The organism is Stenotrophomonas maltophilia group sp. LNF247 (genome assembly GCF_054083135.1).
Genome location: NZ_JBSRQL010000002.1, coordinates 114,738 through 170,153, shown reverse-complemented (window position 1 = coordinate 170,153; position 55,416 = coordinate 114,738). Strand labels below are relative to the sequence as shown.

Genomic DNA, 55,416 nt, shown 5'->3' with positions numbered 1-55,416 from the left:
GCCGCCTCGCGCACCGAGACGGCGGTGTACTTGGCCGCCGAGCCGAAGCCGGGGCAGGTGTCGGTCACCGCCAGATCGTTGTCGATGGTCTTGGGCACGCCGATGCAGGTCAGGTCGTAGCCGGAGGCCTTGGCCAGCTGCGAAACCTTCAGCGCGGTGTCGGCCGAGTCGTTGCCACCGTTGTAGAGGAACCAGCGCACGTCATGCGCGCGCAGCACCTCAAGCAGCCGGTCGTAGCGGGCGCGGTCGGCGTCCAGCGATTTCAGCTTCACCCGGCACGAGCCGAAGGCGCCACCCGGGGTATGGGCCAGGGCGCGGATCGCGGCGGCGCTCTCCTTGCTGGTGTCGATCAGCTCCTCGCGCAGCGCGCCGAGGATGCCGTTGCGGGCGGCCAGGACCTTGATGCCCTTGGCCCGGGCCTGCTCGATCACCGCCGCCGCCGTGGCGTTGATGACCGCGGTGACACCGCCGGACTGGGCGTAGAGGAGAGTACCGTTGCGCATGCTTCTACCTGCTCGGGGGAGGGGACATTGCAGGGACATTACCCGGATGCGGTAAAGTGGCGCTATTGCGGTGCAGCGATACCGGCCCGTCCGGGACGCGAACCTTCTTTGTTTTCAACACGTTGGAGTCAGGTCAATGCGATTGGTTCTGTTGGGACCGCCCGGTTCGGGCAAGGGGACACAGGCGACGCGCCTGAAGGAAAAGCTGGGGATCGCCCACATTTCGACCGGTGACATGCTGCGCGCGGAAATCGCCGCGGGCACGGAACTGGGCAAGCAGGCCAAGACGGTGATGGATGCCGGCAACCTGGTGTCGGACGACATCCTGCTGGGCATGCTGGAGTCGCGCCTGACCCAGGCCGATGTCGCCAAGGGCTTCATCCTCGATGGCTACCCGCGCAACGTGGCCCAGGCCAATGCGATGGACGGCCTGCTGGCCAAGATCGGCCAGCCGCTGGACGCGGTGGTGCAGCTGGACGTGCCCACCGAACTGCTGGTGGACCGCATCGCCGGCCGCGCCAAGGAGCAGGGCCGCGCCGATGACAACCCGGAAGCGGTGCGCCAGCGCCTGCAGGTCTACAACGAGCAGACCGCCCCGGTGGTGGACTTCTACGCTGGCCGCGGCACCCTGGCCCGGGTTGACGGCGTCGGTGAGCTGGACGAGATCGAAGCCCGCATCCTGGCGGCGATCAACGCCTGACCCGGCGGGGCCGGCGTGCTGCCGGCCGCACGGGCGCAGAAAAAAACACAGGCCTGGTCCGTGAGGATCAGGCCTGTGTCGTTTGATAGGCGCCAGCAGAGGGCTTGCTCAGGGCCCCGCAGCATGAGCTCCCTTGGGGATGGCCTCTTGGGGAGTAGGACCGGTTCGGGTACTGCGGCTGGCAGTTCGAATTGTGTCCGGGTTCACAGAACATCGCTATCGGGATTTCCCTGACAGATGATTGGAGTTTCCTCACATCCTGTGTAGGACTTGTCTTACCCAAGAGCGGACATTGGCCCTATACAGCCGTCATCGGTCACAATCCTCGGTCATGAGCAGCGTACATATCCTTGCAATTGCCGGCACCTTCATGGGCGGCGTGGCCGCCCTGGCGCGGGAACTGGGCCATACGGTCAGCGGCAGTGACCAGGCCATCTATCCGCCGATGTCCACCCAGCTCGAGCAGCTGGGTATCACCCTGGACCAGGGCTACCGCGCCGACAGCGTGCCACCGGGCACCGACGAGGTGGTGATCGGCAACGCACTCTCGCGCGGCAATGCCGCCGTTGAGGCCGTGCTCGACGCCGGCCAGCGCTATATCTCCGGTGCGCAGTGGCTGTCCGAGCAGGTGCTGCCGGGCCGCGACACGCTGGCCGTGGCCGGTACCCATGGCAAGACCACCACCACCACCATCCTCACCTGGCTGCTGGAAAGCGCCGGTCGTTCTCCCGGTTTCCTGATCGGCGGCGTCGCCGAGGATTTCGGCGTCTCCGCCCGCCTGGGCCAGGGCCGCGAGTTCGTGGTCGAGGCCGACGAGTACGACACCGCCTTCTTCGACAAGCGCAGCAAGTTCGTGCACTACCGGCCGCTGGTGGCCATCCTCAACAACCTCGAATACGACCACGCCGACATCTTCCCGGACGTGGCCGCGATCCAGCGCCAGTTCCATCACCTGGTGCGCACGGTGCCGGCGCGTGGCCGACTGATCGTCAATGGCGAGGATCAGCATCTGGCCGAAGTGCTGGCGATGGGCTGCTGGACCCCGGTTGAGCGCTTCGGCTTCGATCCATCGCTGGAGTGGCATGCGGAACTGCTGGCTGCCGATGGCAGCGCGTTCCGCGTGCACCACCGCGGGCAGGCACTGGGTGATGTGCAGTGGTCGTTGCTGGGCCGCCACAACGTGCTCAACGGCCTGGCGGCGCTGGCAGCCGCACATGCGGTGGGTGTTGCGCCGGCCGAGGTGATCCCGGCGCTGGCGCGCTTCCGCAGCGTCAAGCGCCGCATGGAAGTGATCGGCAGCCACGAGGGCATCACCGTCTATGACGATTTCGCCCACCACCCGACCGCAATCGCCACCACGCTGGAAGGGCTGCGCGCCAAGGTGGGCGATGCGCGCATCGTGGTCGCGATGGAGCCGCGCAGCAATTCGATGCGGCTGGGCGCACACGCGCAGGCGCTGGCCCCCTCGCTGGCGCTGGCCGATGAAGTGGTGTTCCTGCATCGCCCGGAACTGGCCTGGGATGCTGCTGCGGTGATCGCCGCAGTGCGTGGCGAAGCGCACGCGGTGCCCGATACCGACGCGCTGCTGGCGCAATTGCAGGCCAGCGCGCGCAGGGGTGACCACGTGGTGTTCATGTCCAACGGTGGCTTCGACGGCGCACCGCGCCGCTTCCTTGCCGCGCTGCAGGCCCGATGAGCGTCGACGGTTCGCTGCCGCTGTTTCCGCTGCACACCACGCTGGTGCCAGGTGCGGCGGTGGGCCTGCGCGTGTTCGAACGGCGCTACCTGGATCTGGTGCGCGACAGCGGCCGCAGTGGTGAGGGCTTTGGTGTCTGCCTGATCCTCGACGGCCAGGAAGTGGGAGCCCCGGCAACGCCGGCCGCGTATGGCGTGCAGGTACGCATCGAAGACTTCGATGTCGGCGCCGACGGCGTGCTGCAGTTGCGTCTGCGCGGCACCCGCCGTTTCCATGTCGAGCGCACGCGCGTGCGTGACAACGGGCTGGTGGTAGCCGACGTGCGCTGGTGCGATGAAGACCCAGACGACGAACTGCGGCCGCAGCATGCGCTGCTGGCCACGGTGCTGGGGCACATCATCGAACAGGCCGGCGAGGCCTATGCGCCGGCCAACCCAGCGCTGCTGGACCAGGCCAGCTGGGTCGGCTGGCGGCTGGCCGAGCTGCTGCCGCTGAGCGAGCAGCAGCGGTTGCAGCTGCTGCAGTTGGACGACCCGCACCAGCGTTTGCAGCAGTTGCTGGGCTGGATGCCGTAACAGCCTGCCCCGGGTGGTGTGCGCCCTGGTGCACACGCTGGGGTATGCGGGGAATGCCATCCACGCATGGCGTGGATCTACTGTAGAGCCGAGCCTATGCTCGGCTTGATGGTTCCCGCGAAGGCAGCCGAGCATGGGCTCGGCTCTACAGTGGGTGGCTGCGTGCCGGTGCCGGTCGGGGCGTGGTGGTCTTCAACCGCAGCACCGGCAACCCGGTTTCGCTGTGCACATCCTCGCGCTGCGGCAGGTCCTGCACGGCGTCCTTCACCGCGTTCAATGCCGGGTCGACGCCGCGCAGTGGATGCCACATGCCGATCCATTCGAAATGGCGCTGGTAGCGCAGGGTCTGCGCACTGCCCAGCCACAGTGGCGTATTGCCCGGCTGCAACTGTGCAGGGGCTGGCCACAGGCGCAGTACGTAGCGCTCATCGCGATGTGCACCCTGGCGCACCATCAACAGCGCTTCCACGCGGGTGTCCAGCGTCGCCGGCAGCACCGGCAGGTCATCGGCGCCGGTGTTCTTGTCCAGCATCAGCAGCGCCTGCTGCCAGCCGGCCTGCTCCTGTCGCTTCCAGCCGCGCGCTTCCAGTTGCGCCTGCAGCGGTGCCAACGGACCGGCCACCTGCACGTCCAGCGGCCAGCGCTGGTCGTCGTCGAACTCGTTGCGGCGCGCCGGCAGCGTGGCCCAGTCGTGCTGCCACCAGGCCTGCGTGTCCATTGCCTGCGGGGCCGGCAGGGTCGGCTCGAAGCGTTCCAGCTTCACCGGGATGTTGCGCGGTGCGTACCACATCGCGGCGACGGCGAACACGCCGTAGAACAGCCACGCCACCGGCTTCACCCAGAACGAGCGGTTGAAGCGGCGGCGGTAGGCGATGCCCAGCACCAGCAGCCAGAACGTGCCGAACAACATGCCGCCGATCACGTCGCTCAGCCAATGCGCACCCAGGTACAGGCGCGAGAAGCCGATCAGGCTGACCACGATGCCCGACACCAGGTACGGCCAGACGCGGGTACGGCCGGGCATCTCGCGGGCGATCAGCACCGCGAAGAAGCCGAAGGTGATGGTGGCCATCGTCACCGACACCGACGGGAAGCCGAAGCCGCTGCTGGCGTCGACCGGGCGCACCACATCGACGGTAGCGCCGAGCAGCATGGTCAGCGCCAGGCCGAACGCCAGCGCGGCCAGCCAGTGGGCGGCCGCCATCCAGCGCCGGCGCCAGATCAGGTAGCCCATCGCTGCAGCGGTGGCCGGCAGTAGTACCTGCCAGGCGCCCAGCGACGCCAGCGCGGCCATCGGGTAATCGGCCAGCGGGTTACGCAGCGCCAGCATGGCCTGGTGCACCAGCAGGTCGATCGCCAGCGGCTCGCCGTGCGCGACCACCACGGTCAACAATGCGAACCAGCCCCAGCCCAGTACCAGCAGCATCAACGCCAGCATCGCCAGCGGCACCGATTCACGGCGCTTGGGATCAAGCACGCCGACGGTATAGCGGCCCAGCGTGGGGTGGCGGTTGGACCAGTCCAGCAGGCGTGCCAACCAGTTGTCCATGCGCGCGGCCGACCAGCGGTAGCCGTACAGCACGATGGCCCAGACCAGGCCGAGGATCACCGCCAGCAGGCCGACCACCACCACCAGCCGACCGGCCACCGCCGCCACCGCGTCATAGGCCTCGCCAAGAATCCAGCCGGGGGCCAGGAACAGGACCGCCCATGAAATGCTGGCGATACCACTGGCCTGTACATAGCGGCTGGCTGGCATCTTCATCATGCCCGCGATGGCGGGCACGAATGGCCGGATCGCGCCGACGTAGCGTGCCACCAGGATGCTCTTGAAGGCATTGCGGCGGAACAGGTTTTCGCCGCGGTCGAGCAGCTGCGGGTAACGGCTGAACGGCCACACGCCGCGCAGGCGGTCGCCCCAGCGGCGGCCGATCCAGTAACTGATGCCATCGCCGGCAAACGCACCCAATGCCGCAGCCGCCACCGCGTACGGCCCGGAGATCTGGCCCAGGCCGATGAACACGCCCACCGCGAACAGCAGTGGCAGCGCCGGCACGATGGCGCCAAGAATGATCACCGCATCGCAGAAGGCGATGAGGAAGATAACGGCGCCCGCCAGCACGGGGTGAGCGGCAATCCACGCGAGCGTGGCGTCGATCCATGAAGAGTCCATTGCCCGATTATAGGGGCGTGAAGGTGACTGGTTCCCAGCCGCTTGGTGACCGTTTGCAACCAGTGCCATCGCCTAGAATGGGCCCATGCCGCATACGCCCGACGCTCAACCGCATGCTTTGAAGGCCGACAGCTTCGGCCGGATCCTCCTTGTGAAAGGGCCCGATGGTCCCTTTGTGCGCCGTGATCTTGGTGCCACGCCGCTGTGGTTGCGGCTGCCTGCATGGTGGCTGGCCCGCCGCGAGGCCCGCGCGCTGCAGCACATTCACGGCATGGCCGATGTGCCGCAGCTGCTGGCCTGGAATGGCCATCACCTGGATCGCAGCTTCATGGCCGGCGACGCCATGTACCAGCGCCCACCGCGCGGCGACCTGGCCTGGTTCCGTTCCGCGCGCCGGCTGCTGCAGCAGCTGCATCGCAACGGCGTGGCCCACAACGATCTGGCCAAGGAGGCCAACTGGCTGGTCACTGAAGATGGACGGCCGGCGCTGATCGACTTCCAGCTGGCGGTGATCGGCAACCCGCGCTCGCGCTGGATGCGGCTGCTGGCGCGCGAGGACCTGCGCCACCTGCTCAAGCACAAGCGCATGTACTGCCGTGAATCGCTTACGCCGGTGGAGAAGCGGTTGCTCAAGCGCACCTCGTGGGTGCGCGAACTGTGGTTTGCTACCGGCAAGCCGGTCTATCGCTTCGTCACCCGCCGCATCCTGCATTGGGAAGACAACGAAGGGCAGGGGCCCAAGCCGTGAAGGCTTCGCGGATAGTGACCGGCCCGCCGAGCGCGGGCAATGTGTTGCGTGCGCAGTTGCCTGGTGCCGACTTCGTGCACGCCTGTCAGGCCACCACCCGGCGCGACGGGCGTACCGCACTGCAGGCCTACCGCGACATGGCGGCGACCATTCCCGGCTGGTTCGATGGGCTGATGGCGCTGCGCAACCACGGCATGCGCCTGCTGGGCATGAAGCATCTGGGTTCGTTGCGTGCAGTGCAGGTTGTTGAAGATCCTCAACCCGGCCAGCGGCTCGGCATCTTCACCCTGCAGTCGATGGATGACGATGCCATCGTGCTGGAAGACGACGACCGCCATCTTCGCGTGCAGCTGGCGCTGCAGTGGCAGGGCGACGTGCTGGAAGTGGCGACCGTGGTGCATACGCATAACGCCTTCGGGCGCGCGTACATGCTGCCGGTTGCCCCGGTGCATCGATTGATCGTGCCGCATCTGTTGAAAAAGCAGGTGCAGTTGTACCGGTAGATCCACGCCATGCGTGGATGCGGTTTGTGATCCGCGGGCTGCTTAACGGCTAAACGGCTCATTGCCAAGTGCCGCATAAATGTGGATTCCGCTGGCAGCAGAAGACTCGCGACATCCAAGCCAGGGACAACCCGCAAGGGAATCATTGAGGTGATGCATGTGGTACTGCGCACACGCCATTTTCTATTACGAGAGCAAAGGGCAGGAATCGTTCCTGGTGCATGAGAACGTGTACCTGATCAGTGCCGACAACGATGAACACGCTCTTGAGAATGCAGAAGCACTTGCTTCCGGGTATGAGGATCTGACCGGCCGCCTGGTGGGTGAAGACGGTAGGGCGTATCTTTATCGTTTCGCCGGAATCCGCAAGCTGATATCAGTGGCGATTGATCAGGACTCTGCCGAGGGGCGCCTGCACTCTGGCGTGGAGGTCACGTACTCCGTCATGGCGGTGGACACGTTGGATCAGGTGAAGCGGCTTGCCCGTGGTGATGGCGTGGCAGTGCTGTACCAGGAATGGAAATGTAGAGCCGAGCCATGCTCGGCTGCATTCAATGAGCCGAGCAGGGCTCGGCTCTACAGAGGCCGGTGGCCTTACGGCGTTGCCGGCACGACCTGCTGGCCGATGAAGTTGCGCTTGGCGTCGAAGTCGTAGGCGATCTGCAACTGCCCGACATCCGGGCAGGCGTGGCAGTCGCGCAGCGGCGTGCGGTACAGCAGGCGGATGCCACCATTCTCCAACGGCGAGGCGCCGGCCGACTGCGCCGGTGCGAACGGCGTGGCTTGCGGGTTGGCCTTCAGCAGTTCCTGCACAGTGGGGTCGGCACGCAAGGTGTCGTCCAACTGCACGGCATCCACATCGATGCGCTTGCCGCTGGCATCGACCAGGCGGGTACCTTCATTGGTGTTGGCGCGGAACGGATACTCGACCGTGGCAATGCCCAGTCCTTCGTTCTCGTGCCACGCGGTCACATAGGCCAACTCACCGCCGGTGGACAACTGCTCGGCGGCGGTGATGGCCTCGGCACTGGCGCCACCGGCGCGCATCGCGTCGCGAAGGCAATCCCGGGTGGCCGCGTTCTCGCCCTGGCGGCAGGCGTTGAGGTCGCCATCCCAGACCACCGCCTCGCTCCAGCGCATCTTGCCGTCGGCGGCGGCCTTCTCCGCGCTGGGCGTGTCACCGGCGGGTGGCTCCTTGCCGGGTTCCGGCGAACGGCCCTGGCAGGCAGTCAGCAGGGCAAGCCCCAAGGCAGGCAGCAACAGGCGGGAACGGCGCATGGCGTGTACCTCGTGCGTTGTCTGGAGGCCCGAGTATCGTCAAGGGCGGGTGAACTCCGCGTCGGCGCGGCATACTAGCGGCTCATTGCATACGCTGGAGTGCGGAACGTGGGCAGTCTGCAGGGCAAAACGCTTTTCATCACCGGTGCCTCGCGTGGCATCGGCCTGGCCATCGCACTGCGCGCCGCGCGCGACGGGGCCAACGTGGCGATCGCGGCCAAGTCGTCGGTGCCGAATCCGAAGCTGCCGGGCACCATCCACACCGCCGCCGAAGCGGTGACGGCTGCAGGCGGGCAGGGCCTGGCGCTGAAGTGCGACATCCGGGAGGAAGAGCAGGTGCAGGCGGCGGTGGCGGCCACGGTCGACACCTTCGGTGGCATCGACATCCTGATCAACAACGCCAGCGCGATCTGGTTGCGCGGCACGCTGGATACGCCGATGAAGCGTTTCGACCTGATGCAGCAGGTCAATTCGCGCGGCAGCTTCCTGTGCGCGCAGGCCTGCCTGCCGTACCTGCTGCAGGCGCCGAACCCGCACATCCTGACCCTGGCGCCGCCGCCGAGCCTGGAGCCGAAGTGGTGGGGCGCACATACCGGCTACACGCTGGCGAAGATGGGCATGAGCTTCGTCACCCTGGGCCTGGCTGCGGAATTCGGCCCGCAGGGCGTGGCGGTGAATGCGCTGTGGCCGCGCACCGTCATCGCCACCGATGCGATCAACATGATTCCGGGCGTGGATGCGGCTGGCTGCCGCACGCCGCAGATCATGGCCGATGCTGCGCACGCGGTGCTGGTGCGCGAGGCGGCGGGTTTCCACGGCCAGTTCCTGATCGACGATGACGTGCTGGCGCAGGCGGGTATCACCGATCTGTCCAGCTATGCGGTGGATCCATCGCGTCCGTTGTTGCCGGATCTGTTCCTGGACTGATCGCGCGTCGCCGGCAGAGGCCGAGGGCTGCGACCTTCGGCCCGCTGCGCTAGAATGCGCGGCTGTAATCGTTTTCAACAAGGACGTGAACACATGTCACGCACTCTTTCCGTCGCGGCGCTGGCCGCTTCGCTGTCGATTGTCCTGGCTGCCTGCGGCAGCAAGGCGCCTGCAACCGCTGGCGACGCCGGCCCTTCCAGCACGCCCGACGCCAGCGCGGCGCCGTCGGACACACAGCAGCAGTTGACCGCCAAGCTCAACGCCTACATCGGCTGCTTCAACACGCTTGATTCGAAGACCCACGGCAGCATCGAGTCCTATACGCGCTGGATCAAGGACGTCGAGGCCGGCCCGACCGGGCGCGAGACCCAGGTGTACGGTCCGTTCGAGATCAGCGACTACGACATGAAGCAGTGCGATGGCCCCGTGACCGAGGCGATGGCTGCCAAGCCGGCGCTGGCCGAGCTCGATGCCGCTGCTGGCCATTACCAGCAGGCGCTGAAGGCACTGGTGCCGATCAGCAAGGAGGCGCACGACTACTACGATCGCCAGGACTACGAAGATGACCGGTTCGCCAAGGGCAAGCAGCTGCATGCGCCCTTGATGGCCGCCTTCAAGGAGTTCGTGGCTGCCAGCGCAACGTTCAACGCCGAGCTGGAGCGCCAGAACGACGCCGCCCAGCGCGAGCAGCTCAAGGCGCTGGAACAGGCCGAGGGGCGCACGCGCGAGTACTACCGTCTGGCGATGATGCTGGAAGCCAAGGCCATCATGGATCTGATGAGCGAGGACGATTTCGACCAGGCCAAGGCGCGCGAGCGTCTGGATGCGTTCAACCGCATTTCCGACGAAGCGCATGCGAAGGTGGCTGATCAGGAGCCGGGCAAGCTGGACTGGAACAGCTTCGAGCGTGAGGCCGAGAACTTCCGGCGCGAAGGCAAGGAGCGGCTGAAGCGCGTCAGCGAGAACACGCCCTATACCGATTTCGAACGGCGCATGCTGGATTCGCCCTCAATGGCGCCGAGCGGCTCTGCCAGCAAGCTGATGCAGGAATACAACTCGCTGGTTTTCCAGAGCAACCGCCAGTAGGCGGGAAGCTCAACGCGCTATTTTTGTCGCGATCGAGCAGGTTGATCGCGACATGACACGCCCCGCAGCCCCGAATGCCAGCACCTTCCCGAGGTGCTGGAGCGCGCGCTCGCGCAATGCAGGACGATGGCTGCAGTTTTCACTGGTGCAAGGAACTGATTTGAACGCATCCACACGCCTGATTCCCGTTCTCCTGCTCGGCGCGCTGGCCGGCTGCAACAGCCCGGCGGGGCTGGCGGTCGCCGACCCCGGGCTGGAGAAGGTGAACGCCTACATCGAGTGCTACAACGGCGTCGAACAGCCCATCCACGAAGGCTTCCAGACTTACACGGGCTGGATGAAGGACCCCAAGGCGGGGCCGACCGGCAAGGAAGCGCAGCCGCGCTCACCGGGCAAGCTGTTGTCGCACCGCGTCGAGTACTGCGGCCAGCCGCTGACCGATGCGCTGGCAAAGACCCCTGCCACGCCGCTGGATGCACCCGCGCGACAGTACCAGCAGGCATTCCAGGCACTGAACACCCTGATCGAGCGTGCCGATGGGTACTTCACCCGCGAGGACTATCGTCGCGATGGTGGCGAAGGGATGCGCAGCCAGCATGCCCCGCTGATGCAGGCCTATGCTGATTTCTTCAAGGCCAGCGAAGCAATGGATGCGGCGCTGGAAAAGAACGAGAACGATCGCCGCGCCGCCCAGCTGAAGCAGATCGAGGAAAGCGAAGGCCGCTCGCTGGCCTATTACCACCTGCGCCTTGTCGGCGATGGCAAGCAGCTGGCGATGGCGTTCCAGAGCGACGCGCCGGATGTTGCGGCGTTGCGCGGCCAGCTGGCCGACTATCAGGCGCTGGTGACGGAAATCCAGAACAGTGGTGTCGGCAAGGACGACCCGATGTGGGGCCATGTGCAGCGTTCGGCCGACAAGCTGGTGCGTACCGCTGGTCGCGGTGTCGAGCGTCTGGAGCAGGGCAAGCCGATCACCGCCGATGCGTTGGCCGCCGAGCGCAAGGCGTCGGGCAGCTGGCTCACCACCGATCCTGAAGGGGCACAGTCGACGATCCTGGACGCCTACAACGACCTAGTGACCACCAGCAACCGCATGCGCTGAGGGCGATCCACACAGGGCGTGGACCCGTCCACGGCGGCACCGGGCCATGCCCGGCGCGCACCCTGCGGGGTTGGCAGTGCCGGCCGCTGGCCGGCATGTGCCTCAATGGCTGAATGCGTCCGGCAGTTCACCGCCGCACTTGCGGCAGTGCCGCGCATCCGGTTCATGCCCCTCCAGCCCGCAATGCGGGCAGCCGCGGGCATCACGGCGCGCGGCCAGTTCGGCCTCGCGCATGGTGCTGGCCAGTTCGGCGGTGTAGATGCCGGTGGGCACGGCGATGATGCTGTAGCCGATCAGGATCAGCACCGAGGTGACGAAGCGGCCGAGCACGGTCTGCGGCACGATGTCACCGAAGCCGACCGTGGCCATGGTCACCACCGCCCAGTACATGCTGGCCGGGATGTTGGTGAAGCCGTGTTCGGGGCCCTCGATCACGTACATCAGCGCACCGGCGATGATGGTGATGGTGATCACCGTGAACAGGAACACCAGCACCTTGCGCCGGCTGCGCCACAGTGACGTCATCAGGACGCCGCTTTCCTCGATGTAGCGGGTCAGCTTGAGGATGCGGAACACCCGCAGGATGCGCAGCGCGCGCACCACCAGCAGGCTCTGCGCACCCGGGATGAACATCGACAGGTAGGCGGGCAGGATCGACAGCAGGTCGATGATGCCCCAGATGCTCACCGCGTAACGCAGCGGGCGCCTGACCACCGCCAGCCGCAGCATGTACTCGGCGGTGAAGATGATCGTGAAGCCCCATTCCAGGATGTACAGGCCGGTGGACCATTCGGCATGCAGGTGCTGCACGCTGTCGATCATCACCACCAGGATGCTGGCGACGATCGCCACCACCAGGATCAGGTCGAAATTGCGCGAAGGGCGGGTGTCATGGCGGTAGATGATGTCGAACCACCGACGGCGCCAGCCGGTCTCGGTGGCGGGGTTGAGCTGGGGGGCGGAAAACGGTCGCATGGGCGCATTGTGCCGCAGGGGTTCCGGCGCGAGAATGGGCATTCCTGAACCCTGCCGACTGCCATGACCGCCGCGACCGATCCGCTGATTTCCCTTTCACACTACTACCTGCCGGTCTACAAGCCCCGCCAGGTGGTACTGGAGCGCGGTCAGGGCGCCCGTGTGTGGGACAGCCAGGGCCGTGAGTTCATCGATCTGGCCGCCGGCATCGCCGTGTGTGGCCTCGGCCACAACGATCCGGACCTGGTGGCCGCGCTGGTCGAGCAGGCCGGCAAGCTCTGGCACACCAGCAACGTGTTCTACAGCGCGCCGCCGCTGCACCTGGCCGAGGAGCTGGTCAAGGCCAGCCGCTTCGCCGAGCGCGTGTTCCTGTGCAATTCCGGCGCCGAAGCCAACGAGGTGGCGATCAAGATGGTCCGCAAGTGGGCCTCCAGCCAGGGGCGCCCGGCCGACAAGCGGGTGATCATCACCTTCCGCGGCAGCTTCCACGGTCGCACCCTTGGCGCGGTGACCGCTACTGCCCAGCCGAAGTACCAGGAAGGCTACGAGCCGCTGCCCGGTGGTTTCCGCTACATCGATTTCAACGACGAAGTGCAGCTGGAAACCGCGATGGCCGCCGGTGACGTGGCGGCGGTGATGCTGGAGCCGATCCAGGGCGAGGGCGGTGTGATGCCGGCCAAGTCCGGCTTCCTCAAGCGCGTGCGCGAACTGTGCGACCAGCACAACGCACTGCTGGTGCTGGACGAGATCCAGGCCGGCATGGGCCGCACCGGCACGCTGTTCGCGCACTGGCAGGACGAGGTGGTGCCGGACATGGTCACCCTGGCCAAGGCGCTGGGTGGCGGCTTCCCGATCGGCGCGATGCTGGCCGGCCCGAAGGTGGCCGAAACCATGCAGTTCGGTGCGCACGGCACCACCTTCGGTGGCAACCCTCTGGCCGCTGCGGTCGCACGCGTTGCGCTGCGAAAGCTGGCCTCGGCGGAGATCGCCGCCAATGTCAGCCGCCAGTCGAAGGCGCTGCGCGATGGCTTTGCGCGCATCAACGAAGAATTCGGCGTGTTCAGCGACGTGCGTGGCCGCGGCCTGATGCTGGGCGCGGTGCTGGGCAAGGACTTCGCCGGCCAGGCCGGGGCGATCCTCGACCATGCCGCCGAGCAGGGCCTGCTGACCCTGCAGGCCGGCCCGGACGTGCTGCGCTTCGTGCCGTCGTTGAACATCACCGACGAAGAAGTGGCCGAAGGCCTGAAGCGCCTGCGCGCGGCGATTGCTGCGTTCATTGCCGCGCGCTAAAGCCTGCAGAGGCATCTGTAGAGCCGAGCCTACGCTCGGCTCATCGCGATGTCAGGCAACAGGAGCCGAGCATGGGCTCGGCTCTACAGCGCGTCACGCGATCCGATAGCGCTTCAACACCTTGCCCAATCCCCGGCCATCGCGCACGGTTTCCGCGTGCAGGCCGGCAGCGCGCGCGCCACGCACATTGGCGAACAGGTCATCGACGAACAGCGCGCGCGAAGGCGCCACGCCCAGCGCTTCCAGCGTGCGTAGAAACACCGCCGGTGCAGGTTTGCGCAGGCCGAAATCCGCACTGCAGAACACGCGCGCCTGCAGGGCAGGAAACAGTTCCGGCAGCAGGGTGGGCAATGCCTGCTGCATCAGGGCGCCGTTGTTGGTCAGCACCGCGATTGGCAGTTGCAGGGCCTGCAATCGTTGCAACACGGCCGCCTGAGGATGGCTGGCGGCCCGTCGCGCCGCGGTCCATGCAGCCACATCGACAGTCGTGCCCAGAAGCTCTCCCAGCTGCGCCAGATAGGCCGGGCCATCAAGCGTGCCATTGTCATGCGCTGCTTCCAGTCCGCTGTCATACAGCGCGGCCTGTACGGCGTGCGTCGGAACATCCAGCGCCTGCGCCAGATACAGCACGCGCTGCGCGCGCTGGTACTGCACCAGCACGCCATCCACATCCAGCAGCAACAGATCGATCCGCATCGGCCGAGCATGCCATTGCGATGAGTGCGCGGGAAACCCTGGAGCTGCCATGCGACAGACGGTCGCAGCCGGGCGGGCATAGGCCTGCCTAGAATGGCGCTCGAATCCGCAGGAGATGCAACGATGAAGGCTTGGGTGGTGGCAGTGGGACTGGGCGCGCTGATGCTGGCGCCGTCGGCGATGGCGCGGGTGTGTGCGGTGAGCATCGACAGCACCGACCAGATGAGCTTCAGCAGCCGCGAGATCAAGGTCGCCGCCGACTGCACCGCCGTAGACCTGACCCTGCGCCACACCGGCAAGCTGGCCGCTACCGCGATGGGCCACAACTGGGTGCTGACCCGCACTGCCGATTACCAGCCGGTGGCGATGGCGGGCATGCGCATGACGCTGGCTGACAGCTACCTGCCGAAGGCCGACAAGCGCGTGCTGGCGCACACCAAGGTGATCGGCGGTGGTGAGACCACGCGTGTGCGTTTCTCTACCCAGGGCCTGCAGAAGGGCGGTGACTACACCTTCTTCTGCTCGTTCCCCGGCCACTTCGCGATGATGAAGGGCAAATTCGTCTTCGGTTGAAAAAAGGGGACGGAGGGGATCAAGTCGTTTGTGCACAAACGACTTGATCCCCTCCGTCCCCTTTTTTGCGATCAGCCCTTGGCGGCCTTGAACGCCACGCGTGCTGCGGCCAGCGTCGCCTCGATCACGGCATCGTCGTGGGCGCTGGACAGGAAGCCGGCCTCGTACGCCGACGGGGCCAGGAACACGCCCTGCTCCAGCATCGCGTGGAAGAAGCGGTTGAACGCCGGGATGTCACAGGCGGTGGCCTGCGCATAGGTCTCCACCTTCTCGCTGGTGAAGAACAGCCCGAACATCGCACCCACGCAGGTGGTGGTCACGGCCACACCTGCGTCGGCGGCGGCCGCTTCCAGACCCGCACACAGGCGTGCGGTGCGCTCGGCCAGGTCGGCGTGGAAACCCGGCTGCTGGATCAGCTCCAGCATCGCCAGGCCAGCGGCCATTGCCACCGGATTGCCGCTCAGCGTACCGGCCTGGTAGATCGGGCCGGCCGGGGCGATCTGCTGCATCAGCTCGCGACGACCGCCGTAGGCGCCCACCGGCATGCCGCCGCCGATGATCTTGCCGAAGGTGGTCAGGTCCGGGGTGATGCCGTAGTGCGCCTGCGCACCGCCGAGGGCGACGCGGAAGCCCGTCATCACTTCGTCGAAGATCAGCAGCGCGCCATGCTTCGTGCACAGCGCACGCAGGTGTTGCAGGTAGCCCTCGCGCGGCGGGATGCAGTTGGCGTTGCCGACCACCGGTTCGATGATCAGGCCGGCGATGTCGCCACCCTGCTGTTCGAACAGCGCGGTGGCGGCTTCGAAGTCGTTGTAGGGCAGGGTCAGGGTCAGTTCGCTCAGCCCGGCCGGGACGCCCGGCGAGGTCGGCACGCCCAAGGTCAGCATGCCGCTGCCGGCCTTGACCAGGAACGAGTCGCCGTGGCCGTGGTAGCAGCCTTCGAACTTGACGATGCGGTTGCGGCCGGTGGCACCACGCGCCAGGCGGATCGCCGACAGCGTGGCCTCGGTGCCGGAGTTGACCATGCGCACCATCTCGCACGATGGCACCAGGCGGGTGATGGTTTCGGCCATGGTCACTTCGGCCGCGCACGGCGCACCGAAGGACAGGCCGTTGTCGATCGCCTTCTTCACCGCCTGGCGCACGGCCGGGTGGTTGTGGCCGACGATCATCGGGCCCCAGGAACCGACGTAGTCGATGTAGCGGTTGCCGTCGACGTCGTACAGGTAGGCGCCATCGGCGCGTTCGACGAAGAACGGCTCGCCGCCGACCGACTTGAACGCGCGCACCGGCGAATTGACGCCGCCCGGCAGCAGCTGCTGGGCGCGGGAGAACAGGGCGTGGGACTGGTCGTGGTTCATGGGGCTTTCCTGGGCGTTACGCGAACTGGGCGAGGTAGGCGCGCTGGGTCGCGACCGGGTCCTGCGCGGCGTAAATGCCGCTGACCACGGCCACCAGGTCGGCGCCGGCGTCGATGATGGGACCGACATTGTCCGGCGTCAGCCCGCCGATCGCCACCCGCGGCACGCCCAGTGCGGCGCTTTGCCGCAGCAGGTCGGTATGGGCGCGGCTGGTGGTGATCTTGGTGGTGGTCGGGAAGAACGCGCCGAAGGCCACGTAGCTGGCGCCGGCAGCCACGGCCTTCTCGGCATTGGCCAGCTGGTCGTAGCAGGAGGCGCCGATGATGGCGTCGGGGCCGAGCAGGGCGCGCGCGCTGGGGATGTCACCGTCGGTGCCGCCCAGGTGCACGCCGGCCGCGCCCACGGCCTTGGCCAGCGCCGGGTCGTCGTTGATGATCAGCGGCACGCCGCGCTCCGCGCACAACGCCTGCAGGGCGGTGGCCTGTTCCTGCCGCAGCGCGTCGTTGGCGGTCTTGTTGCGGTACTGCAGCCAGGTGGCGCCAGCGGCCAGCAGCGGCGCGGTACGGGCCAGCAGGTGCGCGGTATCGGGCTCGTCCGGGGTGATCAGGTAGACGCCGCGGGGCGCCGGGGAAGCAGAAGTCATCGATGGCTACCGGTGCGTGGGCCGCGATGGGACAATGGCGGCCCGTGAATCCAGCCCTGATTATCCGATGAGCGATGCCACCCCCACCACCTTGCGCACCTGGATGTGCGTGGTCTGCGGCTTCCTTTACAGCGAAGCGGAAGGCTTGCCGGGGGAGGGCATCGCGCCGGGCACGCGCTGGGAGGACATTCCCGAGACCTGGACCTGCCCCGATTGCGGGGTGACCAAGGCCGATTTCGAGATGGTCGAAGTCGATTGACTGGAGGGCCACCCGGCCCATCCGGTGGGTGTGGACCGTTGGTCCACACACCGACGCCCTCAATGCAGCCGCGGCATCGGCCCGCCGAGGTCGATCAGCTTCTCGCGCAGCCACTGCGCATCGCTGGCCTCGGGATTGCGCTTCAGGTACTGCCCCAGGTCATGGCGGGCACCGGCCAGATATTCCAGCTGCAGATAGGCCAGGCCGCGGTCACGCAGCGCATCGTCCTGCTCCGGGGCGAGCTTCAGCAGGCGGTCGGCACTGCGCGCGGCGCGATCCCATTCGCCGGCCTCGGCATACACGCCGTGCAGGTTGCGCAGCATGCGCATCAGGATCGCGCGCGCCGGCGCCGGGTCGAGAATCTGCGCCAGCACCTGGTCGTCGGGCATCTGCCCGCCCAGGTGTGACTTGGCGCGTTCGCGCAGTTCGTCCACGTCCAGCGGGCGACCACCATTGAACGGGTCCATCACCAGCACGCCGTCGTCCACCGGCAGGCGCACCAGGAAGTGGCCGGGGAAGGACACGCCGTCGAGCGGGATCCCCAGCCGTCGCGACACTTCCATCTGCACCAGCGCCAGCGAGATCGGGTTGCCCAGGCGCCGCTCGAACACCTGGTTGAGATAGCTGTTGCGCGGATCGTAGTACTTGTCGTGGTCGCCGCTGTAGCCCAGCTCGTCGAACAGGTGGCGGTTGATCGCCGCCATCTTCAATGGACTGTTGTCGATGCTCTCCACTTCCGAGCGGAGGTGGTCGACGTGGCTCTGGATCAACGCGTCGTAGGTCGACGGCTGCAGATCGGGGTATTCATCGCGCGCGATCAGCAGCGCGGTCGGCAACAGTGGCAGCGCCTCGTCTTCGAGGTCGGCCAGTGCATCCCAGTCGGGGAGTGTGATCCGGTCCTGCATGGCCACAGACTGGCGTCATTCGCAGGCGGTTTCAAGCGGTGTCGCGTGAAAAATCCGGGGTCAGATCCCTTTCGCGAGCGAATGGGATCTGACCCCTGCAGGGGTGCCGGCCAGCGGCCGGCACTACAGCGCGTGCCGGGCGCAGCCCGGCCGCACCTTACTTTTCGATGCCCGGGCCGAATTTCAGCTCCGTACCGTCCTTCAACTGCAGCTTCTCGGCCTGGCCGGCGTTGAGCTCCAGCACGTAACGTGCCGGGCCACCGCTGGGGTAGGGCGGGCACATGTCGCCGGCCGAGCACGGCGGCACATCACGCTGCTGGCTGACCAGCCTGCGCTGGCTGTCGAAGTACAGGATGTCCAGCGCGATCCTGGTGTTCTTCATCCAGTACGCCTGCATTTCCTCGCGGTCGTGGATGAACAGCATGCCGTGGTCGGCCGCCATCTGGTCGCGGAACATCAACCCGCGCGCGCGGGTTTCATCGTTGGTGGCCAGCTCGACCTGGTAGCGGGCGCCATCCAGTTCGACCCAGTGGCGGGCCGCGTCGGTGGCGCAGCCAGCCAGGGCCAGCAGCGGGAGCATCAGCAGCGAACGCAACAGCGACATCGTCAGGATCCTTCGAAAGGGTCAGAGCACGACCGGCGGCTCGCCGCCGACGATCACCACATCGGCGCGGCGGCGCGCGAACAGGCCCACGCAGACCACGCCCGGCAGTTGGTTGAGCTCGCGCTCCAGCTTTTCCGGATCGGTGATCTGCAGGTTGTGGATGTCCAGGATCTGGTTGCCATTGTCGGTCACCACGCCTTCGCGCCAGGTCGGCTGGCCGCCGGTCATGTCGCGGATCTGGCGGGCGACCAGGCTGCGCGCCATCGGGATCACTTCCACCGGCAGCGGGAATTTGCCGAGCACCGGCACCTGCTTGCTCGGGTCGACGATGCAGATGAAGCGCTCGCTGGCCTCGGCGATGATCTTCTCGCGGGTCAGTGCGGCGCCGCCGCCCTTGATCAGGCACTTGTTCGGATCGCACTCATCGGCGCCGTCCACGTACAGCGACAGGTTGCCGCTGTGGTTCAGCTCGATCACTTCGATGCCGTGCTGCTTCAGGCGCGCGGTGCTCTGCTCGGAGCTGGACACGGCGCCCTTGATGCGGTGCTGGATGCGGGCCAGGGCATCGATGAAATAGGCCACGGTGGAACCGGTGCCGACACCGACGATCATGCCGTCTTCAACGTACTCGATGGCTTTCTCGGCGGCCAGGCGCTTGGCTTCGGACATGGGAGAACTCTCAGGCAGGGAATCAGGATTTCTTTTCCAGCGACAGCAGCAGCTTCCACTGCGCAGCAGTCACCGGGAACACCGACAGGCGGTTGCCCTTGGCAACCAGCGGGAAGCCTTCACCGAGCTCTTCGGCGTGCAGCTTGATCTCGTCCAGCGCGATCACCTGCTTGAGCTTGCGGTCGAAGGCCACGTCCACCAGCATCCAGCGCGGGTTCTCGCGCGTGCTCTTGGGGTCGTGGTAGTCGGATTTTGGATCGAACTGGGTGTCGTCCGGATAGGCCGTGCTGGCCACCGTGGCCAGGCCGACGATGCCCGGCACCTTGGTATTGGAGTGGTAGAACAGGATGCCGTCGCCCACCTGCATGCCATCGCGCATGAAGTTGCGCGCCTGGTAATTGCGCACCCCGTTCCAGGGTTCGACCTTGACCTTGGCCAGGTCATCGATGGAGAAGGCGTCCGGTTCGGACTTCATCAGCCAGTAGCGCTTGCGGGCGGTCATGCGTTCACGGGGGCAGCGGAGGGGAACAGGGTGCCGTCTTCGGTGCAGATCGCATCCACGGGCACGTCCCACGACGCCACCGGCAAGGACTCGACCTGCTGCACCGCGAACGCAGCACCGACCAGCCAGGGCGGCGCCGGCCGGTCGTGGCGGAAGGCGAAGCTGCGATCATACCAGCCGCCCCCCATGCCCAGCCGCCGGCACTGCGTGTCGAAACCCACCAGCGGGGCCACCACCAGCGCCATCTGTGCTGGTTCCAGGGTGTCTTCCAGCGCCACGTCCGGCTCGGGAATGCCGTAACGGTTGCTGGTCAGCGGCTGCCCCGGCCGCCACGGCGCGAAGCGCAGCACGTCGCCGGCCAGCACCGGCAGGCAGTAGGTGAGGCCTTCGGGCAACTGCAACTGCCAGCGGTGCAGGGCGATCTCGCCATCCAGCGCCCAGTAGCCGGCCACGGCGCCTTCGCGCGGGGCGAACGGCAGGGCGAGCAGGGCATCGGCCAGCGATTCGGCGGCGGCGATGCGCGCAGCTGCGGAGAGTTCACGGCGGCGTTGCCGCAGGTCGTGGCGCAGGGCCTGGCGCGGGTCGGTCATGGCAGCGTGCGGCGGGGGAACAGCCGTCATTGTGCCGGAAAGAACAAGGGCGACGCCCGAAGACGCCGCCCTTGCTGGAATATTGCATTCTCCGCAATGTCGATGCATGCGAAACGACCTTGAACCCGGGGGCTCAAGTGGGAACGCTGGAGAACCATCGGGCTTCCCGCTACAAGGCGGACCTGCACTCCCGGCGCTGTCGCGCTCCCGGTGTCGTTCTTAAGGGACAAGGCGAATGTTTGCACATGCCGTCGAGTACCGCAGAGAACGCGTGGCCATTATAGCCAGCGCGCCGGATCTGGATAGGCCGTTCGTCGGCAACAGTACGTGCCAATTCAGATATGAGAAGACGCGTTGTGCACGGTCTTCAGGTGCCGCCGTCGATGGCGCGGTCCAGCCGCCGGTTCAGGTCCGCCAGCGTCTGCTGCAGGGCCACGGCCTGGCGGGCGTTCTCGTCGCGCAGCAGCTGCAGTTCGTGGGCCAGGTTCAGCGCGGCCAGCACGGCGACACGGTCCACGGCGGCCATGCGGTTGCTGCCGCGGATCTCGCGCATGCGCGCATCGAGCAGGCGCGCAGCCGCCATCAGGCTGTCGCGTTCGTCGGCGCCGACGCCCACGGTGTATTCACGATCGAGGATGCGGACGCTGACCGGTTCGGCGCTCATGTGTGCTGCTCCAGGGATTTGAGCCGGCTGATCATCGCTTCCACCCGCGAGCGCGCCTGCTCGTTCTTGGCCAGCAGCGTCGAGCGCTCGGCCACCAGCTGTTCCTGCTGGTGGCGCAGGCTGCGGTTCTCCTCGGCCAGGCGCTGGTTGCGTTCAAGCAACGCTTCCACGCGGGCGGCGAAGTCCTGCAGCTGGGCAAGGGGGTCGGCGGGTTCCATGCAGGCACGATAGGCAAGCCGGGCAAGGGCGGTCAAGCGCTGTCGCAGCAAGGCCGGAGGGCTACCGGGAGGATGCCGCCGGGTTGCTACACTACGGGGTCTCACGGGCGCGCGCGTGCGCGCTCCGGGTTTCCTTTCCGAACGAGCCGCACGATGACCGAACTTCCCTCCGTCGACGACGTTACCCGCGCCAGCCAGGAGCTGGGCCTGGGCGCCACCGCTGCCGAGCTGCATGGTGCGCTGTGTGGCTGGCTGGCCGCCGGCGGTGCCCCCGGCAACGACTGGCCGGCGCGCGTGCTGGCCGACGACAACCTGCCGCCGGTGGCCGCCGACAGCGTGCTGGGGCAGCTGCTGCAGGCCACCATCAAGCAGCTGGAAGACCGTGACTTCGCCTTCGAGCTGTTGCTGGCTGACACCGACGAGGTGTCAGCACAGGCCGATGCCATGTTCAGCTGGACCCGTTCCTTCCTGGGTGGTTTCGGCCTGGGCAGCGGCGGCCGTCGCCCGGCCCTGTCCGAAGAGGGTGAAGAAGCGCTGACCGACATGGCCAGCCTGGCACGCGCCTCCAGCGAGGATTTCGAGGCCGGCGGCGATGATGACGACGAAGCGCTGTCGGAGATCGAGGAATTCATCCGCGTGGCGGTGCTGCTGCTGCACGGCGACGTGGTGCTGGCCTCGCGCCACCGCCAGCGCCTGAACTGATGGACATCAAGCAGCGCACCGGCATTGCGGCCGGCGAATACAAGCGTCGTCGCCGCCAGCTGATGGACATGGCCGGCGAGGACGCGATCCTGGTGCTGCCAGCCGCAGCCGAAAAGGTGCGCAGCCTCGATACCCATTACCCGTTCCGGCAGGACTCGGATTTCCAGTACCTGAGCGGCTTCCCGGAGCCGGAAGCGGTGCTGGTGCTGATTCCGGGCCGACGCCACGGCGAGGCCATCCTGTTCTGCCGCGAGCGCGATGCCGAGCGCGAAGCCTGGGATGGCAGCCGCGCCGGCCAGGAAGGCGCGGTGGCCCAGTACGGCATGGACGATGCCTACCCGATCGACGATCTGGACGACATCCTGCCGGGCCTGCTGGAAGGGCGCTCGCGCGTGTATTACCACTTCGGCCGCGACGCCGACTTCGACCTGAAGCTGATCGGCTGGGTCAACCGCGTGCGTTCGCAGGTACGCCACGGTGCGCAGCCGCCACATGAGTTCCTGGAGCTGGGCCACCTGCTGCACGAGCAGCGTCTGTTCAAGTCCGGCGCCGAAGTGGCACTGATGCACCACGCTGCACAGATCAGCGTGCGTGCGCATCTGGCGGCGATGAAGGCCGCCAGGGCCGGCATCCACGAGTACGAACTGCAGGCCGAGCTGGAACGCGTGTTCCGCGCCAACGATGCGGTGCCCGCGTACTGCAGCATCGTCGGCGCCGGCCGCAATGCTTGCATCCTGCATTACCGCGACAACAACGCGCGGTCGCGCGATGGCGAGTTGGTGCTGATCGATGCCGGTGCCGAGTACCGCGGCTACGCCAGCGACATCACCCGCACCTTCCCGGTGAACGGCCGCTTCAGTGCCGAGCAGCGCGCGCTGCACGACCTGGTCGGCGAGGCGCAGGCGGCGGCGCTGGCCCAGGCCAGGCCAGGCGTGCCCTACGAGGCCGGCCATCTGGCCGCAGTGCAGACCTTGACCGAGGGCCTGCTGCGGCTGGGCCTGCTGAAGGGCACGCTGGAAAAGAACCTGTCCGAGGGCCTGTACCAGCGCTTCTACCGGCACAAGACCGGGCACTGGATCGGCATGGACGTGCACGACGTGGGCGACTACCGCTTGGCCGGTGACTCGCGTCTGCTGGAGCCGGGCATGGCGTTCACCATCGAGCCTGGGTTGTACATCGGCGTGGATGACACGACGGTGGAGCCGCGCTGGCGCGGTATCGGTATCCGCACCGAGGATGACGTGCTGATCACCGACGATGGCCATCGCGTGCTGACCGAAGGCCTGGCGCGCAGCGCCGACGAGATCGAAGCGGTGATGGCGGGGTAGGGGTGTCCTGCAGGGCTTGCCGCCCTGCACCCGCGGTAGTGCCGGCCGCTGGCCGGCAACCTCAACAGCAACAGCAGGCATTCCGTGGGATGGCGGGGTACTGTGGGTTTGCGGGGCCGCCGCAAGTACGTCCTTGTAGGCTTGGTCGCCGCATCCATGCGGCTCACACCCCGCAAACCCACAGCACCCCGCCTTCGACAGGTTCACGGGGCTGTTGGTGGGTGCCGACCGTTGGTCGGCACATCTGTCAGACATCGAATGAATCATCCACGCATGGCGTGGATCTACTGGCAATTGCGGCTGTTGGGTAGGTGTCGACCGTGGTCGACACAGAGCGAGCGCAGCGAGCGACCCGCTTCTGCTTTTCTTTTTCTTTTCCGTGGTTGGACGCGCGCAGGAAACTGTCAAAGGCCGGGCGGCGTGGGTTTGCAGGACCGTTGGCGCCATGGATGGCGCCATCGAGCCCCCATGGATGGGTTTACGGCGTGTCCTGCAAACCCACCCCGCCCGGCAAAGCGCGGCTTTTGCTCCAAGCGACCAACCACGAGGGGCTCAGCCGTTGGCCGCCGCAAACGCCGGCCGCGTCAGGTTGTCCGCCTCGCCCTCAGTGCACAGCACTTCGTCTTCGATGCGGATGCCGCCATACGGACGGAAGAAGTCCACACGGTCCCAGTTGATCGCATCACCATGGCCGGCGTCCTTCACTTCGTTCAACAGCATGTCGATGAAGTACAGGCCCGGTTCGATGGTCACCACCATGCCCGGTTCCAGCACGCGGGTCAGGCGCAGGTACGGGTGGCCGGCCGGGCGTTCGATGCGGCCGCCTTCGTCGCTGGCCGCGAAGCCGGCCACGTCGTGCACCTGCAGGCCGATCAGGTGGCCGATGCCGTGCGGGAAGAACGCGGCGCTGACGCCGGTCTCCAGCGCGGTCTGCGGCGAGACCTTGATCACGCCGAAGTCCTTCAGCACGCCCATCAGCGAAAGATGCGCGTCCACGTGCAGCTGCTTGTAGTCGAAGCCCGGGCGCACCGCCGCGCACATCTGCTGCTGGGCGGCGTCGACGGCGGCGATCATCGCGGCGAATTCGTCGTGGCCCTGGGCGGCGTAGGTGCGGGTGATGTCACTGGCGTAGCCGTGCGCGCTGGCACCGGCATCGATCAGGAAGCTGCGCAGCGGTTGCGGTGCCTTGCGACCCAGCTCGGTGTAGTGCAGCACGGCGGCGTGTTCGTTCAACGCCACGATGTTGCCGTACGGCAGCTCGTTGGCATCCTGGCCCACGGCCTGGCAGTACGCCATGTGGATGCTGAATTCGTCGGCGCCATTGCGGAACGCGGCCTCGGCGGCGCGGTGGCCGCGCACGCCCAGCACCTGCGCCTGGCGCATCAGCGCGATCTCATACGGCGTCTTGCTGCCGCGGTGCCATTCCAGATAGTTCACCACCGGCGCCGGGTTGTTCGGCACGTAGTTGCCCAGCGCGCTCTGCGGCTCGCCGAGGATCGCGCAGCGCGACGGGTCGGCCGGCAGCAGGGCCAGTGCCTCTTCGGGCTTGCGGATGATGTGGATGTCGAAGTGCTCCACCCACCAGCCGCTGGGGGCATCCGGCACCACGTGCCAGTAGTCGAAGGGCTGGTGGAAGATCACCGCCGGGCGCTTGCCGGGGGTGAACACGATCCAGCTGTTGGGCACGCGGGTCAGCGGCAACCAGGCCTTGAACTGCGGATTGACCGCGTAGGGGTAGTCGCGATCGTCGAACACCTGGTAGTGCAGGGTGCCGCTGGGCACCACCAGATGGTCGAAGCCGCCGCGGGCCAGCGCCTGTTCGGCACGTCGGCACAGCACGGCCAGGTGGTCGGAATACAGGGCGCCGGGGTCTTGCTGGATCATTGCGGTGGCTCGACACGGAAAACGGTCCTAGATTCTGCCGCATACCGCGAAAAACCGCTGTGCCGGAACCGGCACTCAGGCCGTCGAAACCGGTCCCTCGTCGCCGTCCTCGCCCACCCACTGCCGCAGCAGCTGCCGATGCTCGCGTGACAGGGTGAGGAAGCGGAAGCCGGTCCAGCTCTGCCCTGGTACGTGCGCGGGCTCGCTCCATAGCAGATGCACGCCCACGTCGATGGCCTGCTGGCGGCCATCACCCAGTGGCAACGGGAAGCGCAGCTGGTACAGCGCATCCTCGCGCAGCGGCACGCTGGCCAGCATCAGCATGCCGGTTTCGGAGACATTGCCGAGGCGCCCGACCACGCACTCGCGCATCTGGTCGGTGACCGGCACCAGGTCCGAGACCTGGCGGCGCGGCGCGCGGCGGGTGTCCTGCGGCGGTACGGCCTTCATGCGGGGGTCTCCTGTGCGCGGCCCGTGGCCAGTGCGCGCAGCGTGCCGAGGCTGGCTTCCCAGGCACGGTCGACCAGCCGGCCCTTGTCTTCGGTGACCAGCTGCGCGCGGCCGGCACTGATCTGCCGGGCCAGCGTATCAAGGTCGGTATCGGCGATCTTCTGCCCGCGCGGATTGACGAACAGGGCGTGGCCGGTCAGCAGGCTGTACCAGGACAGGCGCTGGCGTCGCAGCGTGCCATCACCGGTATCGATGTCGAACCAGCTGCCGAACGGGAGCGTGGACAGTTGCTGGTAGGCGGCTTCTTCGGCACTGCTGCGGGGCGTTGCAGGCGAGGTGCCGGTGGGTGTACCAGCGTGCTCGCCCAGGCGCGCACGTGCCTTCAGGCGTGCGCTGAGCTCGGTACGCGAGGTGCTTTCATCCTCGCCACCGGGCGTGGCCAGCCTGCGCGCGACGGCGGCGGCTTCCTCGGCGTGGTAGCCGACCTGCAGCAGGGCCGCCTCCACGTCCGCTGCCAGCGCGGTATCGGTGCCGCCGGGGGCATTGATGGCCTGGGCGGTAATGGCAGCGATGCGCTCGGTCTGTTGCAGCCGTTCCTGCCACTGCGGTGAATCGTCGCCATGGCGCAGGCGGGTGAGGGTCAGTGCATCGGCCCAGGCCTGGCGCAGCAGGGTCTGCACGAAGCGCGGCGGCGACTGCGCGTCGCAGCACTGGTCGATCTGCGCGGTGGCCTGGCGGCGGGCAAGTTCCAGCCGCTCCTTGCCGCGGGCGGCTTCCACATGGCGGCGCTCGGCCAGTTCGGCACGATGGGCCGCCGCACGCTGGTGCTGCTGCACGTCTTCACTGGCGGCGGCAAAGGCCTCCGGCGCCCGCGCATCCTGGCCCAGCAGGCCCTGCACGCTCTGCGCCATGCGCTGCAGCAACTGCGGGTCGACATCATCGTCGACCAGCCAGTGGGCGCCGACTTCGGCAATCTGGTTGAGCAGTTCACGCGCGGGGTGCTCGTCGCGCACGAAGAAGCCGGGGTCGGCCATTGCCGCACGTGCCAGCGGTACCTGCAGGCGCGCCAGCAGGGCGGCCGGCACCGGGTCCGGACGCTGCTGCTGCTGCACCTGCTGCATCAGCATGTGCAGCAGATCGAGGCTGTCGCGGTCGTGGCTGCCCAGCTGGGCCTGCGTGCCATGCTCGCTGCGCAGTTGCGCCACCACGGCCGCCTGCAGGTCCGCTACGCCGGTGGCGGCGCTGGACTGCGCCTGCAGGCGTGCGAGAACCGCATCCACGGCCGCGCTCGGCACTGCATCGCGATCCGCAGGTGCTGCGCTGGCATGGCGTGCCTGCTGCAGCAGCGCATGCAGCGCGCTGCCCGTGGAGGTGGTCAGGCCCGGCGAGGCCGCGCCGGCTGTGCTGTCATCCTGGAAAGCGTCCTGCACCAGGCTCGACCAGGAGCCGGCCGGTGCCGATCCGTTCCAGCCGGTCAGTGGCGCGGCGGCACGCTTTGCCGGCTGCGTGGCGCGACCACCGCCCACCGACTGGGTGATGATCCGCCGGGTGCTCGATGAACGCGCCAGATAGGGGGTGTAGACCAGGCCGGGCAGCACGCCGTGCTGGGCCAACAGGGCATTGGCACGGTCGAGGATGTCGCCCAGGCGTTCCAGCACCTGGCGTTCGAAGCTGCGGTACAGCGCCAGCTGAACGTCGACAGTGAGCGAATCCTGTTCGGCAATCCGGCGCAGCATGGCGCACAGTGCCTGCGGTGCCAGCGGCAGGGTGTCGGCCTCGAAGGCCGGTGCTGCCGCCAGTACGCCCAGGCGTTGGCCCAGCAAGTTGAGCGTGTTGGTCGAACGCAGCGTCTCCCGCCGCACCATCTCGGTCAGCAGCAGGTCGCGGTCCACTTCATGTTCATCGACCAGCGACAGCCCGAGCATGCCGGGCAGCGGCGGTGGCGTGGAACCGGGGCTGAAGTGGGCCGTGGGTTCGCGCAGCCGTATCAGCGCATCGGCCACGGCATCAAGCATGCGGTCAGCGAAATGACCGGAAAAGGCGTGCAACTGACCACGCTGGGCCATCAGCTCGGCCTGCTGCTGCGGATTGCGTGCGCGATCGGCATCGTGCAGCAGGGTCTGCTCCAACGCTTCGACGGTCAGGATCAGCGGCGCGGCCAGCGTCTGTCGGCAGAGGCCGATCAACGCACCCAACAACTCGCGCACCCGCGGTGGCAGGTTGCTGGCGGCGAGCCGGGCTTTGTCGGCGGAGGTGAGGGAAAAGACAGCTGACATCGGCAAGCGGTATCCGGATTCCCGCGGATCGATCTTGTGAATCTACCGTGTCGGCCGCAGTCGGCGCTACTTTAGGCTGAACGGGAATCGCATCCGCCCGGTATGGCCCTGATGTGCGGTACTGCCGGCCGCTGGCCGGCAGCGCTGTCTTTACCGGAGTGCCAGTGGCCGGCACTACCCTCTGCCAAGCGAAGATCACTCCTCCAGGAACAGGCTCACCACATCGTTGGTGAATCGGCGGCCCAGCTCGGTCGGCTGCACATGGCCATCGGTCATGTCCAGCCAGCCGCGCTGCACGGCCTCGGCCAGGGGAGCGTCCAGCACGCTGCGCGGCAGCCCCGTGCGCGACTCGAAATCGCGCAGGCCAAAACCTTCGTGCAGGCGCAGCAGGTTGAGCATGTATTCGAACGGCAGGCGCTCCGGCGCGATCACGTCGTCGCCGCCGAACGAGGCGGGCGTGCCGGCGCTGTCCAGGTAGGCCTGCGGGTGCTTCAGCTTCCAACGCCGCAGCACATGCTGCTCGGCGCCGGAACTGATCTTGCCGTGCGCGCCGGCACCGATGCCCAGGTAGTCGCCGAAGCGCCAGTAGTTCAGGTTGTGCGCGCTCTGCCGGCCGGGGCGCGCATAGGCGCTGACCTCGTACTGGCCGAAACCGGCCTGTGCCAGCAATGCCTGGCAGTGTTCCTGCATGTCCCAGGCGTTGTCTTCGTCGGGAATGCCCTGCGGCGGCCGCGCGAAGAACACCGTGTTCGGTTCCAGGGTCAGCTGGTAGTGGGAGATGTGTGCCGGCTGCAGCGCGAACGCGCGTTCCAGGTCGGCCTCGGCACCGGCCAGGGTCTGTTCCGGCAGCGCATACATCAGGTCGATGTTGAAGTTGTCGTAGCCCGCGTCCTGCGCCATCTTTACCGCGCGCTCGGCTTCGCCACTGTCGTGGATGCGGCCCAGGCGCTTGAGCATCGCATCGTCGAAACTCTGGATGCCGAAGCTGAGGCGGTTGACGCCGGCCGCGCGGTAGCGGTCGAAGCGGCCATGCTCGGCGGTGCCCGGGTTGGTTTCCAGGGTGATTTCGGCGTTGGGGGCAAAGCGCAGGCGCGCGCTGGCCTGCTGCAGGAAGCGGTCGATCGCCTCCGGCGGGAACAGGCTGGGCGTGCCGCCACCGAAGAACACGCTGTGCACCACCCGGCCCCAGACCAGCGGCAGGTCCTGGTCGAGGTCGCGCAGCAGCGCATCGATATAAGCGTCGAACGGCAGCTCGCCCTTGGCCTGGTGCGAATTGAAATCGCAGTACGGGCATTTGCGCACGCACCACGGCAGGTGCACGTACAACGACAGCGGTGGCGGCACCAGCCGCGGCGGGTTGTCGTGGTCGGCGGAGCAGGCTTCGCCGGGCAGGTGGTTGCAGTGGTCGTGGGCGTGCGGCATGGGCTTCTTCGGTAGTGCCGGCCGCTGGCCGGCTTCCCAGGGTCGATCGGGTGGCGTCAGTACAGCGTCGCCAGTTGCTGCTTGAGCTGCTGCAGGGCAATGGCGCGGTGGCTGATGGCGTTCTTCAGTGCCGGCTCCATTTCCGCGGCGGTCAGGCCGTGGGTTGTGTCCAGGAATACCGGGTTGTAGCCGAAACCATTGGTGCCGCGCAGTTCGCGGATGATCTGGCCTTGCCAGCGGCCTTCGCAGATCAGCGGCTGCGGGTCGGTGGCGTGGCGCAGCAGCACGATCACCGCATAGAAGCGGGCGCTGCGCTGACCATCGGGAATGTCGGCCATCGCGTCCAGCAGCTTGGCATTGTTGGCCGCAGCATTGGTCGGGTGGCCGGCATAGCGTGCGCTGTACAGGCCCGGCGCACCGCCGAGGGCATCGACGATCAGGCCCGAATCATCGGCCAGCGCCGGCAGGCCGGTCGCTTCGCAGGCCGCGCGTGCCTTCAGCAGCGCGTTCTCGACGAAGGTCAGGCCGGTCTCTTCCACATCGCCCAGGCCCAGTTCGGCGGCCGAGGTGATCTGCAGCGGCAGATCGGCAAGGATCTCCTGCATCTCCACCAGCTTGCCGGCGTTGTGGCTGGCCAGTACCAGTTTCTTCATTGACGGGGCTCCAGCAGGTCCCAGGTGTTGCCATACAGATCGCGGAATACCGCAACCGTTGCATAGGGTTCTTCGCGCGGCGCTTCCAGGAACTCGACGCCGGCGGCGACCATCGCCGCGTGGTCGCGGCGGAAGTCGTCGGTGTTGAGGAAGAAGCCGACGCGGCCGCCGGTCTGGTTGCCGATGCGGCTGCGCTGTTCCTCGTCGCTGGCGCGGGCCAGCAGCAGGGCGGCGGCGCTGCCGTCTGTCGGGCCGACCACCACCCAGCGCTTGTGGCCCTGGTCGATGTCCTCCAACAGTGCGAAGCCGAGCTTGCCGGTGTACCAGGCAATGGCTTCGTCATAGTCGGCCACCACCAGGGTGGTCAGGGCGATGCGGCGGTTCATGCCGACAGCGCCGCCTGCTGCGCGGCCAGCAGCTCGGCCACGCCCTTCTCGGCCAAGCCCAGCAGCGCGTCCAGTTCATCGCGACGGAAGGCGTGGCCTTCGGCGGTGCCCTGCAGCTCGATGAAGCCGCCACCGTCGTTCATCACCACGTTCATGTCGGTGTCGCAGTCGCTGTCTTCGGCGTAGTCCAGGTCCAGCACCGGGGTGCCGCGGTACACGCCTACCGACACGGCAGCCACTGCGCCCAGGACCGGGTTGCGCTTGATGTCGCCACGCTTCATCAGCACGTTCACCGCATCGACCAGCGCCACATAGGCGCCGGTGATGGCGGCGGTGCGGGTGCCACCGTCGGCCTGCAGCACGTCGCAGTCGAGGGTGATGGTGCGTTCGCCCAGCGCATTGCGGTCCACGCAGGCACGCAGGCTGCGGCCGATCAGGCGCTGGATCTCCAGCGTGCGGCCGCCCTGCTTGCCACGGGCCGCTTCGCGGTCGCTGCGGGTATGGGTGGCGCGCGGCAGCATGCCGTACTCGGCGGTGACCCAGCCTTCGCCCTTGCCGCGCAGGAAGCCCGGCACGCGGTTCTCGACGCTGGCGGTGCACAGCACGCGGGTTTCGCCGAAGCACACCAGCACCGAACCTTCGGCGTGGCGGGTGAAGCCGCGTTGGATGACGACCGGGCGGAGCTGGTCGGGCTGGCGGCCGCTGGGGCGGGAATCGGACATGGTGCGGGTTCCGTAATGGCAAGGGAGTACGCCGCCACGCCCGCGGCCTTCACGGGGCGGGCAAGGGGGCTCTGGTGAGGGCGCTAGGGTACCATTCCCCCTTTGCACGCACCGGACACAATCCATGATTCGAAGCATGACCGCCTATGCCGGCGGCGAGCGGGTCACCCCGTGGGGCACGTTGGGCTGCGAGCTGCGCTCGGTCAACCACCGTTTCCTGGAGGTCGGCACCCGCCTGCCCGAGGAACTGCGGGCGCTCGAACCGCAGCTGCGCGAGCGCATCGCCGCGCGCCTGAGCCGTGGCAAGCTGGATCTGGTGATGCGCCTGCGCGCGCCGGAAGCGGCGGCCAACCTGCAGGTGGACGAGGCCCTGCTGGGCCAGCTGGGCCGCCTGGCGCACCGCCTGACCTCCGATTTCCCCAACCTGCAGGTCAGCTTCACCGACCTGCTGCAGCTGCCGGGCGTGACCCGTGGCGAGGCCACCGATGCCGCCGCTCTCCAGGCCGAGGCACTGGCGCTGCTGGACCAGGTGCTGGATGGCTTCGTCGAGGCCCGTGAGCGCGAAGGCGGCAAGTTGTCTGCGGCCATCAGCGAGCGTGTGGACGGCATCGAACGCATCGCCACCGAAGTGCGCACGCTGATTCCGGCCATTCGCGACGGCCAGCGCGCCAAGCTGGCCGCACGCCTGGCCGACCTGCCGCACCCGGTCGACCCCGGCCGCGCCGAGCAGGAACTGGTGCTGTGGCTGCAGAAGCTGGACGTGGATGAAGAGCTGGACCGCCTCGGCAGCCATATCGTCGAGATCCGCCGCGTGCTCAAGCAGCGCGAGCCGGTCGGCCGCCGCCTGGACTTCCTGCTGCAGGAGTTCAACCGCGAAGCCAACACGCTGGGCTCGAAGTCGGTGGACAGCCGCACGTCCAATGCCGCGGTGGAGCTGAAGGTGCTGATCGACCAGATCCGCGAGCAGGTGCAGAACATCGAATGATGTTGCATCCAGCGATACAGCAGGGGCGCCTTCGGGCGCCCTTGTCGTTCCAGCGCATCAGCGCACGCTGACGCCCGGCGCGCCTTCGGCCAGCCGCCCCACCACGGCCGCCTGACCGAACCCGGCGTCGTGGAAACAGGCCAGCACCGCGTCCACCGCTTCCGGGGCACAGGACACCAGCAGGCCGCCGCTGGTCTGCGGGTCGGTCAGCAGCGGCTGCCAGTGTGCCGGCAACCCATCGGCGAAGCGCACCTCGGCGCCATACGAGGCCCAGTTGCGGTGGGAAGCGCCGGTCACGCAGCCACGCTGCAGCAGCTCCAGCGCCTGCGGCAGCAGCGGCACCTGTGTACTGTCCACCTCGGCAGCGACACCACTGGCGCGGCACACTTCCAGCAGGTGGCCGAGCAGGCCGAAGCCGGTGACGTCGGTCATCGCATGCACGCCGTCCAGCGCAGCCAGCGGCACGCCCACGGTGTTCAGGCGGGTGGTCGACGCGATCATCTGCCGGTAGCCGTCGGCGTCCAGCACTTCCTTCTTCAGTGCTGACGAGTACACGCCTACGCCCAGCGGCTTGCCCAGCACCAGCACATCGCCGGCACGGGCATCGGCATTGCGCTTGAGTCGCTGCGGGTCGAGCACGCCGATCGCGGCAAGGCCATAGATCGGTTCCACCGAATCGATGCTGTGACCACCGGCCACCACGATGCCGGCGTCGGCGCAGGCGCGTTCTCCGCCCTGCAGGATGCTGCGGATGGTGTCCTGCGGCAGCGTGTTGATCGGCATGCCGACGATGGCCAGTGCGAACAATGGCCGGGCGCCCATCGCGTACAGGTCCGACAACGCGTTGGTGGCGGCGATGCGGCCGAAATCGAACGGATCGTCGACGATCGGCATGAAGAAATCGGTGGTGGCGACAATCGCCTGGCGATCATCGAGGCGGTACACCGCGGCGTCGTCGCTGGTCTCGCGGCCAACCAGCAGTTCGGCCGGTGCCGGAAGTGCTGGAACGCCGCGCAGCAGTTCGCTCAGCACGCCCGGCGCGATCTTGCAGCCGCAGCCACCGCCATGCGCGAGAGACGTCAGTCGTTGCGGGGCATCGGCCGTTGACGGGGCGGGGGACTGCACGTGCGTGGCCATGCCGACATCTCCAGCGGAAACACGAATGGCGGAAGACAGCAGGAGTCGAACCTACCAGGGAACGATCGACGCCCCCTACTGGGTTTGAAGCCCAGCCGCATGCCCGGATGCGCATGCCTTCCGAAAGTACGGCGGTAGCGGTGGGCTCAGTCGCGGGCTGCGTTCCACTGCAGGTCGCCACGCGGCCGATGCTGGTCACCGACGCGTCGAGTGTAGCCAACGCGATTGAAGAACTCCAAGATCTGGATGCTGCGCTTGCGGCCCAGGCCGATGGCATCGCGGAAGGTGGCCGCATCCACCGTGCCGCTGGCCCGTGACAGCTGCGCGACGATCGCGGCGAGTTCGGCAATGCGTGCGGGTGCATAGAACAGGTCCGGTACCACCTGGAACAGTTCGCCACGTGTGGCGGCGCGGCGCAGGACGGCGCGGACCTCGTCTTCGGCCATTCCGATCTCCGCGGACAGGGTGCGCACCCACGGTGGATCGAAGCCCCCGGCGTGCAGTTGCGGCAGCACGCGTTCCAGCAGCAGACGCTCGCGTTCCGGTGGCGCATGGTCATGGCCGGGCAGGCGCCACCAGGCACCCACGCGTTGCACACTGCCGTCGTCCAGTAGCTCCTGCAGCAGGGCATTCCAGAGGCTCGCTGCAAGCGAGGGCAGGGTGCTGCGCTGCAGGCGGCCGCTGTCGACACCGGGTTCGTCCGGGCGTCGCTCATGCCATCCACGCAGTGAGGCGATCACCTGCTCGCGCAATGCCTGCCAGTGCGAGGCGAGGATGACCACCGTGTCTTCGCGGGTGATGACGCGCTGTGCGCCTGCGGGAAGAACGATCCGGTCGGCGGCGCGCCGGCAGTAGCGCTGCAGCGCGGCCATGGCAACACCGAAGGGCGCCTGCTGCAACAGTGGGCCGATTCCCGCACCCGCGGCCAGTTGCTCCAGTGCTCCCAGCCATGCGAGCCGTGCAGGACTGCGCCGGCGCCGCTGTGGCGGGTCCGGATCGAGCACGAGGCCGCCGCCCAGCGTGTGGGTGGCCGCTGAATCGCGGGCAATGAAGCGGTCGCCACACATCGCACAGACCGGAGCATCGAACACCAGCTGCACCAACTGCCCATCACCGTGGTCATGGTCCTCCAGCAGCACCACATGGGCCTGCCGGTGCATCGTGCCCCAGTGGATATGCAGCGGTGCCCAGTCGCGCAACGGTGCGGCCAACGCGGACAGCCGCAACCGCACATCAACGCGGGTGGTGGCCAGCAGTGCGCGTGCGTCGGCGATCCAGTCACCGCGGCGGATGTCATCACGGGCGATGGCCGCCAGGTTCAGCGCGCAGCGCTGCCCGGCCATCGCGTGGTCACTGGCCTGGTTCTGCGCGTGGATGCTGCGTATGCGCACTTCAGTGGCGGCCGGCATCAGCTGCAGATGCTCACCCACCGCGGCGATGCCGCCGTGCACTGCGCCGGTCACCAGCGTGCCGTGGCCGGCCAGCGAGAACACGCGGTCCACCGGCATGCGGAACAGCTCGCTGCGCAGTTCGGCCTGGCGCGTGCTGGCGTCGTCCGCCGCCCAAGCGTGCAGCTGGGTACGCAGCGCGTTGATGCCAGCATCGTCGGGTGCGGTGCTGTTGCAGATGAACACAGGGGAATCCTGCAGCGGCGTGCCGGCCAGCAGGGCAGCGACCTCGATCTCGACCCGGGCCAGGCGCGCCGCATCCACACGGTCGATCTTGGTCAGCGCCACCGCACCGCGGTTCACGCCCAGCAGTTGCAGGATGGCCAGATGCTCGCGGGTCTGTGGCATCACGCCGTCGTCGGCAGCGATGACCAGCAGGGCGACGTCGATACCCGTGGCGCCGGCCACCATCGTATGCACGAAGCGTTCATGGCCCGGCACATCGACGAAGCCCAGCGTCGCGGCCGGACCTTCGACGTCCCCGCTTTCCACCGGGACATAGGCGTAGCCCAGTTCGATCGATATGCCGCGCGTACGCTCTTCCCGCAGGCGATCGGTTTCGATGCCGGTCAGTGCGCGTACCAGGCTTGTTTTGCCATGGTCGATATGCCCGGCGGTGCCGACGATCATGCCTGCAGCATGCTCCATTGGGCCAGGAAGGCCGCTTCGTCGGCGGGTTCCAGGCAGCGCAGGTCCAGCCACAACGCGTCATCGGCAATGCGGCACAGCACCGGGCGCGGCAGCTGACGCAGATGCCTGGCCAAGCGATCCAGTCCGCCACGGCGCGCGCTGGTAATGCGCAGTCCGGCGCTGGCCAGCTGCGCCTGTGGCTGGGCGCCGCTGCCGATCTGGCTGTGCATCGAAGCAGGCTCGAGGGTGTAGTCCGCCGCCAGCGAGGCACGCATCGGCTGCAGCAGGCGCTGGGCCTGCGCATCGATATGCTCCTGCGTGCGCGAGAGCGTGCGTAGTGTCGGCAGCCGCTGTGCCAGCAGCTCGGGTTCGCGGTACAGGGCCAGCACCGCTTCAAGTGCGGCCAGGCCCATCTTGTCCATGCGCAGTGCCCGCTTCAGCGGGTTGCGGTTGATCCGTGCAATCAGGTCGGCGCGGCCGGCGATGATCCCGGCCTGGGGCCCGCCCAGCAGTTTGTCGCCACTGAACGAAACCAGATCGGCGCCGGCCGCCAGTGCTTCCTGCACGGTGGGCTCGTGCGGCAGGCCGAAGGCCGCCAGCTCGCACAGGCTGCCACTGCCCAGGTCCACCACCAGCGGCAGGCCATGTTCGTGCGCGATCGCAGCCATCGCCGCGGTGTCGACCTTGGCAGTGAATCCGGTGATCGCGTAGTTGCTGGCATGCACCTCCATCAGCAGCGCTGTGCGCGCGCCGATGGCGTTGGTGAAGTCGGCCGGATGGGTACGGTTGGTGGTACCCACTTCCAGCAGCCGCGCGCCCGCGCTGCGCATCACATCGGGGATGCGGAAGGCACCGCCGATCTCCACCAGTTCGCCGCGCGACACCACCACCTCGCGGCGGTTGGCCAGGCTGTTGAGCAGCAGCAGGACCGCCGCCGCATTGTTGTTGACCACGGTGGCGGCTTCGGCGCCGGTCAGTTCGCAGATCAATGCCTGCACCCGCGCATCGCGGTCACCGCGACGGCCACGGATGACGTCGAACTCCAGATCCACCGGCGCGGTCATCGCGCGGGTGACGGCCTGCACCGCAGCCTCGGGCAGCAATGCGCGACCCAGGTTGGTATGCAGTACGGTGCCGGTCAGGTTGAACATCGGTTGCAGGTCCAGCCGTGCATCGGCTGCCAGTGCGGCCTCGACTGCCGTCGCCAGCGCCGGGCCGTCGACCGCTTCCTGCAGCTGCGCGGTCGACAACTGACCGGCGCTGATACGGTCGCGCAGCACCTGCAGGTGCGAACGCAGCAGCTGGGTGATGCGGCTTCGACCGTGGCCTTCGATCAGTGGCGCCAGTGCAGGCAGGCGCAGCACCCGGTCCAGCGAGGGCAGGGCGGCGGCCGATGCCGGGGCGGGGGGCATGGCTGTCATCGCCTCAATCGCCGTCGGATTGCCATAGCAGCGGATTCTGGCTGGCACGCGCATAGCCTTCCTCGGCCAGCAGCAGATCCAGCGCCAGCGTGCCGAGGTCATCGGCCACCGGCTCCAGTGACGGGTCTTTCTCCAGATACAGGATCTTGCGATAGCTGTGGCAGTGGTCGCAGGTCTCAGCGCGTACCGCGCTCTCGCGCACCGCCTCGCCGCTGTCGCCGTCCACATCGGCCAGGGCGCGATAGGCGATGTCCTTGCCGGCGGCACCACACTGGCTGCACTGCACGCGCACGTAGTGCCACTGGCAGGCGCACAGCGAGCACGACAGGTAACGGTACGATGCATAGGGTGGGCGTGCCTGCACCACGCTGGTCACCGGCAACGTGCCGCACAGCGGGCACAGCCCTGGCGCATCAGCCAGCGGCTTCAGGTCGATAGGGCGGAAGCTGGCTGCGAGCACCGCCCAGTAAACCTGCAGTGCGTTCATCACCAGCAGTGCAGCGACCGCATCCACCGATGGCGCGTCATCACGCTCCAGCACGGCATGGGCCTGCGCATCCAGCCAGGCATCGTCGGCCGCGGCGACGCGATGCAGCTCCTGGCGGGTTTCCACCGGCAGCCCGGCCTCGTTGGCACAGTGCTGGCACAGCGTGCGCAGCCAGTCGCGCCAGCGTCCATCCAGGTGAAGCGTGTTGGCCGGCCGCAACGGCATGCCGGCACCGGCCGCCGCACTCGACTGCTGCGCACGTGCCTGCCATTGCAGTGCCTCGCGCTGTTGCGGTGTCAGCCCGTCCAGCAGCGCCTGCTGTGCATCGGCCAACGCCGCCAGCAGCTGCAGGTAGCCGCCGATGGCACTGTGCGCGGCCAGGCTGCGCAGGCGCGTCGCGCGCTCAGCGAACAGTGATGTGACATCGGGCAGGATGATGCGCGGAACATCGCGCGAGTCGAGCGTCTCGATCTCACCGGGTTCAAGGATCCGTTGCGCCATGCAGGGCCAGCCAGAAGAACCAGGCTCCATCCTCGCCGTTGTCAGCGCTGGCGTCCAGCGTGTTGCCGGCCATTTGAAAGGTTGGGGTCAGATCCGTTTTCCACAGGAAAACGGATCTGACCCCATCGGTTGGTTGAAAGTGGATCCCGAGCGTTGGTCGGGATTCGATCAGTGCCGACCAACGGTCGGCACCCACCGACAGATCGCGGCCAACTGTCGAGGGCGGGGTGGGGCCGGTTGCGGGGGCGTGAACCGCATGGGCCCGAGGCATGCTTCGGGCGGGTTGGGCAGGACGCCCAACCCCGGTCTTGCCGTGTGCGCAGGACAGCGCACACGAGCAAGCGGCGACCGAGCTTACATGGGTGAGGGCGCTTTGCTTGCGAAGCACTGCTTCGCAAGCGCCCGAACGCACAGCCGCCAGCGGCTGGGCCGGGCCCCGGAGGGGTACTTGCAGCGTCCCCCGCAACCGGATCCACCCCGCCATCCCACGGATAGCCGCTGTTGCTGTTGCCTTGGCTTGAAGCGGGTGCAGGGCCGCAGGCCCTGCCGCTACCCCTCTTCCCGACGTCCGCGCAGGATGTCCCGGAACCACTGCCGGTGGTGCTTGTACGCCCACCCATAGGTCACCTTGCCCTGGGTCATCGCCCGCACCGAGCCCTTGATCCAGATCGCCGCATAGATGTGCACCACGATCGCGCACACCAGCACCCAGCCGAACAGCGCATGGGCCAGCACCGAGAAGCGGATCACCCCGATCGGGAAGAAGTGGCTGAAGTACTGCCGCCAGATCACGAAGCCGGTCAGCAGCAGCGCCGACAGGCAGCCGATGATGGCCCAGAACAGCAGCTTCTGGCCCGCATTGAAGCGGCCCACCGGCGGCAGCTTCTCATCTTCGTTGCGCAGCACATCGCGCATGCCGCGCATCCACGCGCGATCGTCAGCGGTCGGCAGATTGTCGCGCCACATGCGGAACGCCAGCAGTGCAAAGCCCACCACCATGGCCAGCCCGATGAACGGATGCAGGATGCGCGTCCAGGGGCCGCCACCGAACAGCTGGGTCAACGGGAACAGGGCAGGGTGGAACAGCGCCAGCCCGGACAGCGCGGTCAGCACGAAGCAGATCGCCACGATCCAGTGGTTGATGCGGGTCGGTGCGCGGTAGCGGATGATCTGGCGCGGGTGCGGGGCGTACTTCATGGCCGCTGCTCCTCTTCGATCTTCTTCGCCTCGTGCTCGGCTTCCTCTTCTTCCTCGTCATTGACCGTGTTGCGGCCGATGCCGATGTAATGCAGGAAGCCGGCGAAGGCGGTGGCGGCGATCGCCAGCACGCCCAGCGGCTTGGCCACGCCCTTCCAGACCTCCACCATCGGGCTGATGCGTGGGTCCTTGGGCAGATCGGCGTACAGCTCGGGCTTGTCCACATGCTGCAGCACGTACATCACGTGGGTGCCGCCGACGCCCTGCGGATCGTACAGGCCAGCATTCTCGTAGCCGCGCGATTTCAGGTCTTCCACGCGTCCGGCCGCGTGCTCGGTCATCGCCTGCTTGCTGCCGAAGGTGATCGCGCCGGTCGGGCAGGTCTTCACGCAGGCCGGTTCCTGGCCCACCGCCACCCGGTCCGAACACAGCGTGCACTTGTAGGCCTTGTGGTCCTTCTTGGAGATGCGCGGCACGTCGAACGGACAACCGGTCACGCAGTAGCCGCAGCCGATGCAGTTCTCTTCCTGGAAGTCGACGATGCCGTTGGCGTACTGGATGATGGCACCGGGCGACGGGCAGGCCTTCAGGCAGCCCGGATCGCTGCAGTGCATGCAGCCTTCCTTGCGGATCAGCCACTCCAGCTTGCCCTTCTCGTCCTCGTACTCGCGGAATTTCATCACCGTCCACGACTGTTCGCTCAGGTCGGGTGGGTTGTCGTAGCTGCCAACGCAGCTTCCGACCTCGTCGCGCAGATCGTTCCACTCCATGCAGGCGACCTGGCAGGCCTTGCAGCCGATGCACTTGCTCACATCGATCAGCTTGGCGACCTGGCCGGTGTGCGCACCACGCGCCTCCGGCGAGGGCGTGGTGGTGGCCGAGCGGCGGATGATGTCCAGCGATTGCAGTGACATGGCGTGTCTCCTACACCTTCTCGACCTTGACCAGGATGCACTTCGATTCGGGCGTCTGCGAGTTGCCGTCACCGATGGCGTTGGTCAGCGTATTGGCGATGTATCCGGGCTTGGCCGCACCGAGGAAGCCCCAGTGGATCGGCACGCCCACCTGGTGCACGGTCCGGCCATCGATCTGCAGGGCCTTGATGCGCTTGGTCACCATGGCGACCGCTTCGATGTGGCCGCGCTTGGAACTGACCCGCACGCGGCTGCCGTTGTTGATGCCCAGCTCGTCGGCCAACGCCGCGCCGATCTCGACGAACTGCTCGGGCTGGATGATGGCGTTGAGCTTGCCGTGCTTGGTCCAGAAGTGGAAATGCTCGGTCAGGCGGTAGGTGGTGGCCACATGCGGGAACTCGTCCGGCGAACCGATCTGTGCACGATCGCTGGCGAATACGCGCGCTGCCGGGTTGTTCAGCGTCAGTGCCTGGCCGGGGCTGAGCGGGTTGCTGCGCAGCGGGGTATCGAACGGTTCGTAGTGCTCCGGGAACGGGCCTTCGGCCATGCCGGCCTTGGCGAAGAAGCGGGCGATGCCTTCCGGGTTCATGATGAACGGGCCCATGCCACCGGCAGGATCTTCGTCGGCCTTGAAGTCCGGCACGTCCACGTTGCCCCAGTTCTTCCCGTTCCAGGCCAGCAGCGTGCGGCGCGGATCGAACGGTTGGCCGGCCACGTCGCACGAGGCGCGGTTGTACATCACGCGGCGGTTGGCCGGCCACGCCCAGGCCCAGCCCAGCGTGTTGCCGATGCCGGTGGGGTCGCTGTTGTCACGCCGCGCCATCATGTTGCCGGTCGGGCCCCAGGCACCGATGTAGATCCAGCAGCCGCAGGCGGTGCTGCCGTCGTCGCGCAGGTCGCCGAATGCGGCCAGCTGCTCGCCGGCCTTGCGCACCAGCCTGGTCGGGTCCTTCGGATCGAACACGTCGGCCAGCGCCTTGCCGTTGTATTCCATCGCCAGTTCTTCGGGCGTGGGTACCTCAGGGTTGGCGTAGTTCCAGGCCAGGTCGCGCACCGGCTCCCACCACGCACCGCCGTCCTTCTCGTACAACGCTTTGATGCGATGGAACAGCTCGGACATGATCTCGATGTCGCTGCGTGCTTCGCCCGGTGGGTTGGCCCCCTTCCAGTGCCACTGCAGCCAGCGCGAGGAATTCACCACCGCGCCGTTCTCCTCGGCGAAGGAAGTGGTGGGCAGGCGGAACACTTCGGTCTGGATCGTGCTCGGGTCGACGTCGTTCAGTGCGCCGTGGTTCTGCCAGAAGGCGATGGTCTCGGTTTCCAGCGGGTCCATGCTGACCATGAACTTCAGCTTGGAGAACGCACTGATCAGCTTGCCCTTGTTCGGCGCCGAGGCCAGGGGGTTGAAGCCCTGGCAGATGTAGCCATGGATCTTGCCCTCGTTCATCAGCTCGTACGCCTGCAGCATGTCGTACGGCTTGTCCAGCTTGGGCAGGTAATCAAAGCACCAGTTGTTGTCGGCGGTGGCGGCGTCGCCCCACCACGACTTCATCAGGCTGACGTGGAACTTCGGGTAGTTCTGCCAGAACGACATCTGGTTGGCGCGCAGCGGCTTCTGCGTGCGCTTGGCGATGTAGGCGTCGTAGTCCTGTTCGTCCTGTTTCGGCAGCGTCAGGTAGCCGGGCAGCAGGTCGGACATCAGGCCGATGTCGGTCAGGCCCTGGATGTTGGAGTGCCCGCGCAGCGCGTTCATGCCACCACCGGCCACGCCGATGTTGCCCAGCAGCAGCTGCACCATGGTGCCGGCACGCACGTTCTGTGCGCCGATCGAGTGCTGCGTCCAGCCCAGCGCGTACAGGATGGTCATCGCCTTGTCCTTGACGGCGGTGGACGCGATCATGTCCCAGATCTGGCGGATGCTGTCGGCCGGCGTGCCGCAGATGCGTTCGACCATCTCCACGGTGTAGCGCGCGTAGTGCTGCTTGAGCAGGTTGTAGACGCAACGCGGGTCCTTCAGCGTCGGGTCGCTGCGCACGAAGCCATCGTCACCGTAGGCGTAGTCCCAGCTGGAGCGGTCGTAGCTGCGCTTCTCTTCGTTGTAGCCCGAATACAGGCCGTCCTTGAAGGCGAACTCGTCCTTCACCAGGAACGACATGTCGGTGTAGTTCAGCACGTACTCGTGCTGGATGCGGTCCTCGGTCAACAGGTAGTTGATCAGACCCCCCAGGAACACGATATCGGTACCGGTGCGGATCGGCGCGTACACGTCGGCCACCGCGGCCGAGCGGTTGAAGCGCGGATCGACCACGATCAGCCGGGCCTTGTTGTGTGCCTTGGCCTCGGTCACCCATTTGAACCCGCACGGGTGTGCCTCGGCGGCATTGCCACCCATGATCAGGATCAGGTCGGCATTCTTGATGTCGACCCAGTGATTCGTCATCGCACCACGGCCTAGCGTCGGGGCAAGACCTGCCACCGTCGGGCCGTGTCAGACACGTGCCTGGTTGTCGAATGCCAGCATGCCCAGGGAGCGGACGACCTTGTAAGTCAGCACCGCGGTTTCATTGCTGGTGGCCGAGGCCGCCAGCATGCCGGTGGTCAGCCAGCGGTTGACCGTCTGCCCGGCCTCGTTCTTCTGCACGAAGTTGGCGTCGCGGTCTTCCTTCATCAGCCGCGCGATGCGATCCAGCGCATCGTCCCAGCTCAGCCGCTTCCACTCGTTCGAGCCCGGTGCCCGGTACTCGGGGTAGAGCAGGCGCGACTTGCTGTGGATGATGTCGGCCAGGCCGGCACCCTTCGGGCACAGCGTGCCGCGGTTGACCGGATGGTCCGGGTCGCCCTCGATGTGGAAAATGCTCGGCTCGGCGTTCTTGGCGCCATCGCCGAGGCTGTACATCAGGATGCCGCAGGCCACCGAACAGTAGGTACAGGTGTTGCGGGTCTCGGTCGCGCGGGTCAGCTTGTATTGCCTGACCTCCGCGAGCGCGATGCCGGGCGCGAAGCCCATCAGTGCCAGGCTGGAGCCGACCAGGGTTGTCCCGGTCACTTTCAGGAACTGGCGGCGGCTCATCGATGGCATGCCGTTCTCCTGGGATGGCGGGGAGGCGCAGGCCTCCGGGCTGTCGTTGGGTACGGCCCGGTTATAGCACAGGCACCCGCATACCCATGTGGCACAAGGCCCGGCGCCTGCCGGGCAGGCGCGCAAACGGGCGCCTCTGGTAAAGTTGCGTGCCCGCACCCCGGGGAAGCGTCTGCCGGGCCTGGTTCCAGGATGTTCCGCGCAGCCCCCGCCGTCCTGGCGCGATCCGCCGCGCCGGACCTGGAACACCGAGGAAAAAAGTTTGCGAAATCAACCCGTTGGATCCCCCGCATGAGCGCCCCGTCGAAACCGTCGGACACCGTTGCGCGCGGCACGCTGTACATCGTGGCCGCCCCGTCTGGCGCCGGCAAGAGCAGCATCGTCAATGCCACCCTGGCGCGTGACCCGCAGATCGCCCTGTCGATTTCCTTCACCTCGCGCGCAATGCGCCCCGGTGAGGTGAATGGCCAGCACTACCACTTCGTCAGTGCCGAGAAGTTCGAGCAGATGATCGCCGCCGGCGACTTCTTCGAACACGCCTGGGTGCACGGCGACTGGAAGGGCACGGCCCGCCAATCGGTGGAGCCGCAGCTGGCCGCCGGCCAGGACGTGCTGCTGGAGATCGACTGGCAGGGCGCGCAGCAGGTGCGCCAGCTGGTGCCGGGCACGGTCACCGTGTTCATCCTGCCGCCGTCCAAGCAGGCCCTGCAGGACCGCATGCGCAAGCGCGGCCAGGACAGCGAAGCCGTCATCGCCCAGCGCCTGGGCGCGGCCCGGGACGAGATGCTGCACTTCAACGAGTTCGACTACGTCATCGTCAACGAGGTGTTCGACACTGCCGTGGACGAGCTGTGCGCCATCTTCACCGCCAGCCGCCTGCGACGGGAGGCCCAGAAGGTCCGCCACGCCAGCCTGATCCAGGCGTTGCTGACCCCCGATCCGGGTGCAACTGACTGATTCCAAAAGAATCGGGTGGGGGTTGGCTTGATTTTGTCCAGCTCCTGCCAGTACACTCCGTCCCCTTTCCCTCATTCGACTGAGCGGCCGACCGGTCGCCGGGAGCCCGTATGGCCCGCATCACCGTAGAAGATTGCCTGGAAGTCGTTAACAACCGTTTCGAACTGGTCATGATGGCATCCAAGCGTGCCCGCCAGCTCGCCAACGGCGTGCAGGCCACGCTGGACAACAGCGAGACCGAGGACAAGCCGACCGTGCTGGCGCTGCGCGAAATCGCTGCCCGCAAGATCGACAACGCGCTGATCGACGAAGTCGAGAAGGCCGAGCGTGAGCGCGCCGAGCGCGAAGCGCTGGAGTGGGCCGCCGCCGAAGTGGTCGCCGACGAAGACATGTCCAAGAACGACGATTGATCGCATCGATCAACGTCGTTGCTGGATCGCCGAACAGCCCGCCCCGTGCGGGCTGTTTCGCATTCAGGATTTGCCGTAAACGTCGCGCTGGAATAGGCTTCGGGCATGAACCCAGGCCCCACTGCCAAGGTCGCCGCAGCCCCCGCTGCCGCCGTACCCGACTACGTCCTCCAGCTTGAACGCGCCGCCCATTACCTGCCGCCGGAACAGCTGCCGCTGCTGCGCCGCGCCTGGGAAGTCGGAGCCGCCGCGCACGCCGGGCAGACGCGCAAGTCGGGCGAGCCCTATATCACCCATCCGGTGGCCGTGGCCCAGGTGCTGGCCGAGCTTGGCCTGGACGTGGAAGCGTTGATCGCGGCGATCCTGCACGACACCATCGAAGACACACCGCTGACCCGTGAGGCGCTGGCCGCCGAGTTCGGCGAAGCCGTGGCCGAGCTGGTCGACGGCGTGACCAAGCTGGACAAGCTGAAGTTCCGCGACCGCCAGGAAGCGGCCGCCGAGAGCTTCCGCAAGATGCTGCTGGCAATGTCGCGCGACCTGCGCGTGATCATGATCAAGCTGGCCGATCGCCTGCACAACATGCGCACGCTGGGCGCGCAGAGCCGCGAAGCGCGCGGCCGCATCGCCCGCGAGACGCTGGAGATCTACGCGCCCATCGCCCAGCGCCTGGGCATGAGCCTGGTCAAGAGCGAACTGCAGAACCTGGGCTTCAAGGCGCTGTATCCGTGGCGCCACGCGATCCTGGAAAAGCACATCCGCAGCCAGCCGGTGGTACGCCGTGAAGCGCTGGCACAGGTGGAAGTGCAGCTGTCGCAGCGGCTGGCGAAGGAAGGCATCGAGCATCGCCTGGTCAGCCGCATCAAGACGCCGTGGAGCATCTACAACAAGATGCGCGACGAGAACAAATCGTTCGACCAGGTGATGGACGTGTTCGGCTTCCGCCTGGTGGTGCGCAGCGTACCCAGCTGCTACCACGCGCTGGGTTCGGTGCATGCCACCTTCAAGCCGCTGGATGGCCGCTTCCGCGATTTCATCGCCATTCCCAAGGCCAACGGGTACCAGTCGCTGCACACCGTGCTGTTCGGGCCGTATGGCTCGCCGATCGAAGTGCAGATCCGCACCGAGGAAATGGACCTGATCGCCGAACGCGGTGTGGCCGCGCACTGGACCTACAAGTTCGGCGGCGATTCGCCCAACAGCGCACAGAGCCGTGCCCACGCGTGGATCGTCGAGCTGATCGACTCGCAGCGTGCCGCCGGGTCCTCGCTGGAGTTCCTCGACAACGTCAAGGTCGACCTGTTCCCGGACGAGGTCTACCTGTTCACGCCGAAGGGCAAGATCCTGGCCCTGCCGCGCAATTCCACCGCGCTCGATTTCGCCTACGCCGTGCATACCGACGTCGGCAACATGGCGGTGGCCTCCCGCGTGGACAAGAAACTGGTGCCGCTGCGCACCAAGCTGGTGTCGGGGCAGTCGGTGGAGATCATCACCGCACGCTCGGCCACGCCGAAACCGCAGTGGCTGGAATTCGTGGTCACCAGCAAGGCGCGCACTGCCATCCGCCACCAGCTCAAGCAGCTGGAGCACGAAGATGCCGTGCAGCTCGGCCACCGCATGCTCGACCGTGCGCTGGAGGCGATGGATTCGTCGCTGGAACGGTTGCCGAAGGGGCGCCTGGATGCGTTCCTGGCCGAGCATCGTTTCCCACGCCTGGAGGCGCTGCTGGCCGAGGTCGCACTGGGCAACTGGATGCCGACCCAGGCCGCGCAGGCGCTGATGGCCTACGCCGAACTGCGTGGCGGCCCGCATTCGCGCCACCACTCGCAGGAAAAGATCCTGATCAACGGCAGCGAGCGTGGCGTGGTCACCTTCGCCGGCTGCTGCCAGCCGATTCCCGGCGACGAGATCATGGGCTACCACACCGCCGGCAAGGGCATCGTGGTTCACCGCATGGACTGCCCGAACCTGGCCGAGCTGCGCAAGTCGCCCGAGCGCTGGGTGCCGATCGGCTGGGACACCACCGTTTCCGGCGACTACGACACTTCGCTGGTGGTGGAAGTAGAGAACGGCACCGGTGTGCTGGCGCAGCTGGCTGCTGCCATCGCGCAGAGCCATTCCAACATCGAGCGCGTGGACTACCTGGACCGCGACTTCAACGCCGCCGTGCTGGCGTTCAACATCCAGGTACGCGACCGCAACCATCTGGCCGAAGTGATGCGCCGCCTGCGCCGTCTGTCGGTCGTGCAGTCGGTACGCCGGCACTACCGGAGCGGCGCGGTAGATCCACGCCATGCGTGGATGCACCCCCACCCGGTACAATCACCGCTCTGTTTTCCCCCAAGCACCGGAGCGACCCATGTCCCGCCAGATCATCAACACCGAAAAGGCTCCCGCCGCCATCGGCCCGTACTCGCAGGCCGTGCGCGCCGGCAACACCGTGTACTTCTCCGGCCAGATCCCGCTCGACCCGGCCACCGGCGACATCGTCGGCGCCGGTGACGTCGAAGCACAGGCCCGCCGCGCCTTCGACAACCTCAAGGCCGTGGCCGAAGCCGCCGGCGGCTCGCTGGACAAGGTCGTGCGCCTGGGCCTGTACCTGACCGACCTGGGCGAGTTCGCCAAGGTCAACGCGGTAATGCAGGACTACTTCCAGGCCCCGTACCCGGCCCGTTCCACCATCGAAGTCTCCGGCCTGCCGAAGGGCGCCAACTTCGAGGTCGACGCGGTGATGGTCATCGACTGACCGCCACGTGGCACGCAAGGCGGCGGTCACCCCGGTCCTGTCACCGTCCGGCGAAGCATCCCTGGCGATGCTCGCGGGCGTCGGTCCGGCCGTGGCCGCCAAACTGCAGGCGCGTGGCCTGGCCACCCTGCAGGATCTCTGGCTTCATCTGCCGCTGCGCTATGAAGACCGGACCCGGCTGACCCGCATCGAAGACCTGCGCAACGGCGTGCCGGCGCAGGTGGAAGGGCGGGTGGTCGCGGTCGAGCGCGGCATGCGCTACCGGCCGATGCTGAAAGTAGCGGTGGAAGACGAAGGGCAGGGCACCCTGGTGCTGCGCTTCTTCCATTTCCGCCAGCAGCAGGTCGGCCAGTTCGCGGTCGGCAACCGGCTGCGCTGCTTCGGCACGCCCAAGCCGGGCCACCTCGGCCTGGAAATCGTCCATCCCAGCTACCAGGTGCTGGGCCGCAACGACGATCCCGAACTCGGCGACCGCCTCGACCCGGTGTATCCCTCCGTCGAAGGCGTCGGCCCGATGACGATGCGCAAGCTGATCGGCCAGGCCCTGGACCGCCTGCCGGAGGAAAGCACGCTGGAACTGCTGCCCAGCGGCTGGCTCGATGGCCTCGGCCTGCCGTCGCTGCGCAGCGCGCTGCTGACCGTGCACCGGCCGCCGCCCGATGCCGACCTGGCCGCGCTGGCGGCCGGCACTCATCCAGCGCAGCGTCGCCTGGCAATGGAAGAGCTGCTGGCCCACCACCTCAGCCTGCGTCGCCAGCGTATCGCGCTGCAGGCGCACCATGCACCGCCGCTGGCCGGCCCCGGCAAGCTGGCCAAGGCGCTGCTGAAGCAATTGCCGTTCGCGCTGACCGGCGCGCAGGCGCGGGTGTTCAAGCAGATCCGCGAGGACCTCGCGCGCCCCAGCCCGATGCTGCGGCTGGTGCAGGGCGATGTCGGCTCCGGCAAGACCGTGGTCGCCGCGCTGGCGGCGATGCTGGCGGTGGAGCAGGGCAAACAGGTTGCGCTGGCAGCACCGACTGAGCTGCTGGCCGAGCAACACCTCAACAACCTGCGCGGTTGGTTGGAACCGCTCGGCGTGCGCATCGCCTGGCTGGCCGGCAAGGTCACCGGCAAGGCGCGCGCCAAGGTGATGGAGCAGGTCGCCAGCGGCGAAGCGCAGGTGGTGGTGGGTACCCACGCGCTGATGCAGGAGGCGGTGGTGTTCCAGGATCTGGCACTGGCCATCGTCGACGAGCAGCATCGCTTCGGCGTGCATCAGCGACTGGCGCTGCGTGACAAGGGCGCGGGAGGCAACAGCGTGCCGCACCAGCTGGTGATGACCGCAACACCGATTCCGCGCACGCTGGCGATGTCCGAATACGCGGACCTGGATGTCTCGGCCATCGACGAACTGCCACCGGGCCGCACGCCGGTGCAGACCGTCGCACTGAACAACGATCGTCGCCCGGAGCTGATCGAGCGCATTGCGCTGGCCTGCCAGGAAGGGCGGCAGGTGTACTGGGTGTGCACGCTCATCGAGGAAAGCGAAGAGCTGGACGCCACGCCCGCGCAGGCCACCTACGAATCGCTGCAGGCGCTGCTGCCCGGCGTGCGCGTGGGGCTGGTGCATGGCCGCCTGAAAGCTGCGGAAAAGCTGGCCACGATGGTGGCGTTCAAGGCCGGGCAGATCGACCTGCTGGTGGCGACCACCGTCATCGAAGTGGGCGTGGACGTACCGAACGCCTCGTTGATGGTGATCGAGAACGCCGAACGCCTCGGCCTAGCCCAGCTGCACCAGCTGCGCGGCCGTGTTGGCCGCGGTTCGGCGGTGTCGCGCTGCGTGCTGTTGTACCAGGCACCGCTCTCGCAGATGGCACGCGAGCGCCTGCAGACCATGCGCGAAACCAACGACGGTTTCGTCATTGCCGAGAAGGACCTGGAACTGCGCGGCCCCGGCGAACTGCTCGGCACCCGCCAGACCGGCCTGGCCGGTTTCCGCATCGCCGACCTGGCCCGCGACGCCGGCCTGCTGCCCGGCGTGCACGACCTGGCCGAGCGCTTGCTGGACCAGCAACCCGCGCTGGCCGACCGCGTGGTGCAGCGCTGGATCGGCACCGCCGTGCGTTACGCCTCGGCGTAAGTGCCGGGGGCGGATCCCTTTGCACAGCAAAGGGCTCTAACCCCATTTCGGGGACGCACATCCACGCACGGCGTGGATCCACTGTAGAGCCGAGCCCACGCTCGGCTGCTGTGGGCGCTGCGCGCGGGAGTTGAGCATGGCCCGACTCTACAGAGAGCTCTTCCCCGCTATCCGCGGGAAACCCGCTTTTGACGTTGCTGTTGAAGTTGCCGGCCAGCGGCCGGCACTACCGCTTCGGCGGGTGCAGGGCGCAGCCCTGCCAGAACCCCAACACCCCGTACTTGCAACGGTCATCAACCCGGTCCACACTTCGTTGCCGATCTGAAGACGGCAACGATGACCCACAAGATCCCGCTGTTGATCGACACCGACCCCGGTGTGGACGACGCCCTGGCCCTGCTGATGGCCTTCGCCGATGAACGGCACGACGTGGTCGCCCTGACCATCGCCGCCGGCAATGTCGGCCTCGAGTACACCGTTCGCAACGCCCTTAAGCTCTGCGACATCGTCGGCCGCGCCGACGTGCCGGTGTTTGCCGGCAGCCCGGATCCGCTGCTGCATCCCTCCGTCGACGCTGCCCACGTGCATGGCCGTGACGGCTACGGCGACGTGGACCTGCCGCCGCCCAGCCGCCAGGCCGAAGCCGAGCACGCCGCACTGGCCATCCTGCGCCTGTCGCACGAGCACGCCGGCGAACTGATGCTGGTGATGCTGGGCCCGCTGACCAACCTTGCCCTGGCACTGAAGCTGGACCCGACCCTGCCCGAGCGCATCAAGCGCATCGTGGTGATGGGCGGCGCGGTCACCTGCCACGGCAACATCACCCCGGCGGCCGAATTCAACATTGCGTTCGACCCGGAAGCGGCGCACGTGGTGTTCACCTCGTTCAAGCACCTGCTGGTGTCGGACTGGGAGGCCACCGTCGCCCATGGCCTGCCGCTGCAGGACGCCGAGAAGTGGCTGCAGGCCGATTCCGATCGCGCCCGCTTCTACGAGTTGATCTCGCGCAAGACCCGGGGCCTGTCCGAAGACAGCAAGGGCGGCCGCTGGTACACCGCCGATGCGGTGGCCATGGCCTGGGCGCTGAACCCCGAAGGGCAGCTGCGGGTCGAGTCGCGCCCGCTGAACGTGGAGCTGAACGGCACGTTCAGCCGCGGCGCCACCATCGTCGACTGGAACCGCCAGACCGGCCAGCCGGACAACTGCGATCTGCTGATGGCCTACGACCAGCAGCGTTTCGAGGCCCTGGTGCGCCAGGCCCTGGGCGCGGACTGACGTCCATTACCCGGCACCGGTTGCCCCGGGCGGCAACCGGTGCTTATAATGCCGCTCTTGACCACCAGCCCATTTACGGTGTGAGCCCATGAAGGCCGATATCCATCCGAACTACCGCGACGTCGTCTTCCATGACGTCACCTCCGATTTCAAGATCCTGACCCGCTCCACCATGGCGACGAAGGAAACCATCCAGTGGGAAGACGGCAACGAATACCCGCTGGTCAAGGTTGAAATTTCCTCGGCTTCGCACCCGTTCTACACGGGCAAGCACAAGGTCATCGACACCTCGGGCCGTATCGACAAGTTCCAGAAGCGCTACGCGCGCTGATCTGTCGATCCAGCTTCGAACCAACGGCCGCGCTCTGCGCGGCCGTTTGTTTTTCCCCAACGCCAACCCAACGGGCGTTTGGATGGACGGAACACTGCGTTCGTGTGACAACGCTTTTGCCGATCCGGGCCGCTCAACGGCCGGCGTCTGGCTGCCTGTCGTATACGACTTCTGTCTAGCGCCGGGCAAATGCTGCTGTGCGATAATGACCTGATCCCCGGCACAGGCCGAGGACGTCATTCACGTGCCTGACCAATGCGCTTGGGCAGGCGCCTTCCCATGAAGGAGCGCACACAGTGTCCGATCTTGATCAGGTCACGCTCAACGCCGGCGACAAGTCGGTCGTTCTGCCCGTCATCAAACCCACCCTTGGCAACGACTGCGTCGACATCGCGAAGCTGACCAAGGAAACGGGGTATTTCACCTACGATTCCGGCTTCACCGCGACGGCCAGCTGCAAGTCCGCCATCACCTACATCGACGGCGACAAGGGCGTGCTGCTGTACCGCGGCTACCCGATCGAACAGCTGTCGGAAAAGTCGAGCTACGTCGAAGTGGCCTACCTGCTGATCAACGGCGAGCGCCCGAGCGCCGAGCAGCTGAAGGCCTTCACCGATGAGCTGACCGCCGAAGCCAACGTCGATGAGTCGATCAACACCCTGATCGGCAGCTTCGCCAAGGATGCCCACCCGATGGCCATCCTGGCCGCTGCGATCGCGCAGCTGTCGGCCATCTATCACGACTCGCTGGACCTGTCCGACGCCGAACAGCGCCGCCAGGCCGCCGTGCGCCTGATCGCCAAGGTGCCGACCCTGTCGGCGCTGATCTACCGCCACGGCAAGGGCCTGCCGGCCAACAAGCCGGACACCTCGCTGGACTACGTCAGCCGTTTCCTGAAGCAGACCTTCGAGTCGGCTGACGGCCAGTACGATCTGAACCCGGACGTGGTCAAGGCGCTGGACCTGCTGTTCATCCTGCACGCCGACCACGAGCAGAACGCCTCGACCTCGACCGTGCGCCTGGTCGGTTCGACCGGTGCCAACCCGTACGCGTCGGTCGCTGCGGGCGTCACCGCGCTGTGGGGTCCGGCCCACGGCGGTGCCAACGAAGCCGTGCTGAAGATGCTGGAAGAAATCGGCACTGCCGACAACGTCGAGTCTGCCGTGGTCAAGGCCAAGGACAAGACCTCCGGCTTCCGCCTGATGGGCTTCGGCCACCGCGTCTACAAGAACTTCGACCCGCGCGCCAAGGTCATCGGCGAGATGACCAGCAAGGTGCTCAAGCAGCTGGGCGTGCAGGATCCGCTGCTGGACGTGGCCGTGAAGCTGGAGCAGGCCGCGCTGCAGGACGAGTACTTCGTCGCCCGCAAGCTGTACCCGAACGTCGATTTCTACAGCGGCATCATCTACAAGGCGCTGCAGATCCCGACCGAGATGTTCACCGTCATGTTCGCCCTGGGCCGTACCTCCGGCTGGGTGTCGCATTGGCTGGAACAGCAGGTCGACCCGGAAATGAAGATCGGCCGTCCGCGCCAGGTCTACACCGGCAGCGACGTGCGCGACTACCAGGGCTGATCGCCCGCGTAGGTTGTGCCGAGAACGCCCCGCATCCGCGGGGCGTTTTTTTTTGCGCGGACCTGGTAGGTGCGGACCGTTGGTCCGCACGATTTCGGCGCCCGCGAAAAATCATCCACGCATGGCGTGGATCTACCACCGCATCCGCCTTCGGTAGGTGCCAACCTTGGTTGGCACGCGCTTCACCGCGCCAAGACCGCGTGATTCAAGGGTCTCACCAGCTTCACAAGCGCTCGCGCAGCCTCAGGACGCCAGCTGCATCCACAGCACCTGAAATGGAGCGTCCATCCCGATGAGCACCCGATTCGACCCACCCGAGCGCGACCCGCTTGGTCCCGACGTCGCCACTGTCGTCACCGCCCCGATCGTTACCCCTCCCAGCGAAAGCGCCGTGTCCTGGGGCGCGATCTTCGCCGGTGCCGCCGCTGCCGCTGCGCTCTCCCTCATCCTGCTGATCCTGGGCGTTGGCCTCGGCCTCTCCTCGGTGTCGCCGTGGTCATTCGAAGGCGTCAGCAAGGAAACCTTCGGCTGGTCCAGCATCGCCTGGCTCACCTTCACCGCACTGGCCGCCTCGGGCCTGGGTGGCTACCTCGCCGGCCGCCTGCGCACCAAGTGGACGCAGATCCATGGCGATGAAACCTATTTCCGCGACACCGCACACGGCTTCGTATCGTGGGCGGTGGCCACGCTGCTGACTGCGGGCCTGCTCACCTCCGCCATCGGTGGCGTGCTGGGCGCCGGTGCAAAGGTGGCGGGCGCCACCGCAGGCGCTGCCGCATCCACGGCCGGTGTTGCCGCTGCGGGCGCCGCCAGCACTGCCGCCGCGGCTCCGGAAGGCGACCTCAACTACTGGGTCGATTCGCTGTTCCGCAGCACCACCAGCGCAGGGCCGTCTGCTCCTGCAGCGCCGCCGCCGGGTGCACCGATGGATCCGAATGCCCCCCCGCCGCCGCCGGCCGCAAGCGTCGGCCCACGCGACGCGCGCATGGGCCCGCCGCCGCGCCCGATGCCGGGCAACGGCCCGATGGGCGACCGCCGCGAAGTCCGCGCCGAAGTGAACCGCATCATCGTCAACAGCCTGCAGGGCGATGGCCTGGATCCGGCCGACACCCAGTACCTGTCGCAGCTGATCGCGCGCGAAACCGGCATGAGCCAGGCCGAAGCGCAGGCCCGTGTAATCGATGTGCAGACGCGCATGCGTGCAGCGCTGGAGAAGGCGAAGAGCACCGCCAAGCAGGCGGCCGACGATGCCCGCAAGGCAGCAGCGTATGCCGCGCTGTGGCTGTTCATCACCTTGCTGATCGGCGCGTTCTTCGCCAGCCTCAGCGCCACCTGGGGCGGCCGCCGCCGCGACCTGTAACCCGCCTACCGTGCAAGGAGACCTGCCATGAAAATGATTCTGCTCTGGCTGTTGGGCGTGCCGATTCCGCTGCTGATCCTGTACGCGATCTTCTTCTGATCGCGCGCCAACGCGATGTCTCATCAGGCCGCCGAAAGGCGGCCTGATATCTGTAGAGTCGAGCCATGCTCGACTCCCGCGCGCAGCGCGGACAGCAGCCGCGCCCGGGCGCGGTTCCACAGGGACTTGCTTCAGGATCTGAATGCATTCTGACAATGGATGTCGCGTTCACATCTTTTCGGATCTATTGCATGGGCATCACATGGAGGGCGATAGAACCTGAGGGTACTCATCCCTCCACGGAGAACACCATGAACCGACTGCTTGCCATCGCCCTCATCGCCACGCCGCTTGCCCTGCTGAGCCCGCAGGCCTTTGCGCAGTACACCGGACCAGGCGCGGGAACGGCTGCCAGCACCGTCGCCGACGCACGCGCGCAGCGCGATGACCATCCGGTGGTGCTGCGTGGCACCCTCATCTCCAAGATCGGGGACGAACGCTACCAGTTCCGTGATGCCAGCGGCCAGATCGAAGTCGAGATCGATGACGAAGACCTGCCGCCGCAGGCCATTGGCGCCGACACCGTGGTCGAGCTGCGTGGCAAGGTCGACACGCATCGATTCAAGCCGACCGACATCGATGTCGATCACGTCACCGTGGTGCCCGCAGGTTGAAGCGAACGGCAGCCGCGCATGGGCCCGGCGCCACAGTAGATCCACGCCATGCGTGGATGACGTCAAAACGACCGGAAAAGCTGTCTGTAGAGTCGAGCCATGCTCGACTCGCACGTATGGTGCGAACAGCGGTCGAGCACGGCTCGACTCTACAAATGCGAAGCAATGAGGTTTATTGCATTCAAGCAGTGAGGGGAATTGCATAGCCCTCAAACATTGAACACCTTCAAGAATTCTCCTTAACGTTCCACGTTTTAGGAATGCTTGAATAGTCTGCATGGCAATGGATTCCTAACATTCTCTCCGTCGCCCGCAACCACCTCTGCGGGCGGCGCCTCCCTCCCTTTCTCCTTAGGGGAGGGGGGCTTTCATATTCCCCCTGTCCGAGAGAGACACCCATGCACGCCATTATCAAGAAGGCCGCGCTCGCTGCAGCGCTGGCCACTGCTTCGCTGTCCGCGCACGCCGTGGAAACCAAGATCTCCGTCTACGCCGACGTCGACCCGACCCTGGCGCTGCTGCGCGATGACGGCACGCCGCTGCCGGACATGGTCACCCTCACCCACGACCCGCTGCGCGGCCTGATTCCGAACACGCAGCGCGTGCGCATCCACTCCAACGATGAAACCGCGGATATCGAAGCCCGCATCGATGGCAGCTTCTTCCTGGCCAACGAGACCGGCGCCGTGACCGTGCCGATGACCATCAGCCTGAACAACCGCGCGCTGGGTGCAGCCGCCATCGAGTACAAGGCAACTGACCTGTTCAACGGTGCGGGCTCGACCCCGGGCGCCTCGATCTCGATGCCGCTGACCATCGCACAGACCACGCCGGCGCCGATCCTCACCAAGGGCGCGTACAGCGGCCTGGTCAACGTCGTGCTGAACCAGAAGGCGGCTACGCCGTAATCCCCCGCGCCGGCCCGCATCCCGGGCCGGCCGCTTGCAGCGGTGCCCCCATGACCCTACACGCCCCCGCCGTCACCCGGCTGGCGGTCGCGCTCGCCCTGGCGTTGTCCACTCCGCTGGCGGCCGCGCGCGGCGTCCCGCCCGGTTTTGAAGATCTGGTC

Annotated in this window: 54 protein-coding genes, 1 tRNA gene, 1 other RNA gene and 1 pseudogene (2 of these 57 running past the window's edge); 27 read left to right on the top strand and 30 right to left on the bottom strand. The window is 67.1% G+C overall.

Annotation, left to right across the window (positions count from 1 at the left end):
• Positions 1-503: the beginning of a 6-phosphofructokinase gene (locus tag ACTXG9_RS02905; RefSeq protein ID WP_456115446.1), read on the bottom strand. It extends 754 nt beyond the left edge of the window; the window shows 503 of its 1,257 coding nt (coding positions 1-503); the start codon lies at positions 501-503; its stop codon lies beyond the left edge, outside the window.
• A gap of 136 nt (positions 504-639) precedes the next feature.
• Between ACTXG9_RS02905 and ACTXG9_RS02900 the strand changes: the two genes are divergently transcribed.
• The 3 genes from ACTXG9_RS02900 (at position 640) to ACTXG9_RS02890 (ending at position 3,474) form a co-directional block, all read left to right on the top strand.
• Positions 640-1,203 (top strand): adenylate kinase, encoded by a 564-nt coding sequence (locus ACTXG9_RS02900; RefSeq protein ID WP_019662016.1) that lies wholly within the window; start codon positions 640-642, stop codon positions 1,201-1,203.
• Positions 1,204-1,534: 331 nt separating this feature from the next.
• Complete coding sequence (gene mpl / locus ACTXG9_RS02895) at positions 1,535-2,899, top strand: UDP-N-acetylmuramate:L-alanyl-gamma-D-glutamyl-meso-diaminopimelate ligase (RefSeq protein WP_049437195.1); 1,365 nt, start codon at positions 1,535-1,537, stop codon at positions 2,897-2,899.
• Entirely contained in the window at positions 2,896-3,474 is a 579-nt protein-coding gene (locus tag ACTXG9_RS02890; RefSeq protein WP_021203629.1) for an LON peptidase substrate-binding domain-containing protein, read from the top strand. The genes mpl and ACTXG9_RS02890 overlap by 4 nt, the downstream gene beginning before the upstream one ends.
• A gap of 145 nt (positions 3,475-3,619) precedes the next feature.
• On the opposite strand, the gene ACTXG9_RS02885 is transcribed toward ACTXG9_RS02890, so the two are convergent.
• Positions 3,620-5,647, bottom strand: coding sequence for a bifunctional DedA family/phosphatase PAP2 family protein (locus tag ACTXG9_RS02885; RefSeq protein ID WP_206621369.1), 2,028 nt, complete (start codon positions 5,645-5,647; stop codon positions 3,620-3,622).
• A gap of 85 nt (positions 5,648-5,732) precedes the next feature.
• Here ACTXG9_RS02885 and ACTXG9_RS02880 point away from each other — a divergent pair, with 85 nt between their 5' ends.
• The 3 genes from ACTXG9_RS02880 to ACTXG9_RS02870 all read left to right on the top strand — a co-directional run bounded on the left by ACTXG9_RS02880 (position 5,733) and on the right by ACTXG9_RS02870 (position 7,553).
• Positions 5,733-6,395 carry a serine/threonine-protein kinase gene (locus ACTXG9_RS02880; protein ID WP_019662012.1) on the top strand — a complete coding sequence of 221 codons (663 nt, stop codon included), beginning with the start codon at positions 5,733-5,735 and terminating at the stop codon, positions 6,393-6,395.
• Between the two features lie 14 nt (positions 6,396-6,409).
• Positions 6,410-6,898 carry a DUF2867 domain-containing protein gene (locus ACTXG9_RS02875; RefSeq protein ID WP_456115445.1) on the top strand — a complete coding sequence of 163 codons (489 nt, stop codon included), beginning with the start codon at positions 6,410-6,412 and terminating at the stop codon, positions 6,896-6,898.
• Positions 6,899-7,055: 157 nt separating this feature from the next.
• Positions 7,056-7,553: a DUF4288 domain-containing protein gene (locus ACTXG9_RS02870; RefSeq protein WP_242542406.1), complete on the top strand. Its 498-nt coding sequence runs from the start codon at positions 7,056-7,058 to the stop codon at positions 7,551-7,553.
• Here the strand turns inward: ACTXG9_RS02870 and ACTXG9_RS02865 are convergent.
• The gene (locus ACTXG9_RS02865; RefSeq protein WP_021203633.1) at positions 7,493-8,176 is read right to left on the bottom strand and encodes a hypothetical protein; all 684 of its coding nucleotides are present in this window, start codon (positions 8,174-8,176) and stop codon (positions 7,493-7,495) included. The genes ACTXG9_RS02870 and ACTXG9_RS02865 overlap by 61 nt on opposite strands.
• Before the next feature lie 108 nt (positions 8,177-8,284).
• On the opposite strand from ACTXG9_RS02865, the gene ACTXG9_RS02860 reads away from it, so the two are divergent.
• The 3 genes from ACTXG9_RS02860 (at position 8,285) to ACTXG9_RS02850 (ending at position 11,291) form a co-directional block, all read left to right on the top strand.
• Positions 8,285-9,103, top strand: coding sequence for an SDR family oxidoreductase (locus ACTXG9_RS02860; RefSeq protein WP_021203634.1), 819 nt, complete (start codon positions 8,285-8,287; stop codon positions 9,101-9,103).
• Positions 9,104-9,196: 93 nt separating this feature from the next.
• On the top strand, positions 9,197-10,189 hold the full coding sequence (locus tag ACTXG9_RS02855) for a YiiG family protein (RefSeq protein ID WP_021203635.1): 993 nt from the start codon (positions 9,197-9,199) through the stop codon (positions 10,187-10,189).
• A 160-nt stretch (positions 10,190-10,349) separates the two neighbouring features.
• Positions 10,350-11,291, top strand: a complete 942-nt coding sequence (locus tag ACTXG9_RS02850; RefSeq protein ID WP_021203636.1) for a YiiG family protein — start codon at positions 10,350-10,352, stop codon at positions 11,289-11,291.
• 102 nt (positions 11,292-11,393) lie between these two features.
• Here the strand turns inward: ACTXG9_RS02850 and ACTXG9_RS02845 are convergent, their stop codons facing one another.
• Positions 11,394-12,266, bottom strand: coding sequence for an ion transporter (locus ACTXG9_RS02845; RefSeq protein WP_456115444.1), 873 nt, complete (start codon positions 12,264-12,266; stop codon positions 11,394-11,396).
• A 63-nt stretch (positions 12,267-12,329) separates the two neighbouring features.
• Here ACTXG9_RS02845 and ACTXG9_RS02840 point away from each other — a divergent pair, with 63 nt between their 5' ends.
• Positions 12,330-13,556: an acetylornithine transaminase gene (locus tag ACTXG9_RS02840; protein WP_134731315.1), complete on the top strand. Its 1,227-nt coding sequence runs from the start codon at positions 12,330-12,332 to the stop codon at positions 13,554-13,556.
• A 93-nt stretch (positions 13,557-13,649) separates the two neighbouring features.
• On the opposite strand, the gene ACTXG9_RS02835 is transcribed toward ACTXG9_RS02840, so the two are convergent.
• The gene (locus ACTXG9_RS02835) at positions 13,650-14,252 is read right to left on the bottom strand and encodes an HAD-IA family hydrolase (RefSeq protein ID WP_171952684.1); all 603 of its coding nucleotides are present in this window, start codon (positions 14,250-14,252) and stop codon (positions 13,650-13,652) included.
• A gap of 123 nt (positions 14,253-14,375) precedes the next feature.
• Between ACTXG9_RS02835 and azu the strand changes: the two genes are divergently transcribed.
• Positions 14,376-14,825, top strand: coding sequence for an azurin (gene azu / locus ACTXG9_RS02830; protein ID WP_021203640.1), 450 nt, complete (start codon positions 14,376-14,378; stop codon positions 14,823-14,825).
• Positions 14,826-14,896: 71 nt separating this feature from the next.
• Here the strand turns inward: azu and hemL are convergent, their stop codons facing one another.
• Positions 14,897-16,186, bottom strand: coding sequence for a glutamate-1-semialdehyde 2,1-aminomutase (gene hemL, locus ACTXG9_RS02825; RefSeq protein WP_019662003.1), 1,290 nt, complete (start codon positions 16,184-16,186; stop codon positions 14,897-14,899).
• A 16-nt stretch (positions 16,187-16,202) separates the two neighbouring features.
• Positions 16,203-16,829, bottom strand: a complete 627-nt coding sequence (gene thiE / locus ACTXG9_RS02820; protein ID WP_100446658.1) for a thiamine phosphate synthase — start codon at positions 16,827-16,829, stop codon at positions 16,203-16,205.
• A gap of 34 nt (positions 16,830-16,863) precedes the next feature.
• Here thiE and ACTXG9_RS02815 point away from each other — a divergent pair, with 34 nt between their 5' ends.
• Positions 16,864-17,088 (top strand): rubredoxin, encoded by a 225-nt coding sequence (locus ACTXG9_RS02815; protein WP_456115443.1) that lies wholly within the window; start codon positions 16,864-16,866, stop codon positions 17,086-17,088.
• 59 nt (positions 17,089-17,147) lie between these two features.
• On the opposite strand, the gene ACTXG9_RS02810 is transcribed toward ACTXG9_RS02815, so the two are convergent.
• The 8 genes from ACTXG9_RS02810 to ACTXG9_RS02775 all read right to left on the bottom strand — a co-directional run bounded on the left by ACTXG9_RS02810 (position 17,148) and on the right by ACTXG9_RS02775 (position 21,240).
• Complete coding sequence (locus tag ACTXG9_RS02810; protein ID WP_019662001.1) at positions 17,148-17,993, bottom strand: SirB1 family protein; 846 nt, start codon at positions 17,991-17,993, stop codon at positions 17,148-17,150.
• Between the two features lie 157 nt (positions 17,994-18,150).
• Entirely contained in the window at positions 18,151-18,597 is a 447-nt protein-coding gene (locus ACTXG9_RS02805; RefSeq protein WP_014648292.1) for a DUF192 domain-containing protein, read from the bottom strand.
• A 21-nt stretch (positions 18,598-18,618) separates the two neighbouring features.
• Positions 18,619-19,266 (bottom strand): ribose-5-phosphate isomerase RpiA, encoded by a 648-nt coding sequence (rpiA, locus tag ACTXG9_RS02800; protein WP_005419003.1) that lies wholly within the window; start codon positions 19,264-19,266, stop codon positions 18,619-18,621.
• 22 nt (positions 19,267-19,288) lie between these two features.
• Positions 19,289-19,768 (bottom strand): EVE domain-containing protein, encoded by a 480-nt coding sequence (locus ACTXG9_RS02795; protein ID WP_005410901.1) that lies wholly within the window; start codon positions 19,766-19,768, stop codon positions 19,289-19,291.
• On the bottom strand, positions 19,765-20,358 hold the full coding sequence (locus ACTXG9_RS02790) for a 5-formyltetrahydrofolate cyclo-ligase (RefSeq protein ID WP_021204571.1): 594 nt from the start codon (positions 20,356-20,358) through the stop codon (positions 19,765-19,767). Before ACTXG9_RS02790 ends, ACTXG9_RS02795 begins: the two co-directional genes overlap by 4 nt.
• Positions 20,359-20,442: 84 nt before the next feature.
• A non-coding RNA gene (gene ssrS / locus ACTXG9_RS02785) (6S RNA) lies at positions 20,443-20,628 on the bottom strand.
• A gap of 97 nt (positions 20,629-20,725) precedes the next feature.
• Positions 20,726-21,022 carry a cell division protein ZapA gene (locus ACTXG9_RS02780; protein ID WP_019661999.1) on the bottom strand — a complete coding sequence of 99 codons (297 nt, stop codon included), beginning with the start codon at positions 21,020-21,022 and terminating at the stop codon, positions 20,726-20,728.
• On the bottom strand, positions 21,019-21,240 hold the full coding sequence (locus ACTXG9_RS02775; RefSeq protein WP_005410898.1) for a TIGR02449 family protein: 222 nt from the start codon (positions 21,238-21,240) through the stop codon (positions 21,019-21,021). The genes ACTXG9_RS02780 and ACTXG9_RS02775 overlap by 4 nt, the downstream gene beginning before the upstream one ends.
• 153 nt (positions 21,241-21,393) lie before the next feature.
• Between ACTXG9_RS02775 and ACTXG9_RS02770 the strand changes: the two genes are divergently transcribed.
• Positions 21,394-21,942, top strand: a complete 549-nt coding sequence (locus ACTXG9_RS02770; RefSeq protein ID WP_019661998.1) for a UPF0149 family protein — start codon at positions 21,394-21,396, stop codon at positions 21,940-21,942.
• Positions 21,943-21,947: 5 nt separating this feature from the next.
• Positions 21,948-23,270 carry an aminopeptidase P N-terminal domain-containing protein gene (locus ACTXG9_RS02765; protein WP_111098876.1) on the top strand — a complete coding sequence of 441 codons (1,323 nt, stop codon included), beginning with the start codon at positions 21,948-21,950 and terminating at the stop codon, positions 23,268-23,270.
• A 552-nt stretch (positions 23,271-23,822) separates the two neighbouring features.
• Here ACTXG9_RS02765 and pepQ read toward each other — a convergent pair.
• The 7 genes from pepQ to rph all read right to left on the bottom strand — a co-directional run bounded on the left by pepQ (position 23,823) and on the right by rph (position 31,063).
• Positions 23,823-25,154, bottom strand: coding sequence for a Xaa-Pro dipeptidase (gene pepQ, locus ACTXG9_RS02760; protein ID WP_134731805.1), 1,332 nt, complete (start codon positions 25,152-25,154; stop codon positions 23,823-23,825).
• Between the two features lie 75 nt (positions 25,155-25,229).
• Entirely contained in the window at positions 25,230-25,604 is a 375-nt protein-coding gene (locus ACTXG9_RS02755; protein ID WP_021203954.1) for a PilZ domain-containing protein, read from the bottom strand.
• Complete coding sequence (locus ACTXG9_RS02750) at positions 25,601-27,880, bottom strand: DUF1631 family protein (protein WP_329866039.1); 2,280 nt, start codon at positions 27,878-27,880, stop codon at positions 25,601-25,603. Before ACTXG9_RS02750 ends, ACTXG9_RS02755 begins: the two co-directional genes overlap by 4 nt.
• Positions 27,881-28,075: 195 nt before the next feature.
• On the bottom strand, positions 28,076-29,302 hold the full coding sequence (hemW, locus tag ACTXG9_RS02745) for a radical SAM family heme chaperone HemW (protein ID WP_021203952.1): 1,227 nt from the start codon (positions 29,300-29,302) through the stop codon (positions 28,076-28,078).
• Positions 29,303-29,358: 56 nt separating this feature from the next.
• The gene (gene rdgB / locus ACTXG9_RS02740; RefSeq protein WP_456115442.1) at positions 29,359-29,955 is read right to left on the bottom strand and encodes an RdgB/HAM1 family non-canonical purine NTP pyrophosphatase; all 597 of its coding nucleotides are present in this window, start codon (positions 29,953-29,955) and stop codon (positions 29,359-29,361) included.
• Complete coding sequence (locus ACTXG9_RS02735; RefSeq protein ID WP_005414366.1) at positions 29,952-30,341, bottom strand: VOC family protein; 390 nt, start codon at positions 30,339-30,341, stop codon at positions 29,952-29,954. The genes rdgB and ACTXG9_RS02735 overlap by 4 nt, the downstream gene beginning before the upstream one ends.
• Positions 30,338-31,063 (bottom strand): ribonuclease PH, encoded by a 726-nt coding sequence (gene rph, locus ACTXG9_RS02730; RefSeq protein ID WP_014648280.1) that lies wholly within the window; start codon positions 31,061-31,063, stop codon positions 30,338-30,340. Before rph ends, ACTXG9_RS02735 begins: the two co-directional genes overlap by 4 nt.
• Before the next feature lie 124 nt (positions 31,064-31,187).
• Here rph and ACTXG9_RS02725 point away from each other — a divergent pair, with 124 nt between their 5' ends.
• The gene (locus ACTXG9_RS02725; RefSeq protein ID WP_049426700.1) at positions 31,188-32,048 is read left to right on the top strand and encodes a YicC/YloC family endoribonuclease; all 861 of its coding nucleotides are present in this window, start codon (positions 31,188-31,190) and stop codon (positions 32,046-32,048) included.
• A gap of 57 nt (positions 32,049-32,105) precedes the next feature.
• On the opposite strand, the gene selD is transcribed toward ACTXG9_RS02725, so the two are convergent.
• The 8 genes from selD to fdnG all read right to left on the bottom strand — a co-directional run bounded on the left by selD (position 32,106) and on the right by fdnG (position 42,862).
• Positions 32,106-33,185: a selenide, water dikinase SelD gene (selD, locus tag ACTXG9_RS02720; RefSeq protein WP_456115441.1), complete on the bottom strand. Its 1,080-nt coding sequence runs from the start codon at positions 33,183-33,185 to the stop codon at positions 32,106-32,108.
• A 26-nt stretch (positions 33,186-33,211) separates the two neighbouring features.
• Positions 33,212-33,307, bottom strand: a tRNA-Sec gene (locus ACTXG9_RS02715).
• Between the two features lie 24 nt (positions 33,308-33,331).
• On the bottom strand, positions 33,332-35,263 hold the full coding sequence (selB, locus tag ACTXG9_RS02710) for a selenocysteine-specific translation elongation factor (protein WP_329866035.1): 1,932 nt from the start codon (positions 35,261-35,263) through the stop codon (positions 33,332-33,334).
• Positions 35,260-36,684: an L-seryl-tRNA(Sec) selenium transferase gene (gene selA / locus ACTXG9_RS02705; protein WP_188250302.1), complete on the bottom strand. Its 1,425-nt coding sequence runs from the start codon at positions 36,682-36,684 to the stop codon at positions 35,260-35,262. The genes selB and selA overlap by 4 nt, the downstream gene beginning before the upstream one ends.
• Positions 36,685-36,688: 4 nt before the next feature.
• Positions 36,689-37,672 (bottom strand): formate dehydrogenase accessory protein FdhE, encoded by a 984-nt coding sequence (gene fdhE / locus ACTXG9_RS02700; RefSeq protein WP_456115440.1) that lies wholly within the window; start codon positions 37,670-37,672, stop codon positions 36,689-36,691.
• A gap of 549 nt (positions 37,673-38,221) precedes the next feature.
• Positions 38,222-38,869, bottom strand: coding sequence for a formate dehydrogenase subunit gamma (locus ACTXG9_RS02695; protein ID WP_005410882.1), 648 nt, complete (start codon positions 38,867-38,869; stop codon positions 38,222-38,224).
• The gene (gene fdxH, locus ACTXG9_RS02690; protein ID WP_012481154.1) at positions 38,866-39,783 is read right to left on the bottom strand and encodes a formate dehydrogenase subunit beta; all 918 of its coding nucleotides are present in this window, start codon (positions 39,781-39,783) and stop codon (positions 38,866-38,868) included. The genes ACTXG9_RS02695 and fdxH overlap by 4 nt, the downstream gene beginning before the upstream one ends.
• A gap of 10 nt (positions 39,784-39,793) precedes the next feature.
• A complete protein-coding gene (gene fdnG, locus ACTXG9_RS02685) occupies positions 39,794-42,862 on the bottom strand; it encodes a formate dehydrogenase-N subunit alpha (protein WP_456115439.1) in 3,069 nt (1,022 codons plus the stop codon).
• Positions 42,863-43,153: 291 nt separating this feature from the next.
• On the opposite strand from fdnG, the gene gmk reads away from it, so the two are divergent.
• From gmk to ACTXG9_RS02625, 12 genes and pseudogenes are all read left to right on the top strand, one after another.
• The gene (gene gmk / locus ACTXG9_RS02680; RefSeq protein WP_019661981.1) at positions 43,154-43,819 is read left to right on the top strand and encodes a guanylate kinase; all 666 of its coding nucleotides are present in this window, start codon (positions 43,154-43,156) and stop codon (positions 43,817-43,819) included.
• A gap of 110 nt (positions 43,820-43,929) precedes the next feature.
• On the top strand, positions 43,930-44,229 hold the full coding sequence (rpoZ, locus tag ACTXG9_RS02675) for a DNA-directed RNA polymerase subunit omega (RefSeq protein WP_005410877.1): 300 nt from the start codon (positions 43,930-43,932) through the stop codon (positions 44,227-44,229).
• 105 nt (positions 44,230-44,334) lie between these two features.
• Positions 44,335-46,491 (top strand): annotated as a pseudogene (locus ACTXG9_RS02670) (RelA/SpoT family protein); the annotation flags it as partial.
• A gap of 97 nt (positions 46,492-46,588) precedes the next feature.
• Positions 46,589-46,975 carry a RidA family protein gene (locus ACTXG9_RS02665; protein WP_005410875.1) on the top strand — a complete coding sequence of 129 codons (387 nt, stop codon included), beginning with the start codon at positions 46,589-46,591 and terminating at the stop codon, positions 46,973-46,975.
• Between the two features lie 7 nt (positions 46,976-46,982).
• Positions 46,983-49,094 carry an ATP-dependent DNA helicase RecG gene (gene recG / locus ACTXG9_RS02660; protein WP_456115438.1) on the top strand — a complete coding sequence of 704 codons (2,112 nt, stop codon included), beginning with the start codon at positions 46,983-46,985 and terminating at the stop codon, positions 49,092-49,094.
• Positions 49,095-49,430: 336 nt separating this feature from the next.
• A complete protein-coding gene (locus ACTXG9_RS02655) occupies positions 49,431-50,369 on the top strand; it encodes a nucleoside hydrolase (protein ID WP_021203710.1) in 939 nt (312 codons plus the stop codon).
• An 88-nt stretch (positions 50,370-50,457) separates the two neighbouring features.
• Positions 50,458-50,700 (top strand): type B 50S ribosomal protein L31, encoded by a 243-nt coding sequence (locus ACTXG9_RS02650; RefSeq protein ID WP_005410871.1) that lies wholly within the window; start codon positions 50,458-50,460, stop codon positions 50,698-50,700.
• Between the two features lie 296 nt (positions 50,701-50,996).
• Positions 50,997-52,274 carry a citrate synthase gene (locus tag ACTXG9_RS02645; RefSeq protein ID WP_049453347.1) on the top strand — a complete coding sequence of 426 codons (1,278 nt, stop codon included), beginning with the start codon at positions 50,997-50,999 and terminating at the stop codon, positions 52,272-52,274.
• Positions 52,275-52,566: 292 nt separating this feature from the next.
• Positions 52,567-53,634: a hypothetical protein gene (locus ACTXG9_RS02640; RefSeq protein ID WP_456115437.1), complete on the top strand. Its 1,068-nt coding sequence runs from the start codon at positions 52,567-52,569 to the stop codon at positions 53,632-53,634.
• Positions 53,635-53,984: 350 nt separating this feature from the next.
• Positions 53,985-54,347 (top strand): NirD/YgiW/YdeI family stress tolerance protein, encoded by a 363-nt coding sequence (locus ACTXG9_RS02635; RefSeq protein ID WP_021203707.1) that lies wholly within the window; start codon positions 53,985-53,987, stop codon positions 54,345-54,347.
• Between the two features lie 398 nt (positions 54,348-54,745).
• Positions 54,746-55,255, top strand: coding sequence for a CS1 type fimbrial major subunit (locus ACTXG9_RS02630; RefSeq protein ID WP_021203706.1), 510 nt, complete (start codon positions 54,746-54,748; stop codon positions 55,253-55,255).
• Between the two features lie 50 nt (positions 55,256-55,305).
• On the top strand, positions 55,306-55,416 hold the 5' end (the start) of the coding sequence (locus ACTXG9_RS02625) for a TcfC E-set like domain-containing protein (RefSeq protein WP_346484191.1). Its footprint extends 2,616 nt past the window's final position; only the first 111 of its 2,727 coding nucleotides appear in the window; it begins with the start codon at positions 55,306-55,308; its stop codon lies beyond the right edge, outside the window.

Excerpts from the sequence above, each read along its gene's own strand:
- ACTXG9_RS02775 (WP_005410898.1), bottom strand. The coding sequence starts at position 21,240 with ATGGAACCCGCCGACCCCCTTGCCCAGCTGCAGGACTTCGCCGCCCGC.
- ACTXG9_RS02795 (WP_005410901.1), bottom strand. The coding sequence starts at position 19,768 with ATGACCGCCCGCAAGCGCTACTGGCTGATGAAGTCCGAACCGGACGCC.
- ACTXG9_RS02735 (WP_005414366.1), bottom strand. The coding sequence starts at position 30,341 with ATGAACCGCCGCATCGCCCTGACCACCCTGGTGGTGGCCGACTATGAC.
- mpl (WP_049437195.1), top strand. The coding sequence starts at position 1,535 with ATGAGCAGCGTACATATCCTTGCAATTGCCGGCACCTTCATGGGCGGC.
- ACTXG9_RS02780 (WP_019661999.1), bottom strand. The coding sequence starts at position 21,022 with ATGAGCGCCGAACCGGTCAGCGTCCGCATCCTCGATCGTGAATACACC.
- ACTXG9_RS02695 (WP_005410882.1), bottom strand. The coding sequence starts at position 38,869 with ATGAAGTACGCCCCGCACCCGCGCCAGATCATCCGCTACCGCGCACCG.
- selB (WP_329866035.1), bottom strand. The coding sequence starts at position 35,263 with ATGATCGTCGGCACCGCCGGGCATATCGACCATGGCAAAACAAGCCTG.
- ACTXG9_RS02750 (WP_329866039.1), bottom strand. The coding sequence starts at position 27,880 with ATGTCAGCTGTCTTTTCCCTCACCTCCGCCGACAAAGCCCGGCTCGCC.
- ACTXG9_RS02845 (WP_456115444.1), bottom strand. The coding sequence starts at position 12,266 with ATGCGACCGTTTTCCGCCCCCCAGCTCAACCCCGCCACCGAGACCGGC.
- selD (WP_456115441.1), bottom strand. The coding sequence starts at position 33,185 with ATGGCCACGCACGTGCAGTCCCCCGCCCCGTCAACGGCCGATGCCCCG.
- ACTXG9_RS02655 (WP_021203710.1), top strand. The coding sequence starts at position 49,431 with ATGACCCACAAGATCCCGCTGTTGATCGACACCGACCCCGGTGTGGAC.
- ACTXG9_RS02890 (WP_021203629.1), top strand. The coding sequence starts at position 2,896 with ATGAGCGTCGACGGTTCGCTGCCGCTGTTTCCGCTGCACACCACGCTG.
- ACTXG9_RS02885 (WP_206621369.1), bottom strand. The coding sequence starts at position 5,647 with ATGGACTCTTCATGGATCGACGCCACGCTCGCGTGGATTGCCGCTCAC.
- ACTXG9_RS02880 (WP_019662012.1), top strand. The coding sequence starts at position 5,733 with ATGCCGCATACGCCCGACGCTCAACCGCATGCTTTGAAGGCCGACAGC.
- thiE (WP_100446658.1), bottom strand. The coding sequence starts at position 16,829 with ATGACTTCTGCTTCCCCGGCGCCCCGCGGCGTCTACCTGATCACCCCG.
- ACTXG9_RS02855 (WP_021203635.1), top strand. The coding sequence starts at position 9,197 with ATGTCACGCACTCTTTCCGTCGCGGCGCTGGCCGCTTCGCTGTCGATT.
- ACTXG9_RS02770 (WP_019661998.1), top strand. The coding sequence starts at position 21,394 with ATGACCGAACTTCCCTCCGTCGACGACGTTACCCGCGCCAGCCAGGAG.
- selA (WP_188250302.1), bottom strand. The coding sequence starts at position 36,684 with ATGACAGCCATGCCCCCCGCCCCGGCATCGGCCGCCGCCCTGCCCTCG.
- ACTXG9_RS02725 (WP_049426700.1), top strand. The coding sequence starts at position 31,188 with ATGATTCGAAGCATGACCGCCTATGCCGGCGGCGAGCGGGTCACCCCG.
- ACTXG9_RS02650 (WP_005410871.1), top strand. The coding sequence starts at position 50,458 with ATGAAGGCCGATATCCATCCGAACTACCGCGACGTCGTCTTCCATGAC.
- ACTXG9_RS02835 (WP_171952684.1), bottom strand. The coding sequence starts at position 14,252 with ATGCGGATCGATCTGTTGCTGCTGGATGTGGATGGCGTGCTGGTGCAG.
- pepQ (WP_134731805.1), bottom strand. The coding sequence starts at position 25,154 with ATGATCCAGCAAGACCCCGGCGCCCTGTATTCCGACCACCTGGCCGTG.
- ACTXG9_RS02840 (WP_134731315.1), top strand. The coding sequence starts at position 12,330 with ATGACCGCCGCGACCGATCCGCTGATTTCCCTTTCACACTACTACCTG.
- ACTXG9_RS02630 (WP_021203706.1), top strand. The coding sequence starts at position 54,746 with ATGCACGCCATTATCAAGAAGGCCGCGCTCGCTGCAGCGCTGGCCACT.
- ACTXG9_RS02870 (WP_242542406.1), top strand. The coding sequence starts at position 7,056 with ATGTGGTACTGCGCACACGCCATTTTCTATTACGAGAGCAAAGGGCAG.
- ACTXG9_RS02810 (WP_019662001.1), bottom strand. The coding sequence starts at position 17,993 with ATGCAGGACCGGATCACACTCCCCGACTGGGATGCACTGGCCGACCTC.
- ACTXG9_RS02635 (WP_021203707.1), top strand. The coding sequence starts at position 53,985 with ATGAACCGACTGCTTGCCATCGCCCTCATCGCCACGCCGCTTGCCCTG.
- ACTXG9_RS02900 (WP_019662016.1), top strand. The coding sequence starts at position 640 with ATGCGATTGGTTCTGTTGGGACCGCCCGGTTCGGGCAAGGGGACACAG.
- azu (WP_021203640.1), top strand. The coding sequence starts at position 14,376 with ATGAAGGCTTGGGTGGTGGCAGTGGGACTGGGCGCGCTGATGCTGGCG.
- ACTXG9_RS02790 (WP_021204571.1), bottom strand. The coding sequence starts at position 20,358 with ATGACCGACCCGCGCCAGGCCCTGCGCCACGACCTGCGGCAACGCCGC.
- rdgB (WP_456115442.1), bottom strand. The coding sequence starts at position 29,955 with ATGAAGAAACTGGTACTGGCCAGCCACAACGCCGGCAAGCTGGTGGAG.
- fdxH (WP_012481154.1), bottom strand. The coding sequence starts at position 39,783 with ATGTCACTGCAATCGCTGGACATCATCCGCCGCTCGGCCACCACCACG.
- rpoZ (WP_005410877.1), top strand. The coding sequence starts at position 43,930 with ATGGCCCGCATCACCGTAGAAGATTGCCTGGAAGTCGTTAACAACCGT.
- rph (WP_014648280.1), bottom strand. The coding sequence starts at position 31,063 with ATGTCCGATTCCCGCCCCAGCGGCCGCCAGCCCGACCAGCTCCGCCCG.
- ACTXG9_RS02805 (WP_014648292.1), bottom strand. The coding sequence starts at position 18,597 with ATGTCGCTGTTGCGTTCGCTGCTGATGCTCCCGCTGCTGGCCCTGGCT.
- gmk (WP_019661981.1), top strand. The coding sequence starts at position 43,154 with ATGAGCGCCCCGTCGAAACCGTCGGACACCGTTGCGCGCGGCACGCTG.
- ACTXG9_RS02815 (WP_456115443.1), top strand. The coding sequence starts at position 16,864 with ATGGCGGCCCGTGAATCCAGCCCTGATTATCCGATGAGCGATGCCACC.
- ACTXG9_RS02665 (WP_005410875.1), top strand. The coding sequence starts at position 46,589 with ATGTCCCGCCAGATCATCAACACCGAAAAGGCTCCCGCCGCCATCGGC.
- ACTXG9_RS02865 (WP_021203633.1), bottom strand. The coding sequence starts at position 8,176 with ATGCGCCGTTCCCGCCTGTTGCTGCCTGCCTTGGGGCTTGCCCTGCTG.
- ACTXG9_RS02755 (WP_021203954.1), bottom strand. The coding sequence starts at position 25,604 with ATGAAGGCCGTACCGCCGCAGGACACCCGCCGCGCGCCGCGCCGCCAG.
- hemW (WP_021203952.1), bottom strand. The coding sequence starts at position 29,302 with ATGCCGCACGCCCACGACCACTGCAACCACCTGCCCGGCGAAGCCTGC.
- rpiA (WP_005419003.1), bottom strand. The coding sequence starts at position 19,266 with ATGTCCGAAGCCAAGCGCCTGGCCGCCGAGAAAGCCATCGAGTACGTT.
- fdhE (WP_456115440.1), bottom strand. The coding sequence starts at position 37,672 with ATGGCGCAACGGATCCTTGAACCCGGTGAGATCGAGACGCTCGACTCG.
- ACTXG9_RS02640 (WP_456115437.1), top strand. The coding sequence starts at position 52,567 with ATGAGCACCCGATTCGACCCACCCGAGCGCGACCCGCTTGGTCCCGAC.
- hemL (WP_019662003.1), bottom strand. The coding sequence starts at position 16,186 with ATGAACCACGACCAGTCCCACGCCCTGTTCTCCCGCGCCCAGCAGCTG.